We start from the raw sequence: 57,671 nt of genomic DNA, 5'->3' as shown, positions 1-57,671 counted from the left end.
CCGGGAGGTCGGTCCCTGCCTCCGCAGCTCCATCGGCGTCGCCCCGACCTGGCTGCTCGCGAAGGTGGCCTCCGACATGCAGAAACCCGATGGGCTGGTGATCCTCGACGACGAGGATGTGCCTGGAAAACTCCTGCACCTGGCGCCCGGCGACATTGCCGGCATCGGTTCCAACATCCAGCGCCGGCTGGCCGGACACGGCATCACCACGATGGCCCGGCTCTACGCGCCACGATGGCCGAGTTTCGCGGTATCTGGGGTGGCGTGCGCGGCGAGCAGATCTGGCGTTTGCTCCATGGCGAGGATCTTCCCTACTTCGAACAGAAGACGGGGCAGAGCATCGGACACGGGCATGTGCTGCCTCCGGCCAAACGCAATCATGCCGACGCACTCGCCGTCCTGCACCGTTTGCTGCAAAAGGCCGCGATGCGCCTGCGCCATTCCAGGCTCTATGCGGGCGCGCTGAGTGTCTCGGTGGATTATACGGATAAAACCTCGTGGAACGAACGGGTGCGCTTCACCGAAACGCAGGACACGTTAAGACTCACCCATGTGCTGAACGATCTGTGGCGGAAGCGTCCGGAGAAATTTTCACGCCGGGCCCCCGTGCGCCTCGGTGTTCACCTTACGGACCTGATCGACCTGCGGATGCACACACCCGATTTGTTCGAGGCCGGGACAGAAGACGCTCACGGCAAACTCTTCGCGGCCGTCGATCTGCTCAACAAGGTGCTGGGCAAGAATACCGTTTATCTCGGCGGCGCCCACGGCGCCACGAAGGATGCGCCGATGAGGATCGCCTTCACCCGCATACCCGAACCGGAGGTCGAGGAAATCGACCGCAGCTACGCGGGCCGGCTTAAAAAACAGGAAAAGAAGCCGCCGCCGCCGGAGCCGGAAGCATGGTGAGGGCGGTTCCGGGCCCGGCACACGCGCCCGCTTGTGGACAACCGCGCATGGCGGGAAATTTCAGGCATAAAAGGACGGAGCGAATTCCGTCCGTTGAATTCAGGAACCGGATACACAGGAAAACGCACGTCGAACCAGCCAGGGAACCGGTTGCAGCGGCGGACCCATCGGCAATATCCGATTTTGAGGGCTCCCGAAACCGGCATGTAACCGGCATGCCGGAAAAATCCGGGCATGAAAAAGCCCCATCGAGCAGCCTTCCGAAGGGTTATGACGGTTGGAGTCGAGCCGGTTTTTTTGTTGGTGCGGTAGCGGTATTCGCAGGTATTTCAGTCGTGGTGCAACTTGCGTTTCAGGCCGATCAAAACAGTGTGGTGAAGATGCCGAAGGCATAATCCATGAGCACCGTCAGCAAATTGGGCCGGATGGTGTGGAGGCAGTGGGATGAACTGCGCCATACCGTGGCGGTCATTGCGACGGTCCTGGGTCTCGCCGTTCAACCGCGATATTGGGGGCCGATGGCGCGAAACCTCTTTGCCAGACAGGTGATGACGGTTGGGGTCGAGCCGGTCTTTTTTGTTGGGGCGGTGGCGATGTTCGTGGGCATTTCAGTGGTGGTGCAACTCGCGTTTTGGACCGACCAAGCGGGTCAGTCACAATTGCTTGGCCCGTTGCTGGTGGCCGTCGTCGCGCGCGAACTGGGTCCGATCCTGACGAATATCATCGTGCTCGTGCGCAGCAGCAGCGCGATGGCATCCGAACTGGGGGTTCTCAAGGTCAACGGAGAAATCGACGCGCTGGAAGCGCAGGGATACGATCCCTTTGCGCATTTGGTGATGCCGCGCGTGCTGGGCATGGCAGTATCCGCGTTTTGCCTCACGATTGTTTTTATTCTGGTCGCCTTCGCGAGCGGCTATTTGTTTGGAGCCTGGCTGGGCAAGAGCAGTCGCGATGCGTGGTTTTTCACCAACACGGTGCTGAGGGCGCTGCACCCCGAGGACATCGTCAGCATTCTCATCAAAAGCGTCCTGCCCGCCCTGTTTACCAGCGCATCTTGTTGCATCGGCGGACTGGGTGTGAGATCAGTCGTGAACATCCCGCGCGCCACCCAATGGTCGCTGACCCGTTCCATCGTCGGGCTCTTCGTCATTTCCACCACCGTATCGATATTGACTTTTTTATAGCGACGCCCTCCCGGGCGAAATCCGAAATCTCGTGATCTGGCCAAAGCGGGCAACCAGGGAAAACCAATGGAAGAGCACTTCAAATTCCGCCATGTCCACTCGATCACAGGCACGTTTGTCCTCGTCGTGCTCGTCATCCTTGTTGCGGCACTCGTGTTCGCCGGACGCAGTCAAAGGTGGTTCATTGGCAATGTCGCACTGCAGATTGTCCTGCCCGAGGAGGGCGCCGCGGGCATCCGGCAGGGGTCGGAAGTTTACTTCCTTGGCACGCTGGTCGGATCGGTTTCCGATGTCCGTGTTGACCAGGCAGGGCGCATGGAGGCGGAGGCAAACATTCGCCGGGATTTTTTCCTGTTCGTCCGCGCCGACTCGTCCGCGGTCGTCAAAAGGAAATTCGGTGTGGGCGACGCTTACTTCGAGATCACGCGGGGCCACGGCGCGCCATTGCCGAACAATGGGGCGAGCATTGTCTGCAATGAGCAGCTTCCCAGCGCGTTGGAAACCGCGATCGAGGAAATTCGCAGCGAGGCGGTGCCCGCCTTGAAGAAGCTGAATGCGGGTCTCGACACATGGACCGTTCTTGGATCGGGCCTTGCCACGACGCGGGAGGGAATCGACCAACTCATTGTTCGCGCCAACGGCATTCTCAAGGACCTTCAGGAGGGCAAGGGCACGGCGGGCAAGCTCTTGACCGATCCGGCCGCGGCAGAGGAATTGAAGACCCTGCTCGGCAAAGCCAACCGTTCGATGGATGAATTGCAGGTCACCTTGACGGATCTGAGAACGACCAGCGAAAACCTGCAACTCGCCAGCGCGAATCTGCCGGCGATCAGCGACACCATTGGGGCAGAGGTGAAAGATCTTCCCGGCCTCGTTTTGCAAACGCAAATATCACTGCGCGAGTTGGAGCGCTTGATCGAAGCGATGCAAAAACAGTGGCTCTGGCGCAAACATGTCAACAAGACGGATCCGCCGCCTCTTCGGCCCATGCCTGCCGATGAGGAGCCGCCCAGAAAAGTGGTGTCTCCAAGACCTCCGGGAAAGCGGTAAGCCCCGAATGATTTTCCGGACTTGGGCAGCCGTGATGCCATCGACCACTCTCTCCACCGCCTGGCCGCTTTGGACAGGTCGGTCTGTTCGACGGCGCGCTGGAGCCAGCACGCCGCCAGGCCGGCTGCATCGCCTGCGGAAAGCGCGTGGCAATGAGCTGGCGAAGCGAATCGATGTTGGCGACGGCGGCAGGCACGGCGGGCGGCAGTTCATGAGCGGGCTGGAATTTGCAAATGCAAACCGGACGTTCCGGCTCAGGCCGCGATGGCCGTGCCGGTCTGCGTGCGGCGGATGACGCCGACGAGAACGCCCTGGCATTCGAGGCCGTTCTCCGGAACGATGTCCCTGTAACGTTTGTTTTCCGGGTGCAGGACCGCCTGCCCGTCCCGGTAAACGAGTCGCTTGAGCGTGGTGGTCGTCTCGTCCACGAGCGCGGCGACGATGTCGCCCGCCCGCGGTTCGCGGCGTTCGAGAATGGCGAGGTCGCCATCGAGAATGTGGGCACCGGTCATCGAGTCGCCGCTGACCCGCAAGGCCCACAATTTCCGGCTCCCGGGCCTGCCGACGCCGAAAAGCGCGGGATCGATCCGGATGTTTTCACCGGCTTCCTGTTCCTGCATGGCCGGCATGCCGGCAGGAATGGTGCCGTAAACCGGCACGGTAAAAAGCTGTCCCTGCACGATTCGGGCGCGGAGGCCCCAGGTTCGTCCGTCGATCTGCTCGATCTGCCCCTTGCGGGCGAGGGCGCGGAGGTGATTCATGACCGCGTTCTGGCTCTCGTAGCCGAAGTGTTTCTGGATCTCCCGGGTGCTGGGCGGGATGCTGCGTTCGGCCTGCACTTCACGCATGTAGTCGAGAATGGATTCCTGTTTTTCGGTGAGCATGGCGTTGGATTGTTCGATAGGGCTGGATACTCCTAGTGTTCAAGTGAACACATATAGCCAGACATTCCAACACCCGAAATGCAATATTTTAGAGCAGTTTAAATAAAGCCGTAGCCGATTTTAACCACGGATTTCACGGATTTCTTTTGGATTTCACGGATGGTGAAGAATACTTAAGTTAATAAAAATCAATATATTATACGTGCTATCCTGCCTGACATATCCGTGCAATCCGTGGTTCTGTTTGTGCGGCCACAATTCTGTTTGAAATGCTCTAGCCGGAGCCTGGCTGTGAAGCGGTTACAACGGCCTTTTTCCTTTTCCTGATCGAAGGCCCCTGCCGCCCGCCGGAGATCCGGCCCTCGGGACGAACCGGCGCTTCCCTGCGGCGGGATCGATCCGGTTGCCGGAAACGGGACAACAAATAGGGTCTTTACCCGACTACCGCAACCGGCGGCGGACTGGTAACCTGATCCGATGTTATCAACGCCCACCCAAGAAAACAGTCAGGGCGGCGCCATGAGCGCGCCCGCCTTTCCATCCGTTCCATGCTGCTGTCTTCTGCTGACGCTTGCCGGTTCGCTCCTTCCCTTTTCCAGGGCGGCTACCATTTCGTGGAACCCCTCCGCACCGGCAAACGGAGACTGGGAGGAGTCGGCCAACTGGACCGGTGGCGCTGTGCCCGGTTCCGCCGACGATGTCCGGTTGCAGGTCGCCGGCGGAGGCAGCAGTGTGCTTTCGGGGAGTGCCGCCGTCCGGACTCTCTGGGTCAACGCGGACAACGCACTGACCCTGGACGGTCCGGAGGCGAGCCTGGGCATAAATGCCGGTACCCAAAACTACGCGCTTTTCATGTACGGCGGAAATCTGACGGTCCGGGGCGGAGCCACGCTGACCACTTCCCTCACGAGTCCTGCCAACAACTCCGCCAAAAGTGCCTATCTGGGCCACAGCGATACGGCCAGTGTGCTGGTGACGGGAACCGGCAGCTCGATGACATTCAACCAGCGTCTGTATGTGGCGGGAGGCACCGGTCAGGGGACGGTGCTGACCATCAGTGACAATGCGACCGTGAGCGCCTACAGCACCTCCATCGCAGGACAAGGAGACGGCTCCGGGACTGTCATCGTCGACGGGGGGACGTTCACTGCCGCAAGCCAGCTTTCGTATGGTTCGTTCAACATCGGCAATTACGGGACCGGCACCCTGAAAATTACCAACAACGGTGTCGTGACCAACAGTCTCAGCGGAGCCTCCATCGGCAACCAGGCGGGGGCCATCGGCCTGGTGGAGATTGACAGCGGCTCGTGGAAAAGCTCTTCGCATATTGAAGTCGGCGGCTATGGCTCCGGCACCCTGGACATTTCCGGGGGCGCCGTCTCGAACACGACAGGCTATATCGGACGTTATGCGGGAAGCACCGGAAACGCCATGGTCAGCGGCGCGGGCAAGTGGAACAGCTCGAGTACCCTTTACGTCGGTTACAGCGGAGAGGGCGAACTGACGATCGATGGCCCCGATGCCGAAGTCACCGCAGGCAGTTCGTCCACGACCTATGTCGGCTACAACACCGGCAGCTCCGGTACGGTGAACCTGAAAAACGGCGCCGTCTGGACCCTGCGGAAGCTGGCCGGCAGAAACGGCGCATCGACTGTCAATTTCGACAATGGCGTCCTGAAAGCCCGGCAGGCCGACAGCTCGTTCATCAGCAACATCGGCACGATGAACATCCTCGCCGGCGGCGCCACCATCGACTCCGCCGGGTATGACATCGGCATCACCGGCAACGGTTTTTCCGGGGAAGGCCGGCTCACCAAGACAGGCGCCGGCACCCTGACCCTGTCGGCCGCCAGCACCCACCGCGGAGGTCTTCTCATCGAAACCGGTTCCGTTATCGCCGGTCATGCCGCCGCCCTCGGCGCCGGGGTCACGACGATCACCGCCGGTACTTCCCTGGATTCCATCGTCGCGGACGTGGCGACCGGCGGGCTGCTCCTCCAGGACGGCGGGACGCTGACGACCAATGGCGCGGCTGCGGGCTCCTGGACGCTCTCGGATGATTTTGTCATGACCGGCGGCACGTACCATCTGGACATTCTGGCGATCGACAGTTTCGACCGGATCGTCGGCGATTCCGGAAGCAGCTTCGACCTGATCTCCGGCGCCATCGTCCTGGCGTTGCACGAAGGATTCGACTACAACGAAAGCTACCTCGTTTTCAGCGGATTCGGCTCGGGTACCGACACGCGCGACGGCAACGTACAGATTTCCGGATACGACGATGCCTGGACCGCATGGATCGATTCCGACGGTTATCTCCGGTTCGAGGCGGCGGTCGTTCCCGAGCCGGCGACGTCTGCCCTGCTCGCAGGCGCCGGCATCCTGACCGCGGGGCTGCTCCGCCGCGGCATCCGGCGCGCCCGACGGCTCAACGGAATGCGGTGAGGGGTTCCCGAACCGGTTGTCGCTGCGGGAAAACGCGATTCACCAGGCCCGCCGCACGCCGGCGCGGACCTGGCAGTGCAACGCCGCACGCACCTGCAACGATAATCACGGTAATCGTTGACGTCTGGACTTTCTCAACCGGCAGCGATTCGCCGGTGATGGATGCCTGGTCAACGAAGCTGTTGCCTTTGCTCACCTCCCCATCAGCCGGGATGCGTTCGCCAGGACGGATGATGACGATCTCTCCGCGTTCCACTTCATGCGTCCCAAGTTCCTGCTCCTGCCCATTGCGCCGCACCGTCACCCGGTGTGGAAGCGAATCAGTCAGTTTTTGGATCGCCCGCCGCCCGCCGCCGACTGTGTAACCTTCAACCAATTCGGCGAACAACACGAAGAAGGCAATGACGAGCGCGGTGAAGAATTGCCCGATGCACAACGCCGCGAGAAGCGCGATCGTCATCGAGAGTTCCATCGTCATGCGCCACTTGCGCAGATTCTCCCACGCTTCCTGGTAAATCGGGAACCCGCCCACCAAGGTCGCGACGAAAGCCAGCCAACGCGGAGTGATTCCGCATGGTGGAGCCCGCGCAGCGGGACTACCTTGACCGGATGTAGAATGGGGAAACCAGCGGCTGGCTGTTGCTGGAAGAATTCGAGCGTCAGCAGCGATTGCCTTATTAAGGCCGGCCACCTCCACACTGGGGGTTCGGAGATTGACAAGAATGCTCCCGCAAAAAAATTTGAACGTCTTCATGCCACGCAGGCTTCACAGCATCGTCGCCCTTTGCCTCGCCCTTATCTGGGTGCCGGCGACCGTGTGTTGTAGGCTGCAAGCTGCGGCCATTGAACCGGCAGCACAAAGCGATGGCTGCAAGGAATGCGATCCGGCCAAGCCCGCCGATCCCGGTGCGGCCTGCAAGACGGTGGAGGGGGGCCATTACCACAGTGCGGTTTCAATTCTGAAGCTGTCGCCGCAAAGCACGCTCCTCTGCGTCCTGATCTGTGCCCCCGCCTTGTCGCTGGACGTGGATGAAATCCAGCAGGCAGCGGTTCTTGCCAAGGAGGAGCTGAGACGACCTCGGGACTGGCTCCCCGTCTGGCAGTTCGAGCGCCGGGCGGCTGCGCCGGCGCATGCTCCCGATTCACTGACGGTCTGACCGGTTCCTGCGCGAACCGGAAGAACGTCGTCGCACCCCACGCGCCTCTGTGGCCGGGTGCCGATCTGCGGTCAGCTCCGTCTGCACCGCGCTGTCCCTGCCATCCTGAACTGTGTCCGTGAATCGTGAATCTGTCTCCATGAAGACCCGTCATTTTTTTCCATTGGCCGCTTTCGCAGTCCTCTTCGCAACGCACGCCACCCTGCGCGCCGAAGAGCCCGTCGCACCCGTCGCCTTCGACACGGTTGTGGCGGACATCGTCGCGAGAAATCCCGAACTGGCCTTCTATGAGGCCGAGATTGCCGCGGCCAGAGCCGGCCGGCGGTCGGCCGGACGATGGGCCGATCCCGAACTATCGGTGGAAGCCGGGCGCAAACGCGTTCACGACGCGGGCGGCTCGCTGGCCGACGAAGGCACCGCATGGTCGGTCTCCATCACCCAGACCATCGAGTGGCCGGGTCGGCTCGCCCTGCGCAAGAGCATTGCCAACCGCCAGATCGATCTGGCGGAACTCGGCCTGGCCCACTTCCGCGCCGCGCTGCTGGCGCGGGCGCGCATCCTCACCTACGAACTCGTGGCCGCGTCCGCGAAATCGGCCGCCACCGAAGAAGTCGCCGCGCGGTATCAGACGCTGCGCGAACTGTTTCTCGCGCGCGATCCCGCCGGCATCACCCCCTTGCTGGAAACCCGCGTGATCGAGGCGCAGGAACTGGCCCTGAAACGTCGCGCCACCGAAGCCCGGCTCGCCGCCCAAGCCGCCCTGGTGGAACTCAACCAGCTCCGCGGCGCCCCCGTCGAAACGCCTCTGCGCAGTGCCGATGCCAGCATCGTGTTTCAAACGCCCCCCGATCTCGACCGGCTGCTGGCGGCGGCCCGGGAAAACAACTACGACTTCCGCAGCAAGCGCATCGAACTCGAACAGCAGGGACTGGAAGTCTCGCTCGCCCGCAATGAAAGGTATCCGGCCATATCGATCAGCCCCTTTTATTCCCAGGAGAAAGCGGGCGAACGCGAAACGGTCTTCGGCCTCGGCGTGTCCGTTCCGCTTCCGCTGAGCGGTCGCACCCGCGCCGGCACCGACATCGCGGAAGCGCGCCGCCGGCAGGCGGAGACGCTCCTGCTGGTGGCACAGCGCGAGATGGAACGCGATGTCATCATCGCGTTCCATGCGCTGACGGCCAAACTCGCGGCGACCTCGGAGTGGCGGCCCGACACGGTGGACAAGTTCCGCGAAGCCGCCGAACTCGCCGACCGGCACTACCGGCTCGGCGCGGTGCCGCTCGCGACCTACCTCGAACTCCAGACCGCCTGTCTCGAAGCCGTCGAAGCCTTCCTCGACACGAAGAAGGAAACCCTCGAAGCCGCCCAACAACTCGAACTGCTCACCGGCTGGCCCACGCCGTTTGTCACGCTTTCGGCCGCCTCTGCCCAATGAACGCCATGAACACCTCCTCTTTTTCGACCATCGCCCTCCTCGTCGCCGGCACCCTTCTCGCCGGCTGCCAGCCTAAAACGGAACTGCCCACGCTCGCCGGGACCGTGATCGTCGGCCCCGAATACAGCGAAAACAAAGGCCTCTATGTGCCCGAAGACACCCGCCTCTCGCTCGGCCTGAAAGTCATCGAGATCACCGAACAGAGCCTGGCCGCCACCCACGAATTGTCGCTCTACACCTACGGGAAGAACGGCGGCGCCCTGCTGGCCAGCGGCCGCATTGCGCCTGCCCAAGCCGCGACGGTCAAAGCCGGCCAGACCCTGCGCGTGCAGACGCCCGACGGGCAGGAACTCGATGCGCGCGTCACCGGTTTGAAGGACCTGTCCACGTCCGGCGCGGGCTGGGTGGAAATCCTCGTGGAAATCGCAGCCCCTTCCAGCCTGACCGCAGGCTCGTTCGTCACCGCCCATGTGACGCAGCCGGCGGGCGTGCCGGTTCCGACCATCCCGCGCTCCGCCCTCGTGCGGGCGACCGACGGCTATTTCGTCTATACCGTCAGCGGCGAACACTACATGCGCACTCCGGTGATTCCCGGCGTCCTCACCGCCGACGCCGCCGAGATCAAAGACGGACTCTATGCGGGAGACCAGATCGTCTCGGAGCCGGTGATGGCCCTTTGGATGACGGAACTGGCCGCGGTCAAAGGCGGCCACGCCTGCTGCGCCATCCCCGGAGAAACCCTCTAGGCCATGATTCTCAAAATCGTCGATTCGTCGCTCCGGCAGCGCTCCATTGTCCTGCTGGCCACGCTCATCCTGATCGCGATCGGAGTCTGGTCGGCCCTGCGACTGCCCATCGATTCGGTGCCCGACATCACCAACCCCCAGGTGCTGGTGAACACCGGCGTGCCCGCGTTCGCTCCCGAGGAAATCGAAAAACTCGTCACCCGGCCCATCGAAAACGAGATGACCGGCCTGCCCGGCATGATCGAAATGCGCTCGCTCTCGAAGTTCGGCCTCTCCCAGGTGCGCCTGACCTTCGAGGACGGCGTGGACATCTATCGCATCCGCCAGCTCGTCAGCGAACGCCTGGTCGGCGTCACCGAGGAACTGCCCCCCGGCCTGCAACCCCGCCTCGCCCCCATCAGCACCGCCCTGGGCGAAATCTTTTACTACACCGTCGAGTTCACGGTGGATGCTCCGGACAAACCGGCGACCCGCGCGGAGCAATTGCAGGAACTGCGGCAAATCCAGGAATACGTCATCGGCCCATTGCTCCGCGGCACGCCCGGTATCGCCGAAGTCAACACGAGCGGCGGTTACGAACGCCAGATCGTCGTCATGCCCGACCTCGCCCGCCTGGCGAGCATCGGCCTGACCGTCGGGGAACTCGCCGACAAGATTCGAGAGAACACCGAAAACGTCGGCGGCGGCTACGTCGAAATCGGCGGCGAGCAGGTCGTCATCCGCGGTAACAGCCGGGTGAATACGCCCGGCGAAATAGCGGAGATCTCGCTGAAATTCGCCGGACTGCCGGAGCCGCTCCTCGTGAAGGATGTCGCCCGGGTGGCCATCGGTTCGGGCTACCGGACGGGCGCGGCCACCGTAAACGGAGCCGAGGCCGTCATCGGCGGCGCGCTCATGCTCGCCGACGGCAACAGCCGGGTCGTCGCCGACGATGTCGCCGCCAGCCTCGACCGGATTCAGGGAAAACTGCCTCCCGGTGTCGAAATCCGGCCGCTCTACAACCGCTCCGACCTCGTGAACCGGACCCTCCACACCGTGGAGAAAAACCTCTTCGAAGGCGCGGTGCTCGTGGTGGCCGTGCTCTTCGCCCTGCTCGGCAACCTGCGCGCGGCCTTCATCGTGGCGCTGGCCATCCCGCTCTCGATGTTGCTCGCGCTCACCGGCATGGTGCAGAGCCGCGTGTCGGGAAACCTGATGAGCCTCGGTGCGATCGACTTCGGCCTGATCATCGACGGCGCCGTGGTCATGGTCGAAAACATCGTCCGGCACCTCGCGCACAAACAACGCGATCTGGGCCGCGAGCTGAGCGCCCGGGAGCGCTTCAATGAAGTGCGCTATTCGGCCAGGGAAGTGGCCAACCCCATGTTCTTCGGCGTGCTCATCATCGCCGTGGTCTATGTGCCGATCCTGGCGCTCACCGGCATCGAAGGGAAGATGTTCCGCCCCATGGCGCTGACCGTGATCTTCGCCCTCGTCGGCTCCCTCGTCCTCGCGCTCACGCTCATGCCCGTGCTCTGCTCGTATCTCCTGCGCGGGAAAATCCGCGAACGCGACAACTGGCTCGTCCGCTTCTTCAAGGCGATCTATACCCCGCTGCTCGCCTTTGCCCTCCGCCTGCGCTGGCTGGTCGTGGGCGCGGCCGTGCTGCTCTTCGGCTCCTCGCTTTGGCTCTTCACAAAGCTCGGAGCCGAGTTCATTCCCCAGCTAGACGAAGGCACGATGCTGCTCCAGTTCATCCGCAGCGGCAGCGCGGGAATCAACGCCTCGGTCGAACTCCAGGAGAAGTCCGAAAAAGTGCTCCTGGAGAAATTCCCCGAGATCGACCGCATCTTCGGCCTGATCGGCACCGCCGAAATCGCGGTGGACCCGATGGGGCCCAACCTCTGCGACAGCTACATCGAGTTCAAGCCACGCGACCAGTGGCGCAAGACCGACGGACGCCCCGTCACCAAGCAGCAACTGATCGGCCTCATGCGGCGCGAACTCGCCATCCACGCCCCCGGCCAGACCTTCCTGTTCACGCAGCCGATCCAGATGCGTTTCAACGAAATGATGGCGGGCGTCCGCGCCGACATCGCGATCAAGATTTTCGGCGACGACTTCCCCACGCTGGAACGCCTCGCGACCGAGATTCGAGACCTGATCCGGCAGATCCCCGGCAGCGGCGACGTTGAGTTCGACTCCTTCGGCCTGTCGCCGATTTTGGAGATCACCCCGGACCGCGCCGCCCTGCGCCGCTACAATCTTCAGGCGGGCGACATGAATCAGGCCATCGCCTCCGCGCTGGCGGGGGACGAGGCGGGTTCGGTGGTCGAGGGAAACCGGCAGTTCCCCATCGTCGTCCGACTCACGGAAACGGAACGCGGTGACATCGCGGTCATGAAAAACATCCCCGTGCGCACCGACGAGGGCGGCTTGCTCGCGCTCGGGCAGGTCGCCCGGTTCGAGATGGTCGAGCAAGTCGGCGCCGTCACCCGCGAGTCCGGACAGCGGCGGGCCGCGATCCTCATCAACCTGCGCGGCCGCGACGTCGAAGGATTCGTCCAGGAAGCCATGGCGCGTCTCCGCGCCGAGGTGAACTTTCCACCGGGCTATTACGCGGAGTTCGGCGGGCAGTTCGAAAACCTGCAAAAGGCGCGGGCGCGGCTCGCGATCATCGTGCCGATGGCGCTGCTCTTCATCTTCGTGCTCATCTTCATGAGCTTTGGCAGCGTCCGGCAGGCCGCGCTGATTTTCGTCTGCGTGCCGCTGGCGGTGACCGGAGGTGTATTCGCACTCTGGCTACGCGACATGCCTTTCACGATCAGTGCGGGGGTCGGCTTCATCGCCCTGAGCGGCATCGCCGTGCTCAATGGCATCATGCTGATCAGTTTCATCAACCAGCTCCGCCGCGAAGGCCGGAATGTGCGTGACGCCGTGGTGGAAGGGACGCTCACCCGCCTGCGCCCGAAGCTGATGACGGCCCTGGTTGCCTCGCTCGGTTTTGTGCCGATGGCGCTGGCCACCGGAGCCGGTGCCGAAGTGCAGCGACCGCTGGCGACCGTCGTGATCGGCGGCATCATCACCTCAACTTTCCTGACCCTCGTCGTGCTGCCCATCCTCTACGACTGGATGGAAGCGCGCGGGCGTCGTTCTCCCACCACCAACCCATGATCATCATGAAGCTGAAAAAAGTAATCCTCCTCGCCGCGGCCCTCGGGCTGGCGGTTTCGCTCAACGCCGCGGACAAAGTGATCGCCGGCCCCAAAGGCGGCCGGCTGCTGGAGACCTCGCCGCAGAAAGCGGAGTTCTTCGTGAACGCGGACCGGAAGGTGGAAATCACCTTCTACGATGCGGCGCTCAAGCCGGTCGCGCCCGCCGCCCAGGTGGTCGCCGTGACCGCGGAGCTGAAGAGCGGCCGCATCGCGCTCGAACTGGAGAAAACCGCCGCCGGTTTCGTGTCGAAAGAGCCCCTGCCGCAGGGCGAACCCTACCGCGTGGTGGTGCAAGTTCGCGAGACTCCCGAAGCAAGTCCGAAGAACTTCCGCGTCAGATTCGATCTCCACACCTGCGGCGGATGCGATCGGCCGGAGTATGCCTGCACGTGCGGGCATTGAGATCGTATCATGCTCCTCAGGACAGCACGGTGCGCGTTTTGATCGTGCTGTGCCTGCCTGTGAAGAGCGGACGTGCCAGAAGCGAAGGACACGAAAAAGGCGGCCGGATTTGCCGGCCGCCCGTTGAGGCGAGGGTTACTCGCTCTGGTCGGATTTCAGTTCCGCGAGCCGTTCGAAGATGAACGTGTGCGCCTGGTCGGCCAGCTTGGCGACGAGCGGGAGGTCATCACGGCCGAAGCTGTCGGTGTCGTGATAGTTCCTGGCGTCGTCCACGTAGGTCCGGGCGAAGGTCACGTTGTAGAACGTCTTCCGGTCGGCTTCGTTTTCCCACACGGCGGCCTTGATGCGGCCGAGGCGGAAAGTTTTCACCGGCAGTTTGGCGTTGGCTGGGGCGTTCCGGGTTTGCGGAGTGGAGGGAGCGGTTTTGGTAGGCATTTAATTCTATTTTGTTAAATTAAAATCGGATTTCTGGCGGGCAGTTTTCCTGCGGCGCCGGAGATCGTCTTCGCGGGCGAGGTGGCGGCGGGCGATTCTGCGCAAGACCTCTTGTCCGGTGCGGGGGCGGCGGGGCAGATAGAGCTCGAGCAGCTCAGTGATGTCCCGCACCGAGAGCAGGGGGCGGCCTTGCTTCGCGAGCCTTCGTTCGATCAGGGTGAAGAGCTGGGCGAGGCAGACCAGGGCGACGTGGTGGTGCCAGCCGGTCCAGCCGCGCAGTTCGTAGTCGGCCAGGCCCAGTTCGCTCTTGGCGTCCTGGAAGGAGCGTTCGATCCAGAAGCGCTGGGCCTGCATGAAGGCCAGGCGCTCCCGGGTCGTTTCGACCGGAGGATTGCCCAGGGAGTATTTGCGCGAGCCGCCGGCTTCCTCGCGCACCACCAGCCAGCGGGCCCGGGCGGCCTTTCCGTCCCACTGCCACACCCGTGCCGCCCAGATTCGCACGCGCAGGGAGCCCCTGGTGGGGGCGCGCACCGTCACTTCGCGGGCCTGCTCTTCGAAGCGTTCCCTGGCCAGTGCCTCCACCGCAACCGGAGTCGCCAAAAACTCCGGCCGGGTGGCCGGACGCCCTCGCCGACGGAGGCCGGCAGCGGGCCTCGGTGTGCGCGGTTCGCTCGTGGACATGAACCGTCCCGCCAGCCCCCGCACGTCTCGCGTGTCATTTTTTTTAACGGCCGCTGTGCCGGCCGGATCAACTGGCGAAGAGCCTGACCGGACCCCCGCGGAAATTGCAAAATCTATTTTAACAAAGTAGAATTAAAAAGCCGTCCAAAAAATAGTCAGGCCCATTCATTCGACCGTTTTTGTAAAATCGCCGGTTCAGGGTAGGATGAATCCCATCGTACGCGCTATGAAGACATTTACCGACAAAGTGGTTCTCGTTACCGGCGGCACCTCCGGCATTGGCCGGGTCACCGCTCTCGCTTTTGCTCAAGAAGGGGCCAAGGTTGTCGTTGTCGGGCGGCGGGAAAGCGAGGGCGCCGAATCCGTCGCTCTCATCGAGCAAGCAGGCGGCAAAGGACTTTTCGTGCGGGCCGATGTTTCGGTCGAAGATGAGGTTGCCGCAATGGTCGCGCAGACTGTTGAGGTGTTCGGCGGATTGAATTTCGCTTTCAACAATGCGGGTGTTTTTCTCCCGCCCGGACCCATTACCGAGGTCACGACTGAGGCCATCGACCGCATCCTGGCCGTCAACGTGCGCGGCGTCGCGCTTTGCATGAAGCACGAAATCCCGGCCATTATTCGGAGTGGTGGTGGCGGCATCGTCAATACCGCCTCGTTTCTCGGTATCCGACCTTTTCCAGGCACGGCGATATACAACGCGAGCAAGTTTGCGGTCATCGGATTAACCAAATCGGCGGCAGTGGAGTTCGCTGCACAAGGGGTCCGGGTCAATGCGGTGTGTCCAGGCGTGATCGACACACCCATGAACGCGGAGATACGGGCGGAAGAAAGCGGCCGCGACTTTCTCAATGGACTGCAGCCGATGAAGCGCACGGGTCGCCCTGAAGAGATCGCTGGAGCGGTCCTTTACCTGTGTTTGCCGAGCGCAGGTTTTATCACGGGCACAACTCTCAGCGTGGATGGCGGAATTACGGTGTAGACGTAAATGAGCTGATCTAACAAGGCACCGCGGGCGGTGCGGAGGCCAAGCGCACCTTTGAAGCGATGATGAAGATGGGGAAAATCGAGGCAGCGCGTCGGCGGGTGAAGCCGAATCCGCAGGAACGGCAGTCGAACCGGCAAAAGCGGGCGCGTTTTGACCTCGATTGGCTCATTGCGGCAACCGCCTGCTTTCAGGGGATTATTTTAACCCGAGTTCGTCAGTTTGTGTATTGGCCCAAAAAGGTATCAGAGGCAAGGCCTCCGGGGGGAGGTTGCGGTTACGAGGGAGACTCGCTCGCCCACCTTGGCCTGCGTCTGCCGAAAGGCCCGCCCATCATCGCGAATGTAGTGCCGAAAACGCCTCGGAATCACCGCAACAAAACCGTTCCGCAAACTGACGAACTCGGGCCAGTTCTCTTTCCAAGCCCTGTCTCGTAGAACTCTTGGGAGGCGAGTTCGTAGGACGAAGAGGGTGACACCCAACCACGGTTGGTTCGCTTTGATCAACCTGCACACCATATTTTTGGCATTTCTATGCTTTGGTGATCGGAACACTTCCCCTCGGGCGGGACACTGCCTCCGCGCTCCACTAGCGTTCTGACTTTCGCCCATGTGGGGCGGGCGTTCAACCGGGCTGCACCCGCGATCACTCAGCACGCCGCCCTAAAAGCCAAGCGAGGGAGAGTGGGAAGCCAGCGATTAAAAAGTGGCCCCAAAGTGGCCCAAGGCGTTTTAAAATCGGTCAAAAAAAGACCTCAAAAACTTTTGCAAGTCTTTGAGGCCAAAGTGGCTGCCCGGGCTGGGGTCGAACCAGCGACCAAGTGATTAACAGTCACCTGCTCTGCCACTGAGCTACCGGGCAATGGGGGTTGGCAATCAAAGACTAACAGGGACGACGTCCACTCTTTTCTTCGAGTACCGTAAAATTGCTCCATGCTGTGCGAAAGAACTGGCGCGGGGCGCCCTTTGACCTGTCGGAAGGGTCATTAGTAGGTAGCCCCGGAACACCCTCGCAAGAGAATTTTCCGTTTTTTTGCAGATCATGGTCCGGCCTCCTCCAGAAGAAGGGAAACGACGACGCAACAACGTTGCGCGCTCATCCGGCAGCCGAAAAACAGCGGGCGCGTTCCGGATGGGGAACGCGCCCGTGCAGATGGCAAGCGTTGTCGGGAATCTCGGGTGGCGAGATCAGCTCAGCTTGACGCCCCGGGCCTTGGCAACGCGCAGGAGGGCGTCGGCCATGTCGCTGGGGGTTTCGGCCACCTCGATACCGCACTCCTTGAAAACGGCAATCTTGGCGGCGGCGGTGTCCTCTTTCCCGCCGACAATCGCGCCGGCGTGGCCCATGCGGCGACCGGCGGGGGCGGTCGCTCCGGCGATGAAACCGGCGACGGGCTTTTTGCAGTTTTCCTTGATCCAGCGCGCGGCCTCGACCTCGGCGCTGCCGCCGATTTCGCCGATCATGATGATGCCGTGCGTGTCGGGATCGTCGTTGAACATCCTGATCACGTCGAGGTGCGAGGTGCCGTTGACCGGGTCGCCGCCGATGCCGACCGTCGTGCTCTGGCCGATCCCTTTGGTCGTGAGTTGATAGACGGCCTCGTAGGTGAGGGTGCCGGAGCGGGAGACGACGCCGACGTGGCCTTTCTTGTTGATGTAGCCGGGAGCGATGCCGATGCGGCAGCCGCCTTTGGAATCCTTGCCGTCCCCGGGGCATACGAGGCCGGGGCAGTTGGGGCCGACGAGGCGGGTCTTGCCGGTGAGCGTGGTGCGCTGCATGGCGCGTTTCACGCGGACCATGTCCTTGATCGGGATGCCTTCGGTGATGGTGACGACGAGGTCGAGGCCGGCATCCACGCCTTCGAGAATGGCGTCGGCGGCGAAGGGCGGGGGCACGAACACGGCCGAGACCGTGGCGCCGGTGGCTTTCACGGCCGCCTTGACGGTGTTGAAGATGGGAACCTTGTGGTTCTCGTGAATGAAGAACTGCCCGCCCTTGCCGGGCGTGACGCCGGCGACGATTTTTGTGCCATAGTCGAGGGAGAGTTTCGCGTGGCGGCCACCGAAGTCGCCGGTGATGCCCTGGACGAGGACCTTGGTTTCAGGTGTGATGAGAATGGACATGGGAATTTTCGATTTCTGATTTTCGATTGTTTGCCGTTTTGAACGTGTATCGGATTTCCGGATGCGTGTGCAGCGCGGCCGGCCTCAGGCGAGGAGTTTCACGATCTTCTGCGCGGCGTCGGCCATGGTGTCGCCGCTGACGATGGTGAGACCGGAGGAGGCGAGCGTGGCCTTGCCGGCGGCGACGTTGTTGCCCTCGAGGCGGACGACGAGCGGAAGCGTGAGCCCCGTCTCCTTGACGGCCTCGACGATGCCGGTGGCGATGACGTTGCAATCCATGATGCCGCCGAAGATGTTCACGAAAATCCCCTTCACGTTCTTGTCGCCGAGGATGATCTTGAAGGCGGCCACGACCTGCTCCTTCGTCGCACCGCCGCCGACGTCGAGGAAGTTGGCCGGGTTGCCGCCGTAGTGCTTGATGATGTCCATCGTGCTCATGGCGAGGCCGGCGCCGTTGACGAGGCAGGCGATGTTGCCGTCGAGCGCGATGTAGGAGAGGTTGAACTTGGACGCCTCGATCTCCTTGGGGTCTTCTTCGTTGAGGTCGCGGCAGGCGACGATCTCGGGGTGGCGGAAGAGGGCATTGTCATCGAACGACACCTTGGCGTCGAGCGCGAGCACCTGGTCGTCGGACGTGGTGACGAGCGGGTTGACCTCGACCATGGAAGCGTCGGTCTCCCAGAACATCGTGTAGAGATTCTTGATGAGTTTCGCGGCGTTCTTCGATTCGGCGGGACTGAAGCCGAGGTCGAACATGAGTTCGCGCACTTCGAAATCGGCGAGGCCGAAGGCCGGGTCGATGAAGACCTTGAAGATCTTTTCGGGCGTCTCGGCGGCGACTTTCTCGATCTCGACGCCGCCTTCGGTCGAGGCGACGATGACCGGCCGGGAACTGGCGCGGTCGAGGAGGATGGCGAGGTAGTACTCGTTACGGATTTTGCACGCTTCGGTGAAATAGACGGTGTGGACCTTGCGGCCGGCCGGGCCGGTCTGCGCGGTGACGAGGGTGTTGCCAAACATCTTTTTGGCGTACTCGAGGGCGTCGTCCTTGGTCTGCGCGAATTTCACGCCGCCCTTGAAGCCGTCGGTGAAAGTGCCCTTGCCGCGTCCGCCGGCATGGATCTGGGACTTGACGACGACGGGGCCAGGGGGGAACTCCGCGAGGGCGGTCTTGAACTCCGCCGGTGATTTGACGGGGATGCCCTTGGGTGCGGGTACTCCGTATTTCTTGAACAATTCTTTGGCCTGATACTCGTGGATGTTCATGAGAAAGCCTCCACCCTGTCACAGCGGGGGATGGCATGGCACGCAGAAACTTGTCCCATTGCTTGTTGTAGAAGCTGCGTTTTCTGGACGGAATGACAGCAAGTAGCAGGTGGGGCGGCTTTGTGCTGGAGGAGGCGCAATGCCGGCGGCTATGTCTTCGCATCCGAAAAATACCGGGCCCGCAACGCGCGCAGGCAGACTCCGCAGACGATGAACAGCACGACGTAGTAACAGGCGAGCGCGGCGATCTTGCCCGGCGTGAGGTCGTTGCTGAAATCGCCGCCGGTTACGGAAACGACGGCGCGCAAGGTGTGCAGCGCGGTGCTGAGCGTGAGCAGGAGGCGGAGCGGCACGCCGATGAGGGGAAGCAGGTAGAGCTGGACGGAATAGGGGATGCCCGGCATCAGGCAACAGAACAGGATCATCGGCACGTGCGTGCCTTTCGGGAAACGCTGACGCCAGCTTTCCAGACGTTTTTCGAATGTGCCGGGAGCGAGGTTCACGAGCGCCCAGCCGAAGAAGTGATGCAGCAGGGTGGTCGCGGCAACCGCCAGCATGCCGGGGCCGATGCCGAAGCGCACGCCGGCGGCCACATGCAGCACGCTGACCGGAAAGCCGATCATGGGCAGCAGCGTGAGCACGAGCAGCACGAGCCACCAAGGCAGGCGGTCGGCCCGGTCGTGGAGCGCCTGGAGATCGAGGTGGTGCCCCCACAGGCCCAGACCGGCCGTTGCGGCGGCGACTGCCAGCGCGAGCAGCAATACCCGCAGCGTCACGGCAAACGGACCGAGACGGAAAAACACACGTCGGCGGGCGGAGGGCGCGTCAGTCATGGAGAACGAGGTCGGCAACGAGCGGCAGGTGATCGGACGCGCGCCGGGTGAGCTGGTTGGACGGCGCATCGACGCGAACCACATCGAAATGCCGGGTCACGAAAATATGATCGAGGCGGCGCACCGGGAAAAACGACGGGAAGGTGCGGCAGGCCACATGGAGTGGAGCGTGCGCCTGCACGTCGCGAAACACCGCCGCGCCGTTGACCGCCCGCCAGGGAGAGACGAGCCGCCGGTAGAGCGCGCCGCCGGGAGCGAGGTTGAGGTCGCCGAGAAAAATTGCGGGCTGGCCGTCGCCGATGCCGCCGAGCCAGTCGGGCGCGAGCAGGCGGTCGATCTGGGCGACGCGTTCGGGCGTGGCCAGGCCGAGATGCGTGCCGACGACGGCGAGTTCACGGCCGGCCAGCGAGACGCGTGCGGCCAGCGCATCGCGCGGCTCGATGCGGGGCCGGCCGCCGTCGGGGAGGCGGATGCGGTGGGTGGCGACGACCGGTTCGCGGGCGAGAATGGCATGGCCGTACCGTTCGTCGCCGCGCTCGATCGACGGGCAGAAGGCGAAGTGCAGGCCCAGTTCGCCGGCGAGCCACGCGAGCTGGTCCTCGTGCCGCGAGCGCAGGCGGCCGCTTTCGAGTTCCTGCAACGCGACGATGTCGGGATCGAGATCGCGCAGCACGCGGGCGATGCGCGCGGGCGCGAACCGCCCGTCGGTGCCCTTGCAATAATGCACATTGTAGGTGACGACGCGCAGGTGTCTGGCCGACGGCGGCGGCAGGCGGCGGCGGTGCGGCGTGTGCGGGGTGCGGCCGAGGTGGCGCAGCGCGGCGTCGCGAAGCGCGGCCGGCCGGACGATGCCGGAATCCACCAGATGGTTCGAGGCCGGCGGCAGGATGAGAAACCCCTGCACTTCGTCGGGCGAGGGGCCGCAATGCGCGCCGTTTTCCCAGGCAAAGCTCACGGGCTGGCGGAGCGGATCCGGATGCCAGCCGAGCGCGACGAGGTCGCCGGCGTGGGGATGGCGGGCCAGCGCGGCGAGGTCGACGGCGATGACCGGGCGCAGCTCCTCCGGTCCGCGGACCAGCGTGGTGTCGGCAGGCAGGAGATGGACCGCGCCGCCCGGTTCGTGCCACTCGACGGCCTGCGCATCGCCGCTGACGCAGCGGAGCACGCCGGGCACGCCGCCGGCCAGCAGGGCGCGGATGAGGCCGGTCTCCTGGTCGCCGGAAAGCGCGCTCTTGTAATAGATGTGGCCGACGGGGCCGAAACCGGCGACGGCGAACGCGTCGGTCCCGAACAGGTCGAGCCCGGCCCGGGCCGCGAAACGGGCGGCGCGCGCGGCGTCTGCCGTGCTTCGGGTGCCGACGGCCTGCGAACTTGCGTTCGCAGCTACAGTCGCCGCTACGTTTTCAGCTACGGCGTCCGGCCAGTGGCGACGGACGAGCCCTTCGAGGCCGCCCTTGCAAAGGCGTTCGAAGGGCGTGGTTCTCACCTGGCCGTGATCGCTGAAAATCCAGGTCTCGTAGTCGCGTCCCTCGGAGCGTCGCGCGGCGACATGGAGCAGACGGATGGCGCGGTCGATGCCGCGGAGCGTCCAGCGGGCAAAGGCCGAATCGGGGCCGCGGCGATGCGCGTGTTCGTCGTAACCGAGAAAGTTGACGTGGATGACGGGCAGGCCGCGGGCAAGGTCGATCTTGACGCCGAGGGTGACGAGTTCGCGCAGCCCGATGGCGACAAACACGCGGGCGAGGATGAAGGTGATTTCGCGGCGGCTGCGTCCGTCGATCAGCCCGCGCACGGCGTCCCGGATGGCGATCACGATTTCGAGCGGGACGAGCACCAGTAACCGGAGCACCGAGGGGAGGTGCAGGAACGAAAAGAGCAGGATGTTGCGGAGCTTGCCCGTGCGCCACATGTCGCCGACGCCGAGGCTGGCGGAGCAGAAATGGCTCTCCGCCTGGGTGGCGCCGCCGGTGTAGATGTTGCTCCAGGAGGAGCCGCCCTGGAGGAGGCCGACGGCGCCGCCTGCCGTCATGCCGGATTCGATACGCCTGGCGCGTTCGGCGGAGATCATCGACCCGATGGATTTGCCGTCGGGATCGAGAAACCCCCAGCCGGGCACGGCCGTGCGCACGCCGTAATACAACTCGGCCTGCACGGCGGGCGTGCTTGCAGGGAGGCCGCTGTAAAAGGTGCGCAGCTCGCAACCGTTGTGTTCGAGAAGCCGGGCGAGGAAGGGCATGCGGCCTTTCCCGAGAGCGATTTCGAGCTGGCGGCGCGAGAGGCCGTCGATCTGCACGAGAAGGAGGCCGGGCGCGTGGGCGGGCGCCTCCGTGCGAGGCAGGCGGAGGCGATTGACGATCCATTCGGAACGGCTGAAACGTCGGCGCCAGCGGCGCAGGGCGGCTCCCCAGTTGGTCAGCATGCGGCGGGCGGAGGGCAGGCGACGCTCCGCTCAGGCGAGGGCGTCGAGCACAGCGGCGGCCTTGTCCGCGATAAGCCGACCTTCGGTGGCGATGCGTTCGATCAGCGGGTTGACGATCCTGTCGACGGCGGATTCCGTTTCGTGCGCGTGGCGATGGCGTTCGCGGACTTCCGCATAGACGCCGAGGAGCGCGCGGCTGGTGACGGCGCGGTCGAAGCGGGCCGCGGTGGCGCGCGCGGCGGCGGACCATTCGCGAAGCAGGGCAGGGCGCTTCAGCGCCTGGGCGAGGGCACGGGAAAACTGCTCCGGAGTCGCGTTGGTCGCGAGGAGGCGTCCGTTGCGCCCGTCCTCCACGACCTCGCGGGCGCCGGAGGCATCGAGCGCGACGACCGGCGTGGCCGAGGCCATGACCTCGGCGAGGACGAGTCCCTGGGTTTCGGAGGTGGAGGCAAAGGCGAACAGATCCATCGCCGCGCAGGCATCGCGGAGCTTCGCACCGCGGAGCGAGCCGGTGAACACCACGCGGTCGAGCACGCCGCGCGCGCCGAGGATTTTTTGCATGTCCTCGCGCGCGGGCCCGTCGCCGACGATCAGCGCACGGGCGGCGGGCAATGCGGAAAGTGCCCGGGCGAGAGCGTCGGCGAGGTACCCGGGATTTTTTTCGGCGGCGAGCCGCCCGAGGTGGCCGATGACAAAGGCGCGGGCGGGGATGCCGAGCCGTTTTCGCGCGCGGGCGCCGTTGCCGCGCGCCAGTTCGCGCGTGTCGATGCCGGTGGGCACGACGTGGACGGGAACCTCGACGCCGCGGCCGATGATCAGATCGCGCACGCTTTCGCTCGGGGCGATGACGGTGTCGCAGCGGTTGGCGTAGCGCGTGGCCAGTTCGGCGGCGAAGTCCTGGAGCGGTCCGGAGTCGAAGGGCAGGTAGTGCGTGTAATGCTCGTAGAGCGTGTGGTGGGTGAACACGAGCGGCACCTGGCGGGAGGCTGCTTCACGCAAGGCCGTTTCACCGAGGAGAAACGGATGGTGCGAGTGAAGGATGTCGGCCTTGAAGCCTCCCAGCCGCGAGGAAAACGTGGCCGCGGCGGGCAGGCGGACGGAAAAATCGCTGTGGTTGAAATTTTTCAGCGCGGCGATCCGTTCCACCGAACACTCGATGCGGCCGGGCGCGGGGCCGTCGGCAAATTCGGGAGCGACTACCAGCACGCGATGATGCGCGCGGCGCTGGTCTTCGAGGAGCGTCTGCACGGCGCGGGCAACGCCGCCGATGTGGGGAAGAAAAGTGTTGGTGAAGTGGCAGATTCGCATGGGTGGCAGTCCGTGATCCTGGTCGGGTGGTGCGGTGCGTTTCTGTACACTCCGGGAACGAGCGCGCGGCTCGTATCGGCCAGAGGCGCAGAACCTTTCGCACAGCTCGCGGAGTTTCGCAAAACCCGCCGGCGCATTCAGGGAAGGAGTGCGGCAACGCAGCGGGTGGCGCCGGATGCGAATGTGTGCCATGGTTGAGGATGAATCCTGAAAACCTGCCGATTCTTTACATCAAGTCCGGCTGCCCCTGGTGCGAGGATGCGGCCGGATTCCTCGACGAACACGGCATCGGCTATCGCCGGAAAAATATCGAAAAAGATCCCGCCGCCCGCACTGAAATGGAAACGCTTTCCGGCCAGAGCAAGGTCCCTGTCCTCGACTGGCACGGCACGGTGCTGACCGACTTCGGCACCGACGAACTCGTCCCGTTCCTGCGTTCCCGGAACGTGAAACTCGAGGACAGTTGAGCCGCGTCCCCGCCATCCCTGCCGTTGCCGCGACGGGTTCCGCGCCGGCGGAACGCATCCTCCCGTGCAGCCGGCGGCGGCAGGTTTTTGTTGCTCTCGCCGGCGGCAACCGCCAACGGGATGTTTGATGTTAATCGGACTCACAGGCGGCATGGGCTGCGGCAAATCGACGGCGGGGCGCCTGTTCGCGGAGGCCGGTTTTTTCCGCATCGATTCGGACGAGATCGTCCGCGACCACGTGCTCACCGCGCCGGCGGTCGTCGATGCGCTGCGTCACCGCTGGGGGAGCGAGGTGGTGAGCGAGTCCGGCGCGATCGATCGCCCGGCGCTGGCGGCGCGGATTTTCGCTCGGGACGAGGATCGCCTCTGGCTCGAAGCCCTCGTCCATCCGCGCGTCCGGGAGATCTGGAAAAACCTCGTTGCGAACGCTCCGGCGCCCGATCAGGTGGTGGAGGTGCCGCTGCTTTTCGAAAAAGGTTTGGAAAAAGAGTTTGATTTTGTCGTGTGTGTCGCCGCATCGTCCCCGACTCAGTTTGCGCGGTTAAAAGAGCGCGGAATTCCCCGTGCGCTCGCCGAACAACGAATCCTGAAGCAATGGCCTTTGGCTCAAAAAACAGAATTGGCTGATTTCGTGCTCTTCAACGACGGCACTACCGACTTCCTCCGCGAACAGGTAACGCTCCTCGTCAGACGATTGCGGACCTGCGGCTGATTTGCTGCCACGTCCCGATCCTCGCGCGCCGGAAGCTTTTTTTCCGTCAACCTTCCCGTCAACCCGACCCACCGAACATCCCCTCCCATCCCTTTGGCCGCTTCAGGCGGCACAACCCTCCCGTATTACATGGACGAAACAGAGACCTCCTCCGCGGCCGACTCAGCCGCGCCGGCTACCAGAAAAACCCGCAAGCCTGCGGCCAAACGCGCGACCACGGCCACACCCCGTGCCCGCGCCGCCAAAGCTTCCGCCAAGGCTGAACCCGTCGTCGACACGATCGAGGTCGCGCCTGCCGCTCCCGCTGCTCCCAAGGCGTCGCGCACCCGCACCCGCACGAAAACCGGCAAGACGGGCGGCAAGGCCGCCGCGAGCGAGGCGCACCCCGAGCTGCCCTTGCAGGGCTTCGAACCGGTCGCGCCCGGAACCGCTCCCGCCCCGGTCGAGCCTCCGCCACCCGCTCCCGTGCCGGCGGAGCGTGAGCCGCGTCCCGTTTTCCGTCCCGAACCGTCCGCCGACAAACCGGCCGCCGGATCGTCCGGCACAGAAACGCCCGCTGCCTCCGCCGCCGGTCATGCTGACGCGCCTGCCGGCCGGGTGGAGCGCGACGACAGGCCCGGCAACGACGATGCAGGGCAGGGGAGTCCGGCCGCGCCCGCCCCCGCTGGCGTCACCGACCACAGTCCGGAACCGTCCGGTGCATCGACTTCCGATGCAGCGCCGGCAGCCGATGCGCCGTCCGGCCCGTCCGACTCTTCCGCTCCGTCTTACGGCAACGGTAACGGCGGCGGCCATTCCAATGGTGGCGGCGGCAAGAAGATCAAGGACGACCGCCCCTGGTGGGAGCGCAAGAAAGACAAGAAGAAGCAAAAATGGCTCGAAAAACAGGGCCAGCGTGGCGGCGGCGGAGGCGGCGGTGATCGTCCCGACCGCGCACCGGCCCAGCCCCCGCCGCCGGACTTGCGTCCGGTCTACGGCGAGTTGCCTTCGCCCAACCGGTTTACGGATCTCGCCGCGCTCGACACGCTGGCGGCCGGCATTGCCGCGGCTGCGGCGGCCGCTCCGGAACCCCTGCCCGCTGCCGCGCCTGCCTCGGGCCTCCCGATCGCACTCGACCAGCTCTACGCGCTCACGGCCAAGGAGATCACCGCCCGGGCCACGGCGCTCGGGGCCACCTTCGAGGCTCCGCCCTCGCGCAAGCTGGCTCTGGAAGCCTTCTTCAAAGCCGCCGCCACGCAAAATCTCCCGATGACGGACCGCGGCTGGCTCGACATCACGGACAAGGGCTACGGCTTCCTCGTCCACGAGCACGTCAACTACCGCCTCTATCCGGAAAACACCTATGTGCCCGAATCGCTCGTCAGGCGTTACGGGCTCAAGCGCGGCCACCAGATCCAGGCCTGGGTGACCGCGCCCGGCGAAGGCGAACGTTGCCCGGCGGCCGTCGGCATCCGCAGCGTCATGGGCGGTTCGCCCGAAGACGTCGCCCGGGTCGTCGCCTTCGAGGAGCTCATCCCCTATTACCCGCTCCGCCGCATCCTCATGGAGGCGCCCGAGATCCACAAGGACATCTCGATGCGCGCCGTGGACCTGCTCACGCCGATCGGCTTCGGCCAGCGCGGCCTCATCGTGGCCCCGCCCCGCACCGGCAAGACCGTCCTCCTCCACAACATCGCCAACTCCATCTCCAACAACTACCCGGAGGCGAAGCTCATCATCCTCCTCGTGGACGAGCGTCCCGAGGAAGTCACCGACTTCAAGCGGCACTGCAAGGGCGAGGTCGTCTCCTCGACCTTCGACGAGGCGCCCGAAAGCCACGTGCATGCCGCCGAGATGGTCATCGAAAAGGCCCGCCGGCTCGTCGAAAAGGGCGGCCACGTCGTCATCCTGCTGGACTCGATCACCCGTCTCGCCCGCGCCTACAACGCCCTCGCCTCCAATTCCGGCAAGATCATGTCGGGCGGCGTCGAGGCCACCGCGTTGCAGAAACCCAAGCGTTTCTTCGGCTCCGCGCGCAACATCGAGGGCGGCGGCTCGCTCACCATCCTCGGCACCGCGCTCATCGACACCGGTTCGCGCATGGACGAAGTCATCTTCGAGGAGTTCAAGGGCACCGGCAACATGGAGCTCCACCTCGACCGCGGCCTCTCCGACAAGCGCATCTTCCCGGCCATCAACATCGACCGCTCCGGCACCCGCAAGGAAGAGCTCATCTACCACCCCGACGAAATGCAGCGCGTGTACGGTTTGCGCCGCGCCATGCAGGGCATTCCGCCGGTCGAGGCGATGGACATGTTCATCCAGCGCCTGAAGAAAACCCGCACAAACGCTGAATTTTTGTTGAACCTGAGCCGTTAGCGAACTGCTTTGTCCCACTTCCACTCAGCACATTCCCACCTGGCCTATCGGCTCAACGACATCCCCCGTGACATCCGCCGATGATTTCGTCATCCAGCTCGCCCTCGACAAGGGCCTGCTGACACAAGAACAGATTGATACCGCCCGCGCGATCATCGCGCAGCACACCGACCTGACCCGGCCGCCTCCCAAGGTGCTCGAAGTGCTCACGTCGGAGCAGCAGATCACCACGCAGCAGATCTCGAAGATGCTGGCCGACGAGTTCGGGATGCCGCTGATCGACATGCACGCGCTCCGGCCCTCGCCCGAGTTGCTCAAGAAGATGACCCGGGCCATCGCCTCGCGGTACAAGGTCTTCCCGGTCGAGCTCACCGGCCACACGCTCCGCATCGCCATCAGTGATCCGCTCGATGTCGATACCATCGACAACCTTACCCATCTCCTGAAGCTCACGATCGAGCCGGCCATCGCCCCGCTCGACGAAATCGAAAAAGCCATCGAGCGCTATTACGGCAAGGATGCCGCCACGCTCGACGCCCTCCTTGACGACTTTTCCGCCACCGACGAGTCGCAGATCAACACCGTCACCGAAGCCGCCGCCGGCATGGCCTCAGGCGACGACGTGGATGCGCCGATCATCAAGCTCGTTTACCAGATCATCCTCGAGGCGATCCAGCGGCGCGCGTCCGACATCCACCTCGAGCCGCTCGAAAAAAGTTTCCGCGTCCGCTACCGCATCGACGGCGTGCTCATCGAGGTCGACGGCCCCGCCAAGCGTCTGCAACTCGCGGTGATCTCCCGCGTGAAGATCATGGCCAACATCTCGATCGCCGAAAAGCGCATCCCGCAGGACGGCCGCATCCAGATCAATTTCAGCGGCAAGCAGATCGATCTTCGTGTCTCCTCGCTCCCGACCGCGCATGGCGAATCCATCGTCATGCGTATTCTCGACAAGGAAGGCCTCTCGCTCGGTCTCCCCGAGCTCGGTTTTCTCAGTGACGACCAGGCGACGATGGAGAAGATCATCTCGATGCCCGACGGCATCTTTCTCGTCACCGGCCCCACCGGTTCCGGCAAGACGACGACGCTCTACTCCTGCCTCCACTTCATCAACAAGCCCGACCGCAAGCTCATCACCGTCGAGGACCCGGTCGAATACCAGCTCTCCGGCGTCAACCAGGTGCCCGTGCGCCACGAAGTCGGCATGACGTTTGCCTCCGCCCTGCGCGCCATGTTGCGCCAGGCGCCCAATATCGTGATGGTCGGTGAAATCCGCGATCTCGAGACGGCCGAAATCGCGATCAACGCCTCGCTGACCGGTCACATGGTGTTTTCCACGCTCCACACCAACGACGCTCCCGGCGCCGTCACCCGTCTCATCGACATCGGCGTGAAACCCTTCCTCGTGTCGACCTCGCTCCGCGCCGTCATGGCGCAGCGCCTCGTCCGCAAGATCTGCAAACACTGCAAGAAGCCCTGGGTGCCCGATCCCCGCGAACTCCGTTCGCTCAACATCACCGCCCAGCAGGCGTCCGGCGCGACCTTCATGAAAGGCACCGGCTGCGCCGAGTGCCACAACACCGGCTATCGCGGCCGCTCCGGCATTTTCGAGATCTTCATCGTCAACGACGAAATCCAGCGGATGATCTACGACAACGTCGGCACCTCGCGGCTCCGCGAGAAAGCCCGCTCCCTCGGCATGCGCACGATGCGCGAGGACGGCGTCCGCAAGGTTCTCGGCGGCTACACCACCATCGAGGAAGTCGTCTCCATCACCGTCGGCGACGCGAATTGAGTTATTTCAGACCAGACCATATCGGACCGATCAGTTGATCGGTCCGGCCCGAACGCTAACCCATCTCCTTTTTCAGACATCCTCTCATGAGCTACGAAATGAATGACCTTCTGGAGCTGGTTGTGAACCAGAACGCCTCCGACCTTCATTGCCAGGTTGGCCAGCCGCCGACACTCCGTATCAGCGGCAGCATGATGCCGATCGACGGCCCCGCGCTGACGCCCGCCGACACCGAGCACCTCATCCTGGCCATCACGCCCGAAGTCCACCAGCAGGCGCTCAAGATGAACGGCGGCTCCGACTTCGGTTTCGCCTACCTCGACAAGGCCCGCTTCCGCGTTTCCGTGCTCAAGGCCAAGGGCAATTACGGCCTCGTTCTCCGCCAGATTCCCTACAAGATGTTCGGTCTGCGCGAGATCGGCCTTCCCGACAAGGCCCGCGAACTCCTCTACCGCCCGCGTGGCCTCATTCTCGTCACCGGCCCGACCGGCTCCGGCAAGACCACCACCCTCGCCTCGATGATCAACTACATCAACGAGAACCGCGAAGGCCACATCATCACGGTCGAGGACCCCATCGAGTACTACCACCCGCACAAAAACTGCATCGTGACCCAGCGCGAAGTCGGCCAGGACGTGCCCTCCTTCGCCGAGGCCATCAAACGCGCCCTCCGCCAGGACCCCGACGTCATCCTCGTCGGTGAAATGCGTGACCTCGAGACCATCGAGGCCGCCATCTCCGCCGCCGAGACGGGCCACCTCGTTTTTGGCACGCTCCACACCAATTCCGCCGCCAAGACCGTTGACCGTATCGTCGACGCCTTCCCGGCCAACATGAAGGACATGATCCGCACCCAGCTCGCGTCCTCCATCATCGCCGTCATCTCGCAGGCCCTCTGCAAAAAAATCGGCGGTGGCCGCATCGCCGCCTACGAGATCATGGTCATGACGACCTCCATCGCAGCCAAGATCCGCGACAACAAAACCTTCGGCATCAATTCCGACATCCAGACCGGTTCTACCCTCGGCATGATCCCGCTGGATACCCATCTGCTCAGTCTTGTGAACCGCAAACTCATCACCGCCGACGAAGCGATGGAAAAGTGCATGGAACCGATCCCCATGCGCGAAAAACTCATCGAAATGGGCGAGGAGTTGAAGCCGGTGTAACTTAATTTCCTGATTCCACTTTCCCCTATGTTCGACGCTCACAGCCAGGCCATTCTCGAAATCTGTCGCGACCAGCACCTCATCGAGCCGCAGGCGCTGCATGATCTCAACGAAGAGCACAAGGCCACCGGCAAGCCTCTCGCTGCGCTCATCACCGAGCTCAACCTTGTCGAGAAGGATACGCTTCTCGCCAAAATCGCCGAAAATCTGGGGCTCGACTACATCGCCGAGCCTCCGACCGCCCTGACCGAGGAACAGGTGGCCAGCCTTCCCGGCAGCCTCGCGCGCATGTACGGCGTTGTCCCCCTCCGCGGAGACAGCATCTCCGTCGATCTGCTCGCCACCGACCCGTTCAACAACCAGATCATCGACGACCTGACCTTTGCCCTCGGCAAGGACGTCCGCCTCATCGTCACCGACCCCGAAAAGGTCGAAGCGCTCATCCGCCTGCACTACGGAGACGACGGCACCGGCCTCGAGGACCTCCTGCGCGAACTCAGCGGCGAGGGCACCGCCGGCATCACCACACCTTCCGATGAAGAGTCGCTGAGTGATGCCGAGCTTGAAAATCAGGCCAACGCCACGCCCATCATCCGGTTCGTCAATCTCGTTCTCGGCCAGGCCATCAAGGACAAGGCATCCGACGTCCATTTCGAGCCCTTCGAACACGAGTTCAAGATCCGGTACCGCATCGACGGCGCGCTCTACGAGATGTCGCCTCCGCCCAAGCACCTTGCGCTTCCCATCACCTCGCGCATCAAGGTGCTTTCCAACCTCAACATCGCCGAACGCCGCGTCCCGCAGGACGGGCGCATCAAGCTCACGGTCAACGGCAAGCCCGTCGATCTCCGTGTCTCCACCCTGCCCACCCAGTTCGGCGAATCCGTCGTGTTGCGCGTGCTCGACCAGAGCGCCGTGCAGCTCGAGATCGGCCAGCTCGGCATGCCCGAGGATGTCTACGAAGGCATTCACGACATCATCCATCGCCCCAACGGCATTTTTATCGTTACCGGCCCCACCGGTTCCGGCAAGACGACCACCCTCTACTCGGCTCTCCGCATCATCAACACCATCGACCTGAAGCTCCTCACTGCCGAGGACCCGGTCGAATACGAAATCGAGGGCATCATGCAGGTGCCGGTGAACCACGCCGTCGGCCTCACCTTCGCTTCCGCTCTCCGCTCCTTCCTCCGTCAGGATCCCGACGTGATCATGGTCGGTGAAATCCGCGATCTCGAAACGGCCCAGATTTCCATCCAGGCTTCGCTGACCGGTCACCTTGTGCTTTCCACGCTCCACACCAACGACGCCGCCGGCGCCGTCACGCGACTCGTGGACATGGGCGTCGAGCCCTTCCTTATCGCTTCGTCGCTGGAAGCCGTGCTCGCGCAACGTCTCGTCCGCCGCATCTGCAGCAAATGCCGCACCGCCTATGAGCCGCCGGCGGATCTCCTCCAGCAACTCGGCATCGATCCCATCGACATCGGTGACCGCGAGTTTTTCTACGGCAAGGGCTGCGAACACTGCAGCGACACCGGCTACCGCGGCCGCATGGGCATCTACGAATGGCTCCGCATGAGCGAGGCGGTCCGCGACCTCGTCGTGCAGCGCGCTCCCACCCTGGTCATCAAGCAAAAGGCGCTCGAACAAGGCATGCGCACCCTCCGCGACGACGGTCTCCGGGCCATTTTCGACGGCGCCACCACGATCGAAGAAGTCGTCAAGTACACCTGATCTTTGGTCCGCCAGACCCGAGAGGTGACACGAAAGGCAAACAGGATATTCCGATTTTGTGTCATTTCGCGGGTTTCGCGGGCATTTCCCGGCTTTCCGGCCCATCTGTCATCTTGCCAGCGGGCGAAAATCCGGCATCTTTTATCAAAAATTCTCCCCTATGCCGAAGTTCACCTACACCGCCATTGATTCCGCCACCGGCAAAGACCGCAAGGGCGTGATTGAAGCTGCCTCCTCCGAACAAGCCACGATCGAGCTCAAGGCCAAGGGTCTGCTCCCGACGCAGATCATGGGCGAAGGCAATGCGAGCAACCTCCGGCTCGGTCCGAAAAAAACAGCCAAGGGAGGGCAGGGCGGCGGTGGAGCCGATGTCAAGTCATGGCTCAATCTCGGCGGCTCCGGCACGAAGAAGAAAAGGCCGATGACCTTCGGCAAGGCCATCAACCAGAAAGGCCTTACCCTTTTCACCCGCCAGCTTGCCACCCTCATCAACGCCGGCATGCCCATTCTCCGCAGCCTGGAAACGCTGGCCCGGCAGGAAAAAAGACCCGCCTTCAAAGTGGCTATCGATGACATCGCCGAGACCATCCGCTCCGGCGGTACCTTTTCCGATGGTCTCCTGCAGCATCCGAAAATTTTTGACCGCCTTTATGTGAACATGGTGAAGGCCGGCGAGGCGGGCGGCGTGCTCGGCACCGTGCTCGACCGCCTCTCGAAGTTCATGGAAAAAGCCATGAAAATCAGAGGCAAGGTCAAGTCTGCCATGACCTACCCGCTGATCATCATGTTCGTGGCCGTTGCGGTTGTGGCGGCGCTGATGGTGTTTGTTATCCCCAAGTTCGAGGAAATCTTCGACGGCCTGCTCAAGGGCCAGCCTCTCCCCGACATCACCCGTCTCGTGCTCGGCGTCAGTCGATTCATCAAGGACCATTTCCTGATCACCCTCGGCATTGTGATTGGTGGTTGGATACTCTTCAAGGCCTTCAAAAAGACGAAGTTCGGCATCAGTATCATCGACAGGATTCTCATCAAGACCCCCGCCGTCGGTCCTCTCTTCCTCAAGGCCGCGGTCGGCCGTTTCACCCGCACGCTCGGCACCCTGCTCACGTCCGGCGTCCCCATCCTCCAGGCTCTCCTCATCACCCGCGACACCTCGGGCAACGTCCATGTCGCCAACGCGCTCAACTCCGTGCACGACCGCGTGAAGGAGGGTGACAGCGTGGGAAAACCGCTCGAGGCCACCCGCATCTTCCCGACAATGGTCAGTTCGATGGTGGAAGTCGGCGAGGAAACCGGTGCGCTCCCCGACATGCTCAACCGCATCGCCGACGTGTACGACGACGAGGTGGACAACGCCGTCGCGTCGATCACGTCGATCATCGAGCCGGTCATGATCGTCTTCCTCGCGGTGATCGTCGGCACCATCGTCATCGCGATGTTCATGCCGCTCATCAGGATCATCCAGACGCTTTCCAACTGAGTCGGTGGCGCGGGCGTCCTGCTCGCAATGTGGCATGGGCATCCTGCCCATGAGTACCACGGGCTTCCAGCCCGTGCTTTGCTCTGGCCTCCCGCCCGCTCTCCGGTGTTGCTGTGGGTTCGCGGAAGACGCACACCTCTTCACCGTCACGCGCCGCGCCCGCCATGTCCTGGACCCGTCATCTCATTCATTTCGTCGATTTCGAAGGCAGCCTCGCTTCCGGCATTCTCGAGTACGGTGTGGTGACGATCCGTGACGGCGGGATCATCCGTTCGCACACCCGCCTCTGCCGCGCGACCGGCTGCATCCGGGCGGAGGACAGCGCGGTCCACGGCCTCGATGCCGAAACGGTGGCGGCCCACGCGCTGTTTCACGACGATTTCGAACTGTTTGCCGGCTTTCGCGAATCGGGGCCGCTGGCCGCTCATTTTGCCCAGGCGGAAAATTCGCTGATCAAATCCGTGTGGCCCTATCCGCGAACCTCGCCCGATTTTGCGAGGGAAGGAGAGCGGCTGACGGATTGGGGACCCTGGATCGACACCGGCCGGCTGTATCCGCAATTATACGACGGACTCGCGACGGCGAAGCTGGGAGAACTGGTGACGGCATTCGGATTGCAGGCGAAGCTCGATGCGGTGGCGGCGGAGCATTGTCCACCGGACCGGCGCCGGTACCACGCCGCGCTTTACGATGCGCTGGCCGGCGCGCTGCTGCTCACCCGCCTGGTCGAAGAGCGATCAATCGCGGAGCGGCCGCTACCCTGGCTCCTCGGCATGAGCACTCTCGACGGTGGCAAACGCGACGACCTCTGGCAGGCCACGCTGTTTTGAGGCCGGAAGGCAGAGACGTCTGTCGCTACATTCATGATGTTTCCGGCAGATCGGGTGCGCACAGGTGAAATCGGACAAGCAATGAAATCATACCAAAGCCCCAAAACCTTCGGATTTTTACACAAAGGCCGCAAAGAGCGCAAAGGATTGCCAGTTATACCAAGTTGCATTCAAAGATATAAGAACCGAAGGTTTCGGGGAGTATAACAGGAGGCTTTTTGATGAGACCACCCAAGTTGTTTCCCGAAGGCTGCGTGCCCCGTCTGCGAGAGATCCTGCGCCAAGCCAGGAGCGTGGCCGATCAACGGCGGGTGCAGGCGGTTTTGATGCGAGCTTTGAACGCGGCACCCGTCGAGCAGATTGCGATGGTGACCGGCTTGAGTGTGAACACGGTGCGGATGCTGCATTCCCGTTACCTGCGCGAAGGCGACGTGTTCCTGGTCGGCAGGCCCGGACGCGGGGGCCGCAGGCGTTCGCATCTGTCCACGGAGCAGGAGACCGGGTTGCTGGCCAGGCACGTGCCCGCCGCCGGCGAGGGCCATATGATCCAGGCCCACGCGTTCAAGCGCGACTACGAGGACCTGGTCGGACACCCGGTGGCGGCGACCACCGTTTACCGTCTGCTGGCCAGGGCCGGCTGGCGCAAGATCGTGCCGCGCCCCTCCCATCCCAAAAAAGACCCGCAAGCGCAGGTCGCGTTTAAAAAAAGTTCGCCGGGATCCTCGCACAGGAAAAGGCGCGTCACGGCGCGAGGCTGAGGGTGCTGTTCATGGACGAAGGACGCTTTGGCCGCATCAGCGTGTTGCGCTCCTGCTGGGCTCCCGCGGGCGTGCGCCCCAGGGTGCCGCGGCAAGTCGTCAGGGAGTCCCTCTACGCCTTCGCCGCGGTCTGTCCGCTCCACGCCGAGGGCTTCGCCACGATCTCGCCGCGCTGCAACACCGACGCGATGTCTCGCTTTCTGCTGGACCTGTTCGCCCGCTGGCCGGACGAACGCCTGCTGATGTTTCTGGATGGTGCGGGATGGCACAAGTCCCGTCGCCTTCCCGTGCCGGAGCGCCTCCGCCTGGAACTGCTGCCGGCCTACACCCCGGAATGCAACCCGGTCGAACACGTCTGGGATGAAGTCCGGGAAAAGGGCTTCGCCAACCGCCTCTTCCCGGACCTTGACGCAGTCGAAGCTCGACTAAAAACCGAGCTGGAGCTTCTGCTCCATGATCCTCAACGCCTGCGCAGCCTCACTTGCTTCCCCTGGATCGACTCAGGGTTTTTATATCTTTGAATGCAACTTGGTATTACCTTCTTCGCGTCCTTTGCGGCCTTGGTGTAAAATCAAAAACATTCGGGACGCTGGTATCAGACACGATCCGGTGACGGGGCAACCCAGTCGGGCGGCAATACTGCCAGGGCGGAGAGGGTGGCTTCCGCCATGGATGCGAACTGGCGGATCGCGTGGGGAAACGTGTCGTGCCGGGTGGACGGGCCGGGGATCACGATGACGCGCAGGCCGGCGCGATGCGCGGCCTCGTGGCCGGGGCGCGAGTCCTCGAAAGCGATCGCCTCACCCGGCTCCACACCGAGCCGGGTCAATGCCAGCCGGTAAATATCAGGCTCGGGTTTGGGGTGCTCCACTTCGTCTCGCGTGCAGATCGTGTCGAACCACTGTTCCAGTTTCCGGTGCCGGAGATGGCCGTGGACGTGTTTGCGGCTGGAGTTGGAGGCCACCGCCAGCTTCAGGCCGGCGGCCTTGGCCTCGGCGAGCAGCGATTCCACGCCGGGCAGCACCGGTGCGGCATACATCATGCGCCGGGCGGATTCGCGCCAGCGCAGATCCAGCGCCGCCTTGTCATGATTATCGGGATACGCAGACCAGACATCGATCTTGAAATCGACATGGCCGACGAGCGCACGCAACACCTCATGCCGCGGAGTGAAGCCGTCATCGGCATGGATGCGGGTCCATGCATCGATAATGGCGGTTTCGGTATCCACCATCAGTCCGTCGAAATCAAAAATGAGTGCGCGCAGCATCCTGCCATGTTCGGGGGCAGACCGACAACGATGCAAGCCTGCCCGGGGGTCGGGGGAGGAGTGTAATCGGAAGTGGTGAATAGCCGGATTGGCGGAAAAAGTGGCACGGGCATCCTTGCCCGTGGACGGCGCGAAGCGCCGCCTTCCGGAACACGGGCTGGAAGCCCGTGCCACTTCATGGGCAGGATGCCCATGCCACCACCACGTTCGATTACACCCGGTCGGAAGGAGGGGGTAACATGCAAGTGATGTCAGCGGTGCCGGGATTGACGGAGCGGCGGCGGGGACGCCGCCGCTCTGTTGACTTCATTCTGACTCGCCCCCCGGGGGGTCTCCGTGGAATCACACCAGCGTCACATTGCCCTTGTACTGCTGGATCGGGCGCACGCCGACGCGGCGGTTTTTCTGCGCCTCGATGCCGTCGAGCGCGGCAAAGGCGCCGGTGATCGTCGTCATGATGCAGACATTGTGCGCGTAGGCGGCGGCGCGGATCTTGTTCTCGTCCTGACGCGGGATCATGCCGCCGGGCGTGTTGATCACGAGCTGGATCTGGCCGTTCTTGATCATGTCGACGGCCGTGGGGCGGCCTTCGTCGATCTTGGCGAGCTTCGTCACGGCGACGCCGCTGTCGGCGAGGTGCTGCGCGGTGCCGCTGGTCGAGAAGATACTGAAGCCGAGCTTGATCAACCGGCGGGCGAGGTCGGCGGCGCGTTTCTTGTCGCTGTCCTTGACGGAGAGAAAGACATTGCCGCTGTTGGGCAGCGCGGGTTTGGCGGCGGCCTGCGCCTTGGCGAAAGCCACGCCGAGGTCCTCGTCGAGTCCCATGACTTCGCCGGTCGAGCGCATTTCCGGGCCGAGCGCGATCGTGGCGCCGGGGAAGCGGACAAACGGGAAGACGGCTTCCTTCACGCACCAGTGCCGGGGCGTCTGCTCCCGGGTGAAACCGAGGTCTTTCAGGGTCGCGCCGGTCATGACCTTGGCGGCGAGTTTGGCGAGCGGCACGCCGATGGCCTTGGCGACAAACGGCACGGTGCGCGAGGCGCGCGGGTTGACCTCGAGGACGTAGAGCTGGTTGTCCTTGATGGCGAACTGCACGTTCATGAGACCGACGACGCGGAGCTCGCGGGCGAGGGCGTGGGTGGCCTTGCGGACGGTCTCCAGCATGGCGCGGCCGAGTGTGTGCGGAGGCATCACCATCGAGGCGTCGCCGGAGTGGACGCCGGCGAATTCGATGTGCTCGAGCATGCCGCCGATGACGGAGGTCGTGCCATCGCTGATACAGTCGACATCGAGCTCGATCGCATCTTCGAGGAACTTGTCGATGAGCACGGGCTTGTCGGGCATGACGTCGAACGCCTGCCGGATGACGGCCTTGAACTCGTCCTCGTTGTAGACGATGAACATGCCGCGTCCGCCGAGCACGAATGACGGGCGGAGCAGCACGGGGAAGCCGACTTCCCGGGCGAAGACGAGCGCCTCGGTCTCGTTCATGGCGGTGCGGTTGGCGGGCTGCTGGAGGCCGAGCTTGTGGAGGATGGCGGCGAAAAGCTTGCGGTCTTCGGCGGCGTCGATCGATTCGGGGGAGGTGCCGATGATGTTCACGCCGTTGGCCTTGAGGGAGGAGGCGAGATTGAGCGGAGTCTGCCCGCCAAACTGGACGATGGCGCCGTCGCAGCCTTCCTGCTGGTAGATTTCGAGGACGTCCTCGAGCGTGAGCGGTTCGAAGTAGAGGCGGTCGGACGTGTCGTAGTCGGTGGAGACGGTTTCGGGGTTGGAGTTGACCATGACGCTTTCGTAGCCGATCTCGCGCAGGGCGAAGGAGGCGTGGACGCAACAGTAGTCGAACTCGATGCCCTGGCCGATGCGGTTGGGGCCGCCGCCGAGGATCATGATCTTCTTTTTGCCGGAAGGCGGGAGCACCTCGTTTTCATCGCCGTAGCTGGAATAGTAATACGGAGTGAACGCCTCGAACTCGGCCGCGCAGGTGTCGACGAGCCGGTAGGTGGTGCCGATGCCGTGCTCCTTGCGGGCGGCGCGGACGGTGTTGAGGTCGCTCCTGAGGTAGTGCGCGAGCTGGGCGTCGGAGAACCCGAACTGCTTGGCCCGCCGGAAAAGATCGGCGGGGAGTTCGGCCAGCGAGGCGTGTTTTTTGATTTCGCACTCCATCTCGTAAATCTCGCGGAGCTGCGTGAGGAACCACGGATCGATTTTCGAGAGATCAAAAATCTGCTCCACGGTGTAGCCGGCCATGAAGGCGTAGCGGATGTAAAAAATGCGCTCGAAGTTGGGCGTGGCCAACCGGGTGCGGATGAGCTTGTCGTCGGGAGTGTCGTCGAGCCCGTATTTGCCGCCGCCGCCGAAGCCGCGCGCGCCGATTTCGAGCGAGCGGAGCGCCTTCTGCACCGATTCCTTGAAGGTGCGGCCGATGGCCATGGCCTCGCCGACGGACTTCATGGCGGAGGTGAGCGTGGCGTCGGCGCCCGGGAATTTTTCGAAGGTGAACCGCGGGATTTTGGTGACGACGTAGTCGATCGTCGGCTCGAACGAGGCGGGGGTGAGCCGCGTGATGTCGTTGCGCAGTTCGTCGAGCGTGTAGCCGACGGCGAGCTTGGCGGCGATCTTGGCGATGGGGAATCCGGTGGCTTTCGACGCGAGCGCGGAGGAGCGGGAAACGCGCGGGTTCATCTCGATGACGACCTGGCGGCCGGTCTTCGGGTCGAGGGAGAACTGGATGTTGGAGCCGCCGGTCTCGACGCCGATCTCCCGGATGACGGCAAAGGAGGCGTCGCGCATCGCCTGGTATTCCTTGTCGGTCAGGGTCATCGCGGGGGCGACGGTGATGGAGTCGCCGGTGTGCACGCCCATGGGATCGAAGTTTTCGATGGAGCAGATCACGACGCACTGGTCCTTGTGGTCGCGCATGACCTCCATCTCGTATTCCTTCCAGCCGAGCAGGCACTCCTCGACGAGGACTTCGTGGACGGGCGAAAGATCGAGGCCGTTGGCGGTGATCAGCTCGAACTCTTCCTTGTTGTAGGCGATGCCGCCGCCGGAACCGCCGAGCGTGAAGGAAGGCCGGATGATGAGCGGGTAGGCGCCGATCTCTTCGGCGGCGGCGCGGGCCTCGTCCATCGACTTGACGGTGCGCGAGCGGGCCACGTCGAGGCCGATCCTGAGCATGGCCTGCTTGAAGAGTTCGCGGTCCTCGCCTTTGGAAATGGCGGCGGGCTTGGCGCCGATCATCTCCACGCCGTGTTTTTCGAGGATGCCCTTTTCATGGAGCTGCATCGAGAGGTTGAGCGCGGTCTGCCCGCCGAGCGTCGGCAGGAGGGCGGACGGTTTTTCCGCCTCGATGATCTTTTCGAGCATCTCGACAGTGAGCGGCTCGATGTAGGTGACATCGGCAAACTCCGGATCGGTCATGATGGTGGCCGGGTTGGAGTTGACCAGAATGACGCGGTATCCTTCCTCGCGAAGGGCCTTGCAGGCCTGGGTGCCGGAGTAATCGAACTCGCAGGCCTGGCCGATCACGATAGGACCGGCGCCGATGATGAGGATGGATTTCAGGTCGGTGCGCTTGGGCATGGGTGTGGATTTCACGGAGGGTTGCGTCCGCACGGCAGGCTGCGCAAGTGGAAAGCCGGAGAAAAATACCCCGCCGCCTACTGTTATGAATAATATGCAATTCGCTGATTCTGTTGCAGTGTTTTTGCTTATGCGCAGGGCCATGACCTTCGCCTGCAGCGGCGGGCTGCAAATTTTTCGGCTATCAGATGAAATGCTAATTGCCATTAAACATCATTTTGTCCTTCTTCTTCGAAGCCTTATTCCGGCATCCGACATGCCGGCCGGTTTCTGCCCCGGCTGATACCGGCGACTGCCAGACCATCTACCACACACACATCGCCTACGGAACGCTTCCGCATTCCTCATGAAAACTGCTTGCTCCACTGGCCGCCTGGCCTTCGCTGCGTTTGCCTGTCTTCTGTTCGCCTCATCTGTCTCGCATGCGGATGACCAGGCGCCGAAGACGTTTTCCGAAGCCGTCATCTCCGAAATCGTCAACGAGGTCAGCGTCGTCGACCACGCCAGCCTCCAGGCGCAACCCGCCCAGGTGGATGCGCCCTTTCGGGCTCCCGATCTGCTTCGCACCGGTCGCCGTTCGCGCGCGCAACTCCAGATCGACGACGGCACCATTGCCCGGGTGGGTTCCAGCGCAGTCTTTTCGTTCGAGAAAGACAGCCGCTCCATCCGGCTGAAGAGTGGCACCGTGCTCTTCCATTCCCCGACCGGGAAGGGCGGCGGCACCATCATCACCAATTCCGTCGCGGCGTCGGTGATCGGCACCACCATCATGGTCACGGCGACGAGCGACGGCGGTTTCAAGCTCATGGTGCTCGAAGGCACCGCCAGGGTCACGTTCCCCAACGGACGCGAACTCGTCGTCAAGGCGGGCCAGATGACTTTCCTCATGCCGGCGGCCGATTCGCAAGCCGGTGACCCGGAGCAAGGCCCTGTTCTCGACTTCGATCTCGACGCCCTCGTTTCCGAATCGCTTCTCGTCAACGGCTTCAAATACCCGCTCGGCTCGGAGGAGCTGATCCGGGAAAGCATCAACATCCAGGGACACAGGATCGACGACGGCGAACTCGTCCGCACCGGCCTCGTCATCATCGGCGCGACCAGTTCCGACGACTTCATGGTCGCCAACGATGCCGACGTGCGCCAGCAGGCGACCGCCGCTGCCGGCAACGGCACTCTTCCCGGCGACAACGGCGGTCCGCCTCCGCTATCCGATGCGGAGCGGCTGCTCGCCAATCTCAATTCCACGGTCGTCCTTGGCACCAACCTCACCATCCCGGAGGAGGCGATCTTCCGCGACCCGGTCGAGATTCCCGAGCAGTTCCTGCCTGCCGGCGTCGTTTCCGGGCCGGTCACCGGCATCCTCGCCGGCACGATTCTCGCCGACGGCACCGTCGAACTCGGGCCGCTCGGCGCCATGCCCTCGATCTTTATCGGCGGTATCGTCTTCGAGATCGGCGGCAATCCCGGTGCCGGCAATAATGGCGCCACGATACTTTCCACCGCCAGCACGGCCGACAACACGACCACGTTTGTCCTCTCCGATCCGGCGACGACCCACCTCTTCCTCGCCGCCCATGCGCTCACCATCGCTCCGGGCACCACACTCGGTGTCTCTTTCGCCACGCCCGGCGGCACGCTCGATCTTGTCTCCGTGCAGTCGCTGGCTCTCGACAGCGTCCATATTCTCAATCCCGACGGCGGCATCAACCTCACTTCGCTGGGCGGTTCCATCGACCTCTCCGGTGGCAGCATCACCGCCGGCGGGCCGTCGTACGGCCTGCTGTCGCTGTATTCCACGCAGGTGGCTTCACCCGCTTCGGATCTCAAGCTCATCGCTGCGACCGGGATCACCATCGACGGCGCCACGCTTTCCGCCGACTCCATCACGCTGAAAACCGCCACCGGCGACATCTCGGTGGGCGGAGCCTTCAGCTTCTATTCCGCGGCCGGCCCGGTCGTGATCACGGCCCAGACGGGCAATGTCTTTTTCGACAGTCCGCTCGTGCAGCTTTCCAATTCGCAAATCACCGCCGGGGAAGACATCTCCCTCTTCGGCAACACGGTTTCCGTCTATGACAGCACCTTCACGGCCGGACCGGAGGGCAGCGTCCTCCTGACGGCCACCGGCGAAGGGATCACGGTCGTGAATTCGATTTTTTCGGGCGCATCCCTCCAGTTCGACGCCTCCGATGGCCAGTCCGTCATTGTGGCCAACAGCACGCTCGACGCCTCCTCGATCACGCTTCGCGCCGGCGACGAGATCGGCATCAATGGCGCGACGCTCGATGCCTCGCCGGGCGGTCTGGTGATCGAGGGTCGTTCCGTCTCGTTCAACGGGATCAGCGCGATCGACTTCACCGGCGCCACGGTCAGCGGCACGGATTCGCTTGTCGTCAACGCCGGCTCCATCCACCTGGACGGCGGCGTATGGAGTTCGGCCGAAGGCGTGGTTGCCCTCACGGCATCGACCGGCGACCTGACGGCCGACAACACCGTGTTCGGCGCCGGTGACGCTCTCGTTGCAACCGCCACACTCGGCGACATCCGGTTCAACCACATCGGTGCGGGCGGCAGCCTCGACATCGCCTCGCTCGTCCTGAGCGCGCCGGCAGGCAGCATCGACTTCAGCACCGGCTCCGTGCTCTCCGGCATCCAGGCGATTGTCACGGCCGGGCAGGACATCGCGGTCACGGCGCTTTCGCTGAAGGCTCCGTCGGGTTCGATTTTCAGTTCCGGGTCCGGCAACGTCAGCATCACGACGACCGGCGACCTGACACTGAAGGGTGCCACGCTGTCCGCGTCGGCGGCCGGCAAGTTCATCGATCTGCAAGGCTCCTCGGTCAAACTCGACTCGATGGAAAACATCGAGGGCTCGCTGCGTATCGCCGCCACCGGCACGGTCGTGATCAAGGGCAGTATGCTCGGCGAAGGCGCGCACGCCATCGGCTCTGCGTCCATCGATTCTCCCCTCGGCAGCATTGTGTTCAAGGGCTCCTCGATCGGCGGCACCGCCACGCTGGACGCGGCCGCGACCAGCCTCTTCTTCAAGGACACCTCCATCGGCGATGGCGCGCTGCTCACGTTGAAGAGCCGCGATGGTCTCGTCTCGACCGGCTACTCCTTCGTCGAAGGCAGTGTCACCTTCGGTTGCGGCGTCACCTGGGGATGCAGCATCATCGACAGCGAATCGGTGTATTACTCGGGCGCCTTCTACATTCCGGCGCTCAACATCGGCACCGTCGAATCCCCGATCCACATTCTCAAGCTGACGGACACCGATTTCCGCGGCAGCAAACTCGACTACATCTTCACGCCCGGCCGCGAACTCGAGTTTGTCGAGATCGGATCCGGACCGTGTTATACGTATCCGGAAATCTCCAACAACTTCCTCTTCTCTTACGACGCCCCCGCGGTCCTCACCCGCGAGCAGATGGGGCTGCCCTCCGGTTTCACACTGCCCGCCGGCTACGACACGTTTACCGGCGTCGTGGCGCAAAGCATTGCGGTCACTCCCGATTCGACAGCCTTTTTCGAGACCCTCGGCTGGCAGGCCAGTTCGTATTATGCCCGCGAGTTTACCTTCTCCGGGGACCTTGCCACGTTCGGGCTCGAGGGCGGCCTCTTCCTTGCCGCCACCGGTTTTACGTTCGATCCCGGCACTTCGTTCAAGGTGGATGTGGGTTCCGACGCGACCTTCGGTCTCCGGTCCTATACCGATCTGCTGCTTGCCGGTGTCAGTCTGACGACTCCCAAAGGCAGCATCGCCATCGAATCTCTCGGCAACCTCCACCTCGGTTCCGGTACCGTGCTGACGGCAGGCAGGCCCCAGGAGTACGATGATCTCGTCTATATCCAGTCCGGCGGCATCAACCTGACCGCCCGGGGTAATGTTATCCTCAACGAGGCATCCCTCATCGCATGGTCCGACGACTACACGACCTATTCCACCTCGAATTCCGGCGGTTACGGGTCGCATGGCGTGACGATCGACACCACGTCGAATGCCGAGGCCAACATCGAGCTCACGAACAGCACGATCACGACCTCCACCCGCTACTCCGCGGGCGACATCGACAGGCCGGCCGGCTTCATCACGATCAAGGGAGCGCGCGAGGTCCGGATCGATGGCGGACGCCTGGTCGCTGCCTCCATCGACATTCGTGCCGGCAAGCAAAACAACGATGCGCATCGGCTCGACGTGAAGAATCTCGATCTCACGCTGCCCGAAGGCGCCGAGTATGCCTCCGTGCGCATGGAAGCCTACACGGTGCGCCTCACCAACGTGACATTCGACGTAAGGGCGGACACCACGATCAACTCGGGGAAGGGCACCGTCAACGTGAACGCGACCAGCACCGGCATGCTTGGAGCCGTGAATTTCTACGGCGGCGTGCAGATCAAGGACTACCAGGGCGTCTCGCAAAACCTCAACGAGGCAGGCAACTTCAACCAGTACGTCCACGTCGTCAAAGGATCCGATCACATCTACAACAACGGCACCGCCGCCGGCTCCTCCGGCTACACCGGCAATTCGGGCTATGCCCCGATCACCATCGGCAAGATCGGCTCTTCGGGCCCGTCGCTCTGATCTTTCCGCCCCCGCATCGATCTTCGCACCTGCAAATCCCGCCTCCTTGTCCACCGCTCCGACACTCACCGTATGCATTCCGCCATTGTCCGCCTGGCCCTCGTTTCAGGTTTCTGTGTGTTGCTTCCGGGCGTCTCCCGCGCCCAGCTGATCCCGCCCGGCACCATCGAGACCGACACCGCCGATTCCGCCAACCGCGCCCTCGAACTCCTCCCGCAACGCGAGAAGAAAGAGGGGACGCCCAAACAGGTGCCCGCCCTCTATGAAGGCGAGCTCGAGGACGCCGGCCCGCAGTACCTGCTCCTCTCCCGTCCCCCGCACCAGTGGTTCCAGCTTCTGCTCGATTACCAGCTTTATGCCACGAGCAACGCCGGCCTCACCGAGCATGACCGCCTCGCCACCGACATCATGGTTTTCACCGCCCAGGGCGCCGTGAACGTGAAGCCGGTGCTTTTCGCCGGCGGCCAGCTGAAGCCGTCCTTCGGCCTGCGGTATCAGGTTTTCGCCTACGGGCTTCTCTCGGGCCGGCACCGTTCGCTGAGCAGCACCGTCGACCAGCCGGTCAAGGATCTGGATTTTCAGACCGTCACCCCGTACGTCCAGCTCGAGTGGCAGCGCGACGCATGGATCGCCGGCGTCGCCGGCCGTTTCGCCGCCTACCTCAGCGAACAGACGGATTCCACCACCTATCAGGAATGGGTGCCCTCCGTCCACGCCGGCCGTGTGTTCTCGCTCGGCCCCACCCGCCAGATCCTGGTGGACCTCGACGCCGGCTACCGCTTCAGCCGCTCCTTCCTCCCGCCGGGTCTGGTGCTCCCGCCCGGCTGGTTCAACGACGCCCAGGGCGACCGTTACGACCTCGGCCTCAATATCGTGTACACCCAGACATTCGGTCGCAACTGGATCCTCCAGCCCTCCTACCGCTTCCAGTTCTCCGACTACACCCGCACCGACAATTCGCGGCACGATTATTACCACATCCTCGGCCTCACGCTGGCGTATTATTTTAACGAATACGTTTCCCTGCGTCTTTTCGGATCGGCCGAGTTCCGTGACAGCACCGACGACACGATTCCCGACTACAAGAATCTCAATGGCGGCGTTGCCGGCTCTCTCTCGGTGCGGTTCTGAGCGCCTTTCGTGATCAAGGTCCGCCGTCCGTTTCTCTTCCTCCTCCTCGCGCTGCTCGCAGTCGGCTCGCATGCGGCGCTGATGTTTTTCGGCGCCGGCGCCCTCGCCAACTTCGAGCTGCACACGCTCGAAAACAGCTACGCGACCCAGGTCTCCGCGCCGCGTACCGACGGCCAGGTCGTCATTGTGGGCTTCGACCAGACCTTCGATCCGGACAACTACCGCGACCTCCTCGCCACCCAGCCCGCGCTGGCGCTCATGGCTTCCGCCAGGGGTACCCGCTACGATCGCGCCATCCATGCCCACGTGCTCGAGCGTCTCATGGAGGCGGGGGCCCGTCTGGTGCTGTTCGACTTTTTTTTCGAAGGCTCGGGCCTTACCGAGGAAGGCGACCGCCTCTTCGCCGCCTCCATCGAGCGCCACCGCGAGCGCGTCGTCATCGGTTCCTATATCCAGTACGAACTGCGCGACGGCCAGACCACCGGCTCGATCCGCGAACCGGAAGAGATCATGCCGATGGACAATCCCGATGAGGTGCTCGGGTTCGTCAACGTGTGGCCCGACGGACACGGCGCCATCTCGCGCATGGTGCTGGGTGAAAACACGCTCACCCTCGCTTCTCCTGCGCTCGCCGGCAGGGGCGTCTTGCCCGATATTTTTTCCCTGACCGCTCGCGGCGCGCTCAAGGCCGGCGCCGACCTCCCGCGCGACAACCGCGCCCGGCTCATCAACTACGCGGGCGGCGCCGGCACGTTCCCGACCGTCTCCGTCCACGATCTCTTCGTGCCCGACCAGTGGACGCACCGTTTTGGCAACGGTTCGTATTTCAGGGACAAAATCATCGTCGTCGGGCCCGCGTCCGAAATCCACTGGAAGGATGCGTTCCGCACGCCCGCCGGCTCCATGCTCGGGGTCGAGATCCAGGCCAATTGCCTCGACAACGCCCTTCACCGGAGCTGGCTGCGCGAGGCCTTCCCCGGTCCCTGGGCGTTGCTCTGGACCGCCATTCTCTGCCTCGCCTGCTGGCTGGTCTTTATCCGCCGCCAGCACACGACCCGCGCGCTCGCCAGCATCCTCTTTGCCGCTGCGCTGGTCCTCGGCCTCTATGCCGCGCAATGGGTGGCGTTCGGCTGGTTTCATCTCGTGCTGCCCGGCTACTCCGCGGCTGCGACCAGCGCGCTGGCGGTCATCTGTATCTCCGTCGATTTCGTCCGGGCCCACCGCGATCGCGCCCGCATCCGCAACCTCTTCGGAGCCTACCTCGCGCCGACCGTGGTCAATCGCCTGGTCGAGTCCGGCGAGGAACCGCGGCTTGGCGGCGAACAGGTGGCGCTCACCGGTTTTTTCAGCGACGTGCAAAGTTTCTCGACCTTTTCGGAAACGCTTTCGCCCGACCAGCTCGTTGCGCTGATGAACGAATACCTGGGCGCGATGACCACGCTTCTGGAAAGCCACGAGGGCACCCTCGACAAGTACATCGGGGATGCCATCGTCGCCATGTTCGGCGCACCCGTGCCCGCCGCCGATCACGCCGCCCGCGCCTGCGCCTGCGCGCTCGCCATGCAGGCGCGCCTCGACGAATTGCGCCGCGCCTGGGCGGCCGAGCCCGCTCGCTGGCCCTCGCTCGTCGGTTCCATGCGCATGCGTATCGGCCTCAATACGGGCCTGGCGGTCGTCGGCAACATGGGCTCCGCCAAGCGATTCAGCTACACGATGATGGGCGATACGGTCAACCTTGCCGCCCGCTGCGAAAGCGGCGCGAAGACGGCCGGCGTTTATATTCTCGTGACCGAGGCGACCGTCGCCGCCGCGCGCGCCGGCCAGCCGGAAAACGACGGGGCGGGGGAGGGGAGCGGGTTTGTCTTCCGGCGCCTCGACCGCTGGCGGGTCAAGGGCCGCGCTGCGCCGGTGGAGATGTACGAGCTCGTTTGCCTCGCGTCGGACCGCACACCGGGCATTGCCGCCTGCCTCACCGATTACGGGAAAGGACTGGCCGCGTATTTCGCCCGCGACTGGACGGCCGCGTTGCAGCACTTCCGGCGCTCCGCCGTCAACGAGCCGCTGCAACCCGGCCGCGATGCCGGCGTGGAGAAAAATCCCTCCCTCGTGATGCAGGCCCGTTGTCTGGAATTTATGAATACGCCCCTGCCGGAGGACTGGGACGGAGTCTATACGATGAAGGAGAAATGAGTCACCCGCGACGTAGCTGCGAACGTAAGTTCGCAGGCTTCGGATAGCCGCCGACCTGCATCCTTGGCGTGGGGTGCTTCAGAAAGGATAGAGCATTCCAGATTAATCCATGGCCACAAAAAACACAAAATTCCCCTCTGGCCGTCGAGAATTTCCCGCGCGTTTATAAGCGCGATGAAGCGTTTCATACGCGGCGTGTTTTTTGTGCTTTTTGTGGCGATCCTTTCCGTTCTGCGGCGCAGCCGCTTCGGGGAAGTGTGGTTGGGATCGAACTACAGCGAAGGCCCGGCGGTGGATTCCCCGGCAGCCTCCGCCGCGGTGCCGAGGCGGTCACCCATGCGGGCGTAGGTTTCGACAAACCGGGCGCTTTGCTCGACGAGATCGTCGTCGAACCGGATGCGCCCGCGCGGGAAGAGGGTGATCACGCACGACCCTCCGAAGGTGAAAAATCCCTTCTCCGCGCCCTTCGCCACCGGGCGGCCGGGCAGGAAGCTGTTGCGGATCGTGCCGACGCAGGTCGCGCCGACTTCGAGCACCGCCACGCGGCCGAACGGGGAGTCGGGCGCAGGCTCGACCAGCGTGACCATGCGCTTGTTTTCCACCAGGCAGCCGATGCGGCGGCGCAGCGCGATGGGACTCACCGAGTAGAGAAATCCGTTGATCAGCCGCGGTTCGCCGGGCGTGCCCGACACCGGAAAATGAAACCGGTGGTAGTCGACCGGACAAAGCCGCGAGATCACCATCGCGCCGCCGGCAAATTCGCGCGCGAGCACGTCGTCGCCCAAAAGCGCGGCAAGTGTGAAACGGGCGCCTTTCACATAAAATCCGTCAGCCTTGTCCACGTCGGGAAACACCAGATGGCGACCGTCGGCCGGGAAAACCGCCACATCGCCGCCAGCCGCAATCGGGCGGGCGGAGGGTTTGAGGGCGCGGTAGAAAAATTCATTGAAGGTCCGGAACTCCAGGGGCCTGCGGGCGAAATCGTCCACGTCGAGTCCGTAATCGATGATGAAGGGGAGCACCTTCCATGCGCTGATCCGCCGGTTCATCCGCCATCCGTACCAGCGGGAAAACAAGGAGCGCTTCAGCAGCACTTCCGCCGTGAACCGGCCCGGCAGCGTTTCGTAGGTCCAGCGCAGCCACTTCTCGCCGTAAACCTGTTCGGTCTCCGTCTGGCGGGTGTAGCGGTCGTAGTAGCGGATGGGAGTGGCCATGAATGCTGGGATGAAATGAGACGGTGATAGCGATGGGCACCGCGAGGCTGCCGGAACAGCCAAGGCAAGGGGCCGCAGGGGATGAGGCAAACTTTCTTGTGCGCAAAGTGCCCCGGGCATCACGCCTGTCCGGCACGTTTGCCTTGGCACCCTCCGGACAATCCGCCTGGCTTGGCCGTTCCGATGACCCGCGAACCGTCCCTCCCCCTGCCAACGCAGTCACCTGCCCGCTCCGCCGACACGGCGGCCGCCCGCAAGGAGCGCGTGGCGCGCTGGTCGGTAGCGGCGAGCGCCCTGCTCACCGCGGGAAAGCTCGCGGCGGGCATCCTGTCCGGATCGCTCGCACTGCTTTCCGAGGCCGTGCATTCGCTGGTCGATACCGTGGCCACGCTGGTGACGTGGTTCGCCGTGCGCATGTCGAACAAGCCCGCCGACGACGAACATCACTACGGGCACGGCAAGTTCGAGAGCGTGGCCGCGCTCGTCGAGACCGGCATTCTCATCGCGCTGGCCCTGTTTGTCCTCGTCAAGGCCGGCGGCCGGATGCTGGCGGGCGGCAGCGAGATCGAGGCCACGCCGCTGGTCTACGCCGTGATCGGCATTTCGATTGTCGTGGATATCAATCGCATCCGGGCGCTCAACCGTGTGGCGCGCGAGACCGGCAGCCATGCGCTCGCGGCCGATGTGTTGCACTTCAGCTCCGATCTTGCCGGCTCGGTCATGGTGCTGCTCGGGCTCGTCGCCTCGGAATTCGGTTTCCGCTATGGCGACGCACTGGCGGCGGCGGGCGTGGCGGTGTTCATCGGCCTGGCCGGATGGCGGCTCGGCCGGCGCACCCTCGGCACCTTGCTGGACACCGCTCCGAAAGGACGCGCGGAAAACCTGCGCTCCCTCGCGGAGGCGATTCCGGGCGTCGTGGAGGTGGCGGAGCTGCGGTTGCGGCCGGGCGGCAACGAGATTTTCGGCGACATGACGCTGGCCGTGGCGCGCACGCTGCCGCTCGCCCGCGCCGAGGCGATCCGCGAGCGCGTGCTGGCGGCCGTGCGTAACAAGTTTCCCGATACCGTGCTCACGGTGGCGACGCAGCCCCGCGCGCTCGATGACGAATCGGTCCGCGAGCGGGTGCTCTTCGTCGCGCAGCGGCGCGGCCTGCCGGTGCATCACGTCACGGTGCAGGATCTGGGGGGCCGTCTCTCGATCAGTCTCGATCTGGAAGTGGACGGGCGGATGAGCCTCGGCAAGGCGCAGGTGCTGGCCGGGCAGTTCAAGGCCGCGCTGCGTGAGGAATTTGGTCCCGACACCGAGGTGGAGCCGCATATCGAGCCGCTCGATACCGGGCACCTTGCCGGAAGCGATGCGCCGGCCGACGTGGTGGAGCGCGTCGCCAGGCTGCTCTCCGCCCGGGCGGCGAACGGCGGGACGATCAGCGACGTGCATCACGTGCGGGTGCGCTCCACGCTCGACGGGCTGGTGGTCAACTACCACTGCCGCGCCGATGCCGCGATCGACGTGTCCGAAGCGCACGCCGCCATCGACCGGATCGACCGCGGCCTCCGCGACGAATACCCCGACGTCGTCCGGGTCGTGGGCCACGCCGACCTGAAAAAAACAGCCGGCTGATGTTCATTTGCGTATGAAGGCCCTCGGTCACGCGATGCCGTCGGGGGCGGATTTTCTAACCGCGAATGGACACAGGTTGGCTGCGCCAAAACCGAAAGGATTGCCCACGAAACACACAAAATGACACGAAAACCCGGAAACAGGTCTTTTTTTGACCACTACTGGACACTGATAGACACTAATACGGAGAAGGGCGGGATTGCTGACGTAGTTCCTTCAGCCCGAACCGAACGACGCTCGACGACTGAGTGGCAACGGTTCGGGCTGAAGCTCCGGACTACGGTTCGATTATCAGTGTCCATTAGTGGGTATCAGTGGTTAAATAAACAGCCGGTTCCTGCCTTTCTTTTCGTGTTTTCATGACGTGTGTTTCGTGGGCATCCTGTTTTTCCATGCCAACCTTGCGCCAGCTTCTCGCCTCCCGTGCTCCCTTGCTGCTGATCGACAGTGCCTCGTCGGTCATCCATGTGGCGGTGTGGCGGGCCACCGGTACGGAGCCCGTCCGGGAACGGTGCGAGGAGGAGGCGGGTTCCGGTGTGTTTCGCGCTACGGAGCGGGCGCTGGCGCGGGCGGGGCTCGGCCTTGCCGACGTGCGAGCCTTTGCCTTCGGCGAGGGACCCGGCTCCGTGCTCGGCATCCGCACGGCGGCGGCGGCGATCCGGACCTGGCGGGTGGTCAACCCGGCCCCGTGTTTTGCCTTCCGCGGCCTGGAGGTGGTCGCGGCGGCGCTCGCCCGGCCGGAACTCGCATTGATCGTCGATGCGCGGCGCGACAGCTGGCATGTGGCGCGGGCCGGCCAGGAGCTGGCGCGGGTGCCCTCGGCCGAACTCGCGGCGCTGGCCGGAGCGCTGGCATTGCCCGAGGGGTTTCGCCACTGGACGCCGCTTCCGGCGGGCGCGGAGCGTGTGCCGTACGATCTGCCCGCCGCGCTGGAAGCGACCGCGGACGCACCTTTCTTTCGCGAGACGGAGGAACCGGAAGCGTTTTTATATGACGTGCCCGGCTACGCGCTCTGGACCCCGAAAGTCCACCAGGCGCCGGATCGGAAAAGCTGAAATTCAGGAAACGGCTGCAAGCAGGGATGCCCGGAGCGCGGCTCCGGTCGCGTGGTTTTCGGTTCGTCCCTTTCCGATTTCAGGTTCAGGTTTCCGGATTTTCCCGTCCATGACTCCCACATCTTCCCTTCCGCTGCGCTGCTGGGCCGAGATCGATCTCGCCGCCCTCGAGTGCAATCTCCATCTCATCCGCGCCTCGCTGCCTCCGCACATCCGCTATGTCGCCGTCGTCAAGGCCGACGCTTACGGCCACGGCCTGCCGCAGACGGCCGCCCGCCTCATGCACGCCGGGGCGGATCTGTTTGCCGTGGCCAGCATCGCCGAGGCGGCCGCGTTGCGCGAGATCGGGCCCGACTGGCCGGTGCTCGTGCTCGGCGCGCTCCTGCCCGCCGAGGATCGCCATGTGGCGGAGTACAATGTCGCCGTGACGGTTTCGTCGGAGGAGGAAGTGGCCCGTTTCGACGCGGCCGCGCACGCCGCCGGCAAGCCGGTCGCCGTCCACCTCAAGATCGACACCGGCATGGGCCGCCTCGGCGCATGGCATGAGCACGCGGAGCGCGTCTATGAAAAAATCGTCGCGGCCTCCGGCCTCCGGCTGGAGGGCGTGTTCACCCACTTTTCCGCGCCCGACGAGGACGCCGCGTTCACGGCGGAGCAGCGGAGGCGTTTTCTGGCCGCGCTGGCGCGCTGCCGGGGGCTCGATCCGGCCGCCGTATTCGTGCATGCGGACAACAGCGCGGGGCTCGAGACGCTCGAGGGCGCGGGGCCGTTCAACGCGGTGCGCGTGGGCCTGCTGCAATTTGGCGTGCTGCCGCATCCCGGCTCGCTCCTCTCGCAGGTGCGGACGGAGCCCGTATTCAGTTTCCGGACACGGATCGGGCTGGTCAAGGCGCTGCCCGCCGGCACCGACATCAGCTACGGCCGCACGTACACGCTGAAGCGCGATTCGCGGGTGGCGATCCTGACGGGCGGTTACGGCGACGGCATCCCGCGCCACGCCAGCAACCGCGCCTGTGTGCTCGTGCGCGGCCGCCGCTGCCCGGTGCTCGGCCGGGTGACGATGGACCAGACGATCATCGACGTGACGGACCTGCCGGCGGACGTGACCGCAGGCGAGGAGGCAGTGCTCGTGGGCCGGCAGAACGGCGCGGAGATCGCCCTCGCCGAGTTCAGCCGCTGGGCCGAGACGATCCCGTGGGAAACGCTCTGTTCGGTGACCAAGCGCGTGGCCCGGATCTACCGCACGCAACTCGGGGTGTAGGCGCACCTGTCCTCCTGTCCCGTTTCGTACGAGTCCAGGGCTCGCGGTTGCGCGTCTCCGGAGCCGGTGTTGGACAGTTACCGCTTGACGTCGCCGGCCGGCCGGAAATGTTGCGCCCTTCGCTCCTTCCCGATGGATTCCGCCAAAACCGCCTGCTGCGCCCCCGGCCATGCCTCCGTCTCCCCGGCTTCGCCGGCATCATCGCTTCCGGACGGCGGCTTCGCGCGTGTGGCGACCGGCAGCACCGAGGGCATGCGCCTGCTTCCCGGCGGCGTTTTCCTGATGGGCAACGAGCGCGACTACGGTTTTCCCTCCGATGGCGAAGGGCCCGTGCATGAAGTGAAGCTCGATCCGTTCTGGATCGACGCCACCACTGTCACCAACCGGCAGTTTTGCGATTTCGTCGACGCCACCGGCTATCGCACCGAGGCCGAGCGCTTCGGCTGGTCCTTTGTGTTTTACGGGCACCTGAGCGGCAAGCAGCTCGCCTCCGCCCTGCGGCTGACCGTGGCGGGCAGCGAATGGTGGTGCCGGGTCGAGGGAGCCACCTGGCGTCATCCCGAAGGGCCGGGCTCCCACATCCGGAAACGCTGGCAGCATCCGGTCGTCCAGGTGTCGTGGAACGACGCCGTCGCTTACGCAAGCTGGGCGGGCAAACGCCTGCCCACCGAGGCCGAGTGGGAATACGCCGCCCGGAGCGGGCTGCCGCACGCGAACCGGTTTCCGTGGGGCGACGAGCTCGAGCCGGGAGGCCGCCACATGATGAACGTGTGGCAGGGAGATTTTCCCGTGCGCAACACCGAAGCGGACGGCTACTACGGGGTCGCGCCCGCCCGCAGTTTCAGGGCCAGCGCCTGGGGCCTCTACAACATGACGGGCAATGTCTGGGAGTGGTGCCACGACCGGTTTTCCGGGACATGGTACGCGCGCAGCCCGGCGGAAAATCCCGCCGGACCGACGAGCGGCGAACGCCGCTCCATGCGTGGCGGCAGTTACCTTTGCCACGCGAGCTATTGCAACCGTTACCGGGTCGACGCGCGCAACAGCAACACGCCGGACAGCGCCACCACCAATCTCGGTTTTCGCTGCGTGCGCGACGTGGCGTGACTCCGTCCCCGAATTGACCATGCCGGGCCGGCCGCAACCGGACTCCCCGGATGCCCGGAATCGGCGTTTTGGTTAAAAAAAATGCCCGTTTGGTGCAGGATCACGTGACAGGGATTCGCATACAGCGGAGAAGGCCGGCTTATGAAAACAGCGCGCTGCCTCCCCGGAATGTTCTCTGTCGGCTCGGGCATTCCCGCCTCTCTCCCGTTCTCCGCGCGGTTCTGAATCTGCTCCTGCCATGTCCTCCAGCCCATCGACTCCCGCCACCCGTTCGTTTTCGCGCCGCGCGTTCCTGAAATCCTGCGCCACTGCGGGTGCCATCGCCGCCGGCCGCCCCCTGGTCAATCTGTTTGTGCCCTCGGCCCATGCCGATGATGTGCCGGTGCCGCCTGCCACGGCCGGCATGAACCTCATCCTCTTCCTCACCGACCAGGAACGGGCTTTGCAATGGTTCCCCGCCGGCTGGGCCGCCGCGAACCTTCCTGCCTATACCTCGCTCTGCGCCAACGGGGTGTCCTTCGAACGCGCCTGCGCCAACACCTGCATGTGTACGCCCTCGCGCAATACGATTTTCACCGGGCTTTTTCCCGCGCAGCATCGTTCGCCGGATACGCTCACCGAAGGCTTCCCCCAGTCCGCCACCGAGCATCAGCTCGACCCTGCGCTGCCCAACCTCGCCACCACGCTCAAGGCCGCCGGCTACGAAGTCGTCTACAAAGGCAAATGGCACCTGAGCAAGGGCGTGGAAGGCGCCGACGAAATCCTCCAGAACGACGATATTTCCCGCTATGGCTTCGACCAGTGGGACGCGCCCGACGCCGGTCAGGACGTGCAGCCCGCCAACTTCGGCGGCGGCGCCGCCGACCACGACACCCGCTTCATCAACGACGCCATCGCCTACCTCCGGCACAAGCGCGACAATCCCGGCGGCAAACCCTTCTGCCTCGTCGTCTCCCTCGTCAACCCGCACGACGTGCTCGGCTACCCCGGCAACTATCTCGACGGCGGCTACACCCACGCCGATCTCGTCGGCGACATCGACCTGCCGCCCACCGTCGACGAGAACCTGCTCCTCAACCACAAGCCCACCGCGCACGCCCAGCTTGGCGTCCTGCTGAACGGCCTCGGCCCCCTTCCCGCGGACATCCAGAAGCGCGCCTACCTCAACTTCTACGGCAATCTCATGAAACGCGTGGACGCCCATCTCCGGAGTCTCCTCGACGTCTTCTCCGCCAACTCCGCCGGCGAGGCCCTCCGCTCCCGGACCCTTGTCGTGCGCACCTCCGACCACGGCGAGATGGGCATGTGCCATGGCGGGCTGCGGCAAAAGTCCTTCATGTGCTACGAGGAGGTCATCCGTGTGCCCCTCGTGTGGTCCAATCCCGACCTTTTCCCCGCCGGCCGCGTCTCGCCGCATCTCGTCTCGCACGTGGACCTCCTGCCCACGATCTGTTCGCTCCTCGGCGTGCCCGACTGGCAGTCATACCCCTTCGCCGGTGTGGACTACAGCAGCATGATCCTCGATCCCGACGCTCCGGCGGTGCAGGACTACGTGCTCTTCACCTACGACGACATCTACGCCGGCCAGTCCGCCGACGGGACCGATGGCAACGGCATCGTTTCCGCGCCCAACCGCATCCGGATGATCCGCGAGGCCGGCTACAAATATGCCCTTTATTACGACGGCCTCGGCGCCGCCGCCGACCAGCAGGAGTTTTACGACCTGCGCCCGGCCGCTCTCGGCGGCACCGACATCGACGGGAGCACCGGCCAGCCGGTCGAGCTGCGCAACCTCTCCGTCTGGGCCGAAGGTCTGCGCACGCTCGCGGGCCAGTCCACGCTCGCCACCCCCGGGCAGATCATAGAGCGGACCCGGATGATGCAGCGTCTCGACGACGTGACCGCCGAGCGCCTGCAACCCCGCTCCTGGGCCGCGCCCGTAAAGGCTGAGGATGTCACGATCCGCACGGTCGCCGTGACCGACGAAGATGCCGGCGCCACGACGGACATGATCGAGCTCAAGTTCATCTCGCGCTGGGGCTCGAACTATCAGCTTCAGAAATCGGCGGACCTGACGAGCTGGGTGGATACGGGCGAGCCCATCCCTGGCACCAACGGCCCGATCCTGCTCAGCGAGCCCCTCGGGGCCACCGCGATGTTCTACCGCCTCGTCGCCACGGCGGCGTCATAAATCTGCAACTACTCGCCAGACCATGCGTATTCCCGGAAAACTTTCGCGCCTTGCCGTCCTGCCGGCTGCACTCGTTGTCCTCGCCACCGCGCTGCCTGCGCAGGACGGGCTGATTTCGGATCAGGTGGTGGGCTACCTGCCGGCGGTCATCAGGGCCGGTACGGGGACGACAAAAACCTGGACCGTGCTGTCGCTGCCGCTGACGATCACGCCTGGCACACAGATCACGGGGCGCATCACCGCGCTCACCGCAAACACCCTCACGGACGCTGGCGCGGACTGGAGCGCCGGCGCGTGGTCGACTCCGGCCGCACCCTGGTTCATCCGTATCACCAGCGGGGCATCGGCGGGACGCAGTTTTCTCGTTTCCACAACGACACCCAGCACCGCCACCACGCTTACCCTCGACGAGTCCGGGACCGCCGACCTCACCACTCTCTCGATCGCGACCGGCGAAGAGGGGGATACCTTCGGGATTCTGGCGGCGGAGACGCTCTCCACGCTCTTCCCTGCGGGATCCGGAGTCCTCGGCGGGAGCGATGTGGATAATTCGGATGTCCTGCAAATCATCCGCAGCGGCATCTCGATCACCTTTTATTACGACGCCCTTGCCGGGCACTGGATCGAGGCGGCCTCGGGCGCGGACGCTTCCGACACCGTGATCCCGCCCGACAGCGCCCTCCTTTACGGACGCCTCGCCAATACGCCAATTAACCTGACCCTTGCCGGCGCCGTGCAGGGCGACGATCGTCGCGCCGGCGTCAAGAGCAGCGGTCTGACTCTCCTTTCCAATGCCTGGCCCGTCCCTGTAACCCTGGCGGAGTCCGGGATACAGAACCTTCCCGGATGGGTTTCCGCTTCTTCCCCGTCAAGCGCCGATCAGGTGCAGATCCTTGCATCCGGCGTCTGGAAAAAATATTTTCACGATGGCACGCGGTGGCGGCAGGCCACCTTGGGCAACCCCGTGAAAGACACGGAAATCATCCCCGCCGCAGCCGGTGTGCTCATCAACCGGACCGGCAGTACGGCCGGCTCCGTCATTTTCCATCAAACCGCTCCCTATAACTGAAGCATTCCTTTCCTTCCATTCCATGAAACGCATATCCTGTCTTCTTCTCGCTCTCGCATCCTGCGCCTCGCTTCCCGCCAGCGTCCTCATTACCGGCTTCGGCTCGGATGATTTTTTCGATGCCGGTTCGGAACTGGCCCTGACCCAGACGGAGACGACCAGCCGGTTTGTCGGCTCGACCCTGACCGGCTCGATCGTCGGCACCTTCGCTACCTCCGTGGACATCTCCGGCTACACCTCCGCGCTGGCGTTGACTGCCACCGTGTCAGACATCAATTCCTCCATCGCGGATTTCCAGCTCCTGCTCTGGGACGGCACCGATGACGGATTCTACGGTTATCAGGGAAACTGGAGCCAGTTTGTCACCGGCGAGGAAAGCACTGTCTTGCTGACCGCAATGGCCGGCCAGCCCGATACTTTCGATTTTACCGCTATCCAGGGGCTCATGTTCTCTTTCGGCAGCGGCGCCGATGGCACTATCGACCTCACGCTGAACACCCTCGCTGCCGTCCCCGAGCCCGCCACTTGTGCCATCCTCGCCGGATTGGCCTGCCTCGGCTACATCGCGGCGGGAGGCCGTCGGCGCTGGTATTGATTTCCGGCGGGAAGGAACAGAGCGGATAGGGCCGCCGCG

The 57,671-nt window shown here is 64.0% G+C and carries 44 protein-coding genes, 1 tRNA gene and 1 pseudogene (1 of these 46 cut by a window edge); 32 read left to right on the top strand and 14 right to left on the bottom strand.

The window, feature by feature from the left end; genetic code table 11:
* Positions 1 to 909, top strand: a pseudogene (locus OPIT5_27330) (DNA-directed DNA polymerase) (it extends 392 nt beyond the left edge of the window).
* 361 nt (positions 910 to 1,270) lie between these two features.
* Here OPIT5_27330 and OPIT5_27325 read toward each other — a convergent pair.
* Positions 1,271 to 1,381, bottom strand: a complete 111-nt coding sequence (locus tag OPIT5_27325; GenBank protein ID AHF94801.1) for a hypothetical protein — start codon at positions 1,379 to 1,381, stop codon at positions 1,271 to 1,273.
* A gap of 46 nt (positions 1,382 to 1,427) precedes the next feature.
* Here OPIT5_27325 and OPIT5_27320 point away from each other — a divergent pair, with 46 nt between their 5' ends.
* A complete protein-coding gene (locus OPIT5_27320) occupies positions 1,428 to 2,093 on the top strand; it encodes a hypothetical protein (GenBank protein ID AHF94800.1) in 666 nt (221 codons plus the stop codon).
* Between the two features lie 66 nt (positions 2,094 to 2,159).
* Positions 2,160 to 3,143: a hypothetical protein gene (locus tag OPIT5_27315; protein ID AHF94799.1), complete on the top strand. Its 984-nt coding sequence runs from the start codon at positions 2,160 to 2,162 to the stop codon at positions 3,141 to 3,143.
* Positions 3,144 to 3,397: 254 nt separating this feature from the next.
* On the opposite strand, the gene OPIT5_27310 is transcribed toward OPIT5_27315, so the two are convergent.
* A complete protein-coding gene (locus tag OPIT5_27310) occupies positions 3,398 to 4,027 on the bottom strand; it encodes a heme-binding protein (GenBank protein ID AHF93374.1) in 630 nt (209 codons plus the stop codon).
* A 519-nt stretch (positions 4,028 to 4,546) separates the two neighbouring features.
* Between OPIT5_27310 and OPIT5_27305 the strand changes: the two genes are divergently transcribed.
* Positions 4,547 to 6,472 carry a hypothetical protein gene (locus OPIT5_27305; protein AHF94798.1) on the top strand — a complete coding sequence of 642 codons (1,926 nt, stop codon included), beginning with the start codon at positions 4,547 to 4,549 and terminating at the stop codon, positions 6,470 to 6,472.
* On the opposite strand, the gene OPIT5_27300 is transcribed toward OPIT5_27305, so the two are convergent.
* Entirely contained in the window at positions 6,456 to 7,007 is a 552-nt protein-coding gene (locus OPIT5_27300; GenBank protein ID AHF94797.1) for a hypothetical protein, read from the bottom strand. The two genes, OPIT5_27305 and OPIT5_27300, sit on opposite strands and share 17 nt — an antisense overlap.
* Before the next feature lie 217 nt (positions 7,008 to 7,224).
* Between OPIT5_27300 and OPIT5_27295 the strand changes: the two genes are divergently transcribed.
* From OPIT5_27295 to OPIT5_27275, 5 genes are all read left to right on the top strand, one after another.
* A complete protein-coding gene (locus OPIT5_27295) occupies positions 7,225 to 7,629 on the top strand; it encodes a hypothetical protein (protein ID AHF94796.1) in 405 nt (134 codons plus the stop codon).
* A gap of 139 nt (positions 7,630 to 7,768) precedes the next feature.
* On the top strand, positions 7,769 to 9,064 hold the full coding sequence (locus OPIT5_27290; GenBank protein AHF93373.1) for a transporter: 1,296 nt from the start codon (positions 7,769 to 7,771) through the stop codon (positions 9,062 to 9,064).
* On the top strand, positions 9,061 to 9,810 hold the full coding sequence (locus OPIT5_27285; protein AHF94795.1) for a hypothetical protein: 750 nt from the start codon (positions 9,061 to 9,063) through the stop codon (positions 9,808 to 9,810). Before OPIT5_27290 ends, OPIT5_27285 begins: the two co-directional genes overlap by 4 nt.
* 3 nt (positions 9,811 to 9,813) lie before the next feature.
* Positions 9,814 to 12,963 (top strand): cation transporter, encoded by a 3,150-nt coding sequence (locus tag OPIT5_27280; protein AHF93372.1) that lies wholly within the window; start codon positions 9,814 to 9,816, stop codon positions 12,961 to 12,963.
* A gap of 5 nt (positions 12,964 to 12,968) precedes the next feature.
* Complete coding sequence (locus tag OPIT5_27275) at positions 12,969 to 13,406, top strand: hypothetical protein (GenBank protein ID AHF93371.1); 438 nt, start codon at positions 12,969 to 12,971, stop codon at positions 13,404 to 13,406.
* A gap of 135 nt (positions 13,407 to 13,541) precedes the next feature.
* Here OPIT5_27275 and OPIT5_27270 read toward each other — a convergent pair whose 3' ends face one another.
* Entirely contained in the window at positions 13,542 to 13,841 is a 300-nt protein-coding gene (locus OPIT5_27270) for a hypothetical protein (GenBank protein ID AHF93370.1), read from the bottom strand.
* 6 nt (positions 13,842 to 13,847) lie between these two features.
* On the bottom strand, positions 13,848 to 14,546 hold the full coding sequence (locus OPIT5_27265; GenBank protein AHF93369.1) for a transposase: 699 nt from the start codon (positions 14,544 to 14,546) through the stop codon (positions 13,848 to 13,850).
* A gap of 202 nt (positions 14,547 to 14,748) precedes the next feature.
* Here OPIT5_27265 and OPIT5_27260 point away from each other — a divergent pair, with 202 nt between their 5' ends.
* Positions 14,749 to 15,501, top strand: coding sequence for a short-chain dehydrogenase (locus OPIT5_27260; protein ID AHF93368.1), 753 nt, complete (start codon positions 14,749 to 14,751; stop codon positions 15,499 to 15,501).
* Positions 15,502 to 16,290: 789 nt separating this feature from the next.
* Here the strand turns inward: OPIT5_27260 and OPIT5_27255 are convergent.
* The 6 genes from OPIT5_27255 to OPIT5_27230 all read right to left on the bottom strand — a co-directional run bounded on the left by OPIT5_27255 (position 16,291) and on the right by OPIT5_27230 (position 23,453).
* Positions 16,291 to 16,365 (bottom strand) — tRNA-Asn (locus OPIT5_27255).
* Positions 16,366 to 16,691: 326 nt separating this feature from the next.
* Positions 16,692 to 17,627: a succinyl-CoA synthetase subsunit alpha gene (locus tag OPIT5_27250; GenBank protein AHF93367.1), complete on the bottom strand. Its 936-nt coding sequence runs from the start codon at positions 17,625 to 17,627 to the stop codon at positions 16,692 to 16,694.
* 84 nt (positions 17,628 to 17,711) lie between these two features.
* Complete coding sequence (locus tag OPIT5_27245; protein ID AHF93366.1) at positions 17,712 to 18,893, bottom strand: succinyl-CoA ligase; 1,182 nt, start codon at positions 18,891 to 18,893, stop codon at positions 17,712 to 17,714.
* Between the two features lie 149 nt (positions 18,894 to 19,042).
* Positions 19,043 to 19,726: a hypothetical protein gene (locus tag OPIT5_27240; GenBank protein ID AHF93365.1), complete on the bottom strand. Its 684-nt coding sequence runs from the start codon at positions 19,724 to 19,726 to the stop codon at positions 19,043 to 19,045.
* The gene (locus OPIT5_27235; GenBank protein AHF93364.1) at positions 19,719 to 22,145 is read right to left on the bottom strand and encodes an endonuclease; all 2,427 of its coding nucleotides are present in this window, start codon (positions 22,143 to 22,145) and stop codon (positions 19,719 to 19,721) included. The genes OPIT5_27240 and OPIT5_27235 overlap by 8 nt, the downstream gene beginning before the upstream one ends.
* Positions 22,146 to 22,175: 30 nt before the next feature.
* Positions 22,176 to 23,453, bottom strand: coding sequence for a glycosyl transferase family 1 (locus tag OPIT5_27230; protein ID AHF93363.1), 1,278 nt, complete (start codon positions 23,451 to 23,453; stop codon positions 22,176 to 22,178).
* Between the two features lie 200 nt (positions 23,454 to 23,653).
* Between OPIT5_27230 and OPIT5_27225 the strand changes: the two genes are divergently transcribed.
* From OPIT5_27225 to OPIT5_27175, 11 genes are all read left to right on the top strand, one after another.
* Complete coding sequence (locus OPIT5_27225) at positions 23,654 to 23,920, top strand: glutaredoxin (protein AHF93362.1); 267 nt, start codon at positions 23,654 to 23,656, stop codon at positions 23,918 to 23,920.
* The gene (locus tag OPIT5_27220; GenBank protein ID AHF94794.1) at positions 23,917 to 24,048 is read left to right on the top strand and encodes a hypothetical protein; all 132 of its coding nucleotides are present in this window, start codon (positions 23,917 to 23,919) and stop codon (positions 24,046 to 24,048) included. The genes OPIT5_27225 and OPIT5_27220 overlap by 4 nt, the downstream gene beginning before the upstream one ends.
* Positions 24,048 to 24,632, top strand: a complete 585-nt coding sequence (locus tag OPIT5_27215) for a dephospho-CoA kinase (protein AHF93361.1) — start codon at positions 24,048 to 24,050, stop codon at positions 24,630 to 24,632. Before OPIT5_27220 ends, OPIT5_27215 begins: the two co-directional genes overlap by 1 nt.
* Before the next feature lie 1,104 nt (positions 24,633 to 25,736).
* A complete protein-coding gene (gene rho, locus OPIT5_27210) occupies positions 25,737 to 26,990 on the top strand; it encodes a transcription termination factor Rho (protein ID AHF93360.1) in 1,254 nt (417 codons plus the stop codon).
* 67 nt (positions 26,991 to 27,057) lie between these two features.
* Complete coding sequence (locus OPIT5_27205) at positions 27,058 to 28,785, top strand: type IV fimbrial assembly protein PilB (GenBank protein AHF93359.1); 1,728 nt, start codon at positions 27,058 to 27,060, stop codon at positions 28,783 to 28,785.
* A gap of 86 nt (positions 28,786 to 28,871) precedes the next feature.
* The gene (locus tag OPIT5_27200; GenBank protein ID AHF93358.1) at positions 28,872 to 29,954 is read left to right on the top strand and encodes a twitching motility protein PilT; all 1,083 of its coding nucleotides are present in this window, start codon (positions 28,872 to 28,874) and stop codon (positions 29,952 to 29,954) included.
* Positions 29,955 to 29,981: 27 nt separating this feature from the next.
* A complete protein-coding gene (locus OPIT5_27195; protein AHF93357.1) occupies positions 29,982 to 31,688 on the top strand; it encodes a type IV fimbrial assembly protein PilB in 1,707 nt (568 codons plus the stop codon).
* Positions 31,689 to 31,848: 160 nt separating this feature from the next.
* Complete coding sequence (locus tag OPIT5_27190) at positions 31,849 to 33,168, top strand: pilus biosynthesis protein PilC (protein AHF93356.1); 1,320 nt, start codon at positions 31,849 to 31,851, stop codon at positions 33,166 to 33,168.
* A 164-nt stretch (positions 33,169 to 33,332) separates the two neighbouring features.
* A complete protein-coding gene (locus OPIT5_27185) occupies positions 33,333 to 33,998 on the top strand; it encodes a DNA polymerase III (protein AHF93355.1) in 666 nt (221 codons plus the stop codon).
* A gap of 221 nt (positions 33,999 to 34,219) precedes the next feature.
* The gene (locus OPIT5_27180; GenBank protein ID AHF93354.1) at positions 34,220 to 34,756 is read left to right on the top strand and encodes a hypothetical protein; all 537 of its coding nucleotides are present in this window, start codon (positions 34,220 to 34,222) and stop codon (positions 34,754 to 34,756) included.
* Positions 34,757 to 34,761: 5 nt separating this feature from the next.
* Positions 34,762 to 35,277 carry a transposase gene (locus OPIT5_27175; GenBank protein ID AHF93353.1) on the top strand — a complete coding sequence of 172 codons (516 nt, stop codon included), beginning with the start codon at positions 34,762 to 34,764 and terminating at the stop codon, positions 35,275 to 35,277.
* A 74-nt stretch (positions 35,278 to 35,351) separates the two neighbouring features.
* Here the strand turns inward: OPIT5_27175 and OPIT5_27170 are convergent, their stop codons facing one another.
* Both OPIT5_27170 and carB read right to left on the bottom strand, forming a co-directional pair.
* Positions 35,352 to 36,026 (bottom strand): hypothetical protein, encoded by a 675-nt coding sequence (locus tag OPIT5_27170; protein AHF93352.1) that lies wholly within the window; start codon positions 36,024 to 36,026, stop codon positions 35,352 to 35,354.
* A gap of 342 nt (positions 36,027 to 36,368) precedes the next feature.
* Positions 36,369 to 39,611 (bottom strand): carbamoyl phosphate synthase large subunit, encoded by a 3,243-nt coding sequence (gene carB, locus OPIT5_27165; GenBank protein ID AHF93351.1) that lies wholly within the window; start codon positions 39,609 to 39,611, stop codon positions 36,369 to 36,371.
* Here carB and OPIT5_27160 point away from each other — a divergent pair.
* The 4 genes from OPIT5_27160 (at position 39,610) to OPIT5_27145 (ending at position 47,520) form a co-directional block, all read left to right on the top strand.
* Complete coding sequence (locus OPIT5_27160; GenBank protein ID AHF94793.1) at positions 39,610 to 39,894, top strand: hypothetical protein; 285 nt, start codon at positions 39,610 to 39,612, stop codon at positions 39,892 to 39,894. The two genes, carB and OPIT5_27160, sit on opposite strands and share 2 nt — an antisense overlap.
* Before the next feature lie 63 nt (positions 39,895 to 39,957).
* Positions 39,958 to 44,199 (top strand): iron dicitrate transport regulator FecR, encoded by a 4,242-nt coding sequence (locus tag OPIT5_27155; GenBank protein ID AHF93350.1) that lies wholly within the window; start codon positions 39,958 to 39,960, stop codon positions 44,197 to 44,199.
* Between the two features lie 72 nt (positions 44,200 to 44,271).
* Entirely contained in the window at positions 44,272 to 45,330 is a 1,059-nt protein-coding gene (locus tag OPIT5_27150) for a hypothetical protein (protein AHF93349.1), read from the top strand.
* Between the two features lie 9 nt (positions 45,331 to 45,339).
* Positions 45,340 to 47,520: a guanylate cyclase gene (locus OPIT5_27145; protein ID AHF93348.1), complete on the top strand. Its 2,181-nt coding sequence runs from the start codon at positions 45,340 to 45,342 to the stop codon at positions 47,518 to 47,520.
* Between the two features lie 272 nt (positions 47,521 to 47,792).
* On the opposite strand, the gene OPIT5_27140 is transcribed toward OPIT5_27145, so the two are convergent.
* Positions 47,793 to 48,734 (bottom strand): phosphatidylserine decarboxylase, encoded by a 942-nt coding sequence (locus OPIT5_27140; GenBank protein AHF93347.1) that lies wholly within the window; start codon positions 48,732 to 48,734, stop codon positions 47,793 to 47,795.
* 183 nt (positions 48,735 to 48,917) lie between these two features.
* Between OPIT5_27140 and OPIT5_27135 the strand changes: the two genes are divergently transcribed.
* From OPIT5_27135 to OPIT5_27105, 7 genes are all read left to right on the top strand, one after another.
* A complete protein-coding gene (locus OPIT5_27135; protein AHF93346.1) occupies positions 48,918 to 50,354 on the top strand; it encodes a cation transporter in 1,437 nt (478 codons plus the stop codon).
* A 359-nt stretch (positions 50,355 to 50,713) separates the two neighbouring features.
* On the top strand, positions 50,714 to 51,409 hold the full coding sequence (locus OPIT5_27130; protein AHF93345.1) for a peptidase M22: 696 nt from the start codon (positions 50,714 to 50,716) through the stop codon (positions 51,407 to 51,409).
* Positions 51,410 to 51,518: 109 nt separating this feature from the next.
* Entirely contained in the window at positions 51,519 to 52,670 is a 1,152-nt protein-coding gene (locus tag OPIT5_27125) for an alanine racemase (GenBank protein ID AHF93344.1), read from the top strand.
* Between the two features lie 132 nt (positions 52,671 to 52,802).
* Positions 52,803 to 53,777 carry a Sulfatase-modifying factor 1 gene (locus OPIT5_27120; GenBank protein ID AHF93343.1) on the top strand — a complete coding sequence of 325 codons (975 nt, stop codon included), beginning with the start codon at positions 52,803 to 52,805 and terminating at the stop codon, positions 53,775 to 53,777.
* Positions 53,778 to 54,015: 238 nt separating this feature from the next.
* Entirely contained in the window at positions 54,016 to 55,968 is a 1,953-nt protein-coding gene (locus OPIT5_27115) for a sulfatase (protein ID AHF93342.1), read from the top strand.
* Between the two features lie 22 nt (positions 55,969 to 55,990).
* Positions 55,991 to 57,037: a hypothetical protein gene (locus tag OPIT5_27110; protein AHF93341.1), complete on the top strand. Its 1,047-nt coding sequence runs from the start codon at positions 55,991 to 55,993 to the stop codon at positions 57,035 to 57,037.
* A gap of 22 nt (positions 57,038 to 57,059) precedes the next feature.
* Positions 57,060 to 57,632 (top strand): hypothetical protein, encoded by a 573-nt coding sequence (locus tag OPIT5_27105; GenBank protein AHF93340.1) that lies wholly within the window; start codon positions 57,060 to 57,062, stop codon positions 57,630 to 57,632.
* Positions 57,633 to 57,671 lie beyond the last annotated feature (39 nt).

The organism is Opitutaceae bacterium TAV5, from assembly GCA_000242935.3.
Lineage (GTDB): Bacteria > Verrucomicrobiota > Verrucomicrobiia > Opitutales > Opitutaceae > Geminisphaera.
The sequence above is the reverse complement of the archived record's forward strand: the minus strand, read 5'-3'. Positions and strand labels throughout refer to the sequence as shown.

What these genes read in the sequence shown, in the direction of transcription:
- OPIT5_27270 (AHF93370.1), bottom strand. Translation starts at nt 13,841, where the DNA reads ATGCCTACCAAAACCGCTCCCTCCACTCCGCAAACCCGGAACGCCCCA.
- OPIT5_27190 (AHF93356.1), top strand. Translation starts at nt 31,849, where the DNA reads ATGCCGAAGTTCACCTACACCGCCATTGATTCCGCCACCGGCAAAGAC.
- OPIT5_27310 (AHF93374.1), bottom strand. Translation starts at nt 4,027, where the DNA reads ATGCTCACCGAAAAACAGGAATCCATTCTCGACTACATGCGTGAAGTG.
- carB (AHF93351.1), bottom strand. Translation starts at nt 39,611, where the DNA reads ATGCCCAAGCGCACCGACCTGAAATCCATCCTCATCATCGGCGCCGGT.
- OPIT5_27275 (AHF93371.1), top strand. Translation starts at nt 12,969, where the DNA reads ATGAAGCTGAAAAAAGTAATCCTCCTCGCCGCGGCCCTCGGGCTGGCG.
- OPIT5_27280 (AHF93372.1), top strand. Translation starts at nt 9,814, where the DNA reads ATGATTCTCAAAATCGTCGATTCGTCGCTCCGGCAGCGCTCCATTGTC.
- OPIT5_27250 (AHF93367.1), bottom strand. Translation starts at nt 17,627, where the DNA reads ATGTCCATTCTCATCACACCTGAAACCAAGGTCCTCGTCCAGGGCATC.
- OPIT5_27150 (AHF93349.1), top strand. Translation starts at nt 44,272, where the DNA reads ATGCATTCCGCCATTGTCCGCCTGGCCCTCGTTTCAGGTTTCTGTGTG.
- OPIT5_27120 (AHF93343.1), top strand. Translation starts at nt 52,803, where the DNA reads ATGGATTCCGCCAAAACCGCCTGCTGCGCCCCCGGCCATGCCTCCGTC.
- OPIT5_27235 (AHF93364.1), bottom strand. Translation starts at nt 22,145, where the DNA reads ATGCTGACCAACTGGGGAGCCGCCCTGCGCCGCTGGCGCCGACGTTTC.
- OPIT5_27245 (AHF93366.1), bottom strand. Translation starts at nt 18,893, where the DNA reads ATGAACATCCACGAGTATCAGGCCAAAGAATTGTTCAAGAAATACGGA.
- OPIT5_27180 (AHF93354.1), top strand. Translation starts at nt 34,220, where the DNA reads ATGAGACCACCCAAGTTGTTTCCCGAAGGCTGCGTGCCCCGTCTGCGA.
- OPIT5_27110 (AHF93341.1), top strand. Translation starts at nt 55,991, where the DNA reads ATGCGTATTCCCGGAAAACTTTCGCGCCTTGCCGTCCTGCCGGCTGCA.
- OPIT5_27195 (AHF93357.1), top strand. Translation starts at nt 29,982, where the DNA reads ATGTTCGACGCTCACAGCCAGGCCATTCTCGAAATCTGTCGCGACCAG.
- OPIT5_27285 (AHF94795.1), top strand. Translation starts at nt 9,061, where the DNA reads ATGAACGCCATGAACACCTCCTCTTTTTCGACCATCGCCCTCCTCGTC.
- OPIT5_27305 (AHF94798.1), top strand. Translation starts at nt 4,547, where the DNA reads ATGAGCGCGCCCGCCTTTCCATCCGTTCCATGCTGCTGTCTTCTGCTG.
- OPIT5_27290 (AHF93373.1), top strand. Translation starts at nt 7,769, where the DNA reads ATGAAGACCCGTCATTTTTTTCCATTGGCCGCTTTCGCAGTCCTCTTC.
- OPIT5_27200 (AHF93358.1), top strand. Translation starts at nt 28,872, where the DNA reads ATGAGCTACGAAATGAATGACCTTCTGGAGCTGGTTGTGAACCAGAAC.
- OPIT5_27215 (AHF93361.1), top strand. Translation starts at nt 24,048, where the DNA reads ATGTTAATCGGACTCACAGGCGGCATGGGCTGCGGCAAATCGACGGCG.
- OPIT5_27320 (AHF94800.1), top strand. Translation starts at nt 1,428, where the DNA reads ATGGCGCGAAACCTCTTTGCCAGACAGGTGATGACGGTTGGGGTCGAG.
- OPIT5_27115 (AHF93342.1), top strand. Translation starts at nt 54,016, where the DNA reads ATGTCCTCCAGCCCATCGACTCCCGCCACCCGTTCGTTTTCGCGCCGC.
- OPIT5_27185 (AHF93355.1), top strand. Translation starts at nt 33,333, where the DNA reads ATGTCCTGGACCCGTCATCTCATTCATTTCGTCGATTTCGAAGGCAGC.
- OPIT5_27125 (AHF93344.1), top strand. Translation starts at nt 51,519, where the DNA reads ATGACTCCCACATCTTCCCTTCCGCTGCGCTGCTGGGCCGAGATCGAT.
- OPIT5_27140 (AHF93347.1), bottom strand. Translation starts at nt 48,734, where the DNA reads ATGGCCACTCCCATCCGCTACTACGACCGCTACACCCGCCAGACGGAG.
- OPIT5_27315 (AHF94799.1), top strand. Translation starts at nt 2,160, where the DNA reads ATGGAAGAGCACTTCAAATTCCGCCATGTCCACTCGATCACAGGCACG.
- OPIT5_27230 (AHF93363.1), bottom strand. Translation starts at nt 23,453, where the DNA reads ATGCGAATCTGCCACTTCACCAACACTTTTCTTCCCCACATCGGCGGC.
- OPIT5_27295 (AHF94796.1), top strand. Translation starts at nt 7,225, where the DNA reads ATGCCACGCAGGCTTCACAGCATCGTCGCCCTTTGCCTCGCCCTTATC.
- OPIT5_27135 (AHF93346.1), top strand. Translation starts at nt 48,918, where the DNA reads ATGACCCGCGAACCGTCCCTCCCCCTGCCAACGCAGTCACCTGCCCGC.
- OPIT5_27325 (AHF94801.1), bottom strand. Translation starts at nt 1,381, where the DNA reads ATGACCGCCACGGTATGGCGCAGTTCATCCCACTGCCTCCACACCATC.
- OPIT5_27260 (AHF93368.1), top strand. Translation starts at nt 14,749, where the DNA reads ATGAAGACATTTACCGACAAAGTGGTTCTCGTTACCGGCGGCACCTCC.
- OPIT5_27225 (AHF93362.1), top strand. Translation starts at nt 23,654, where the DNA reads ATGAATCCTGAAAACCTGCCGATTCTTTACATCAAGTCCGGCTGCCCC.
- OPIT5_27130 (AHF93345.1), top strand. Translation starts at nt 50,714, where the DNA reads ATGACGTGTGTTTCGTGGGCATCCTGTTTTTCCATGCCAACCTTGCGC.
- OPIT5_27155 (AHF93350.1), top strand. Translation starts at nt 39,958, where the DNA reads ATGAAAACTGCTTGCTCCACTGGCCGCCTGGCCTTCGCTGCGTTTGCC.
- OPIT5_27105 (AHF93340.1), top strand. Translation starts at nt 57,060, where the DNA reads ATGAAACGCATATCCTGTCTTCTTCTCGCTCTCGCATCCTGCGCCTCG.
- OPIT5_27170 (AHF93352.1), bottom strand. Translation starts at nt 36,026, where the DNA reads ATGCTGCGCGCACTCATTTTTGATTTCGACGGACTGATGGTGGATACC.
- OPIT5_27160 (AHF94793.1), top strand. Translation starts at nt 39,610, where the DNA reads ATGGGTGTGGATTTCACGGAGGGTTGCGTCCGCACGGCAGGCTGCGCA.
- OPIT5_27240 (AHF93365.1), bottom strand. Translation starts at nt 19,726, where the DNA reads ATGACTGACGCGCCCTCCGCCCGCCGACGTGTGTTTTTCCGTCTCGGT.